The organism is Mycolicibacterium sp. XJ870 (assembly GCF_053483975.1).
Window position 1 is genome coordinate 280,601 of record NZ_JBEFTI010000004.1, and the last position, 55,259, is coordinate 335,859.

Consider the following 55,259-nt stretch of genomic DNA (forward strand, 5'->3'; position numbering starts at 1 on the left):
CGAATTCCTCTGGCGCCCAGCCGATCCCCACGCCGAACCCGAACCGGTTGCCCGTCAGGTTCGCCACCGAACCGACCTGGCGGGCCAGCAGCAGCGGGTTACGTGAGCCCAGCTTCATGACGTTGGTGTAGAACCGCAGCCTCGAGGTCACCGCACCCATGGAGGCCGCCGCGATCAACGGGTCCACCCACGGGGTCTCGGCGTTCCACATCCGCGAACCGTCAGGCGTGTACGGATAGTCCGCGGCCTGCTTCTCCATGTAGAACAGCGAATCCGGCAGCGCGATGGAGTCGAAGCCCACCTCTTCTGCGGTGCGGGCCAGTCCGGTGAGGTGCTCGAGCGGGCCCATCGCCACGCTGAGCGTGTACTTCATCACTTGTCCGCTGGCTTGTCGGCGCCGACCACCCACATCGAGTAGTACTGCGCGCCACCGCCATACGCGTGGCCGAGCGCTTTGCGGGCGCCTTCGACCTGATGTTCGCCGGCCTTGCCCATCACCTGGATGGCCGACTCGGCGAAGCGGATCATGCCCGACGCACCGATCGGATTCGACGACAACACACCACCGGAGGGGTTGAACGGGATCCGGCCGCCGATCGCGGTTTCACCGGCCTCGGTGAGCTTCCAACCCTCGCCCTCTGGGGCGAAGCCCAGGTTCTCCAGCCACATCGGTTCGAACCAGGAGAACGGCACATAAACCTCGGCGACGTCGATCTCGTCGATTGGGCTGGTGATGCCCGCGTCGCGCCACAGCGCTGCGGAGGCATCCCGGCCGGCTTGCGGGTTCACCTGGTCGCGGCCGGAGTAGGCCAGCGGTTCGGTGCGCAGCGCGGTGGCGTGGATCCAGGCGACGGGATGACCTTCGGCCACCCGGGCATCGGCGGCCTGCTCATCGCCGATGACCATGGCCGCCGCGCCGTCAGAGGACGGGCAGGTCTCGTCGAAACGGATGGGATCCCACAGCATCTGGGAGCTCAGCACCTTCTCCAGCGTGATGTCGGGCTGATGCAGGTGAGCCAACGGGTTCTTCGCGCCGTTGAGCCGGTCCTTGACCGCGACCATGGCGCCGATGTGGTCCGGGGCTCCGGAGCGGCGGATGTAGGCCCGCACGTGCGGCGCGAAGTACCCACCCGCTCCCGCACCCACAGGCTTGGTGAACGGCACCGGAATGCTCAACGCCCACATGGCATTCGACTCGGACTGCTTCTCCCAGGCCATGGTGAGCACGCGGCGGTACTTCCCCGATTTCACCAGGCTGGCCGCGACGATGGCCGTCGAACCGCCCACCGATCCCGCGGTGTGCACGCGGATCAACGGCTTGTTGGTCGCGCCGGTGGCATCCGCCATGAACAGCTCGGGCATCATCACGCCCTCGAAGAAGTCCGGCGCCTTGCCGACGACCACGGCGTCGATATCGGCCATCGTCGAACCGGAATCCGCCAGTGCCCTGTCGATGGCCTCACGCACCAGGCCGTTCATCGACACGTCGTGACGCTTGGCGACGTACTTGGTCTGTCCGGTACCCAGTACCGCGGCTTTCTCAGCCATCACTTGCCCTCCATGACGGCAACCAGGTTCTGTTGCAGCGCAGCGCCGCTCGTGGCGTGAGCCAGAACCCGTCCCGCTGATCCGTCGAATATGTGTTGTGCGGCGAAGCCGATGCGCTCGAGCCCGGCGGTGAACATCGGGTTGGCCGCCAGGACTCCACCGGATGGGTTGACCTTCGTCGACCCGCCCAGCCCGATCGCCTCGGTGAGGATCAGCTGCTGGTGGGTGAACGGTGCGTAGAGTTCGGCGATCTCGATCGAGCTCGCGTCACCGCCCGTGGCAGCCTGGGCCGACGCGGCGGTCGACGGCGACGTGGTCAGGTCGCGGGCGCCGAGCACCGGGGTCTCGATGCGGTGTTCGAATCCGGTGATCCAGGCCGGGTTCTCGCGCAGTTCGCGGGCCTTGTCGCCGGCCGCCAGCACGATCGCCGCGGCACCGTCGGTGATCGGGGCGATGTCGTGGCGGCGCAGCGGGTCGGCGAAGAACGGCCGGTCCAGCAGCTCCTGCACGCTGGTCGCGGATTCGACGGAATCAACCCGGTCGGCAGCGCTGAACGATTCGAGCGCCACCTGGGCCATCTGCTCGGCCGTCCACTTACCGGCGTCGAGCCCGAAACGGGCCTGCAGCCCGGCCATCGACACTGAGTCGGGCCACAGCGGGGCCACCGAATACGGATCGGTCTGCAGGGCCAGCACCCGGCGCAGGATGCCTGCCGATGACTTGCCGAAGCCGTAGACCAGGGCGGTCTCGACCTCGCCGGTGAGGATCTTGATGTAGGCCTCATACAGCGCCCACGCCGCATCCATCTCCACGTGCGACTCGTTGATCGGCGGCACAGCGCCGATCGAGTCGATCGCCGAGATGAACGAGAATGCGCGGCCGGCAAGGTAATCCGAGGAGCCGGAGCACCAGAACCCGATATCGGTCTGCTGCAGGCCGAGCTCGGCGTACAACTGGGCGAAACACGGCATCAGCATCTCGACACCGTTGGTGGTGCCTTCAGTCCGGCGCACATGCGGGGCGTGCGCAAAGCCCACCACTGCTACTTCAGTCATTGCCTAATCCCTTTACAGGTGGTGCTTGTAGCTGTCGTAGTCGGCGTCGGGCTCACCCGTCGGCCGGAAATGCGAGATGTTGTCGATGCCAAGGCCCCACTCCTCCTGGGGTTTCCACACCGCTTCCACGCGCATCCCCATCCGCACTTCGGTGGCATCGATCTCGGTGACCAGATGCAGGAACGGGATGTCGGCACCATCGAGCAGCACATACGCCGCGACGTAGGGCGGCTTGATGCGCTGGCCCGCGAACGGGATGTTGATGATCGCGAACGTCGTCACAGTGCCCTTGTCCGGGAGCTCGACGTACTCGGTGAGCTGCTGGCCGGTCGCGGGGTCAGCCTCGCGAGCGGGGAAGTACACCTTGCCTTTTTCGCCGTTCGGCCCCGTCGTGCGCGCGCCGACCAGCTTGCCTTCCTGCAACGACCGCAGGTAGACACTCTCGGGGTGCGAGGCCGAGTGCTGGATCTCGATGGCCGACGGGGTCACCAGCATGGTCACCGGGTCACGATCGTCGGTCACATCGGGCACCGGCTCAGGGGCGTCGCCGGGCACGAAGTAGGCGATGTCGGTGATCGCGCCCACCGGCTCGTCGACCCAGTGCGCGTGCACCCGCATCCCGGTACTCACGGATTCAGAGGAAGCCGCGCCTCCCATATCCAACGCATGCAGCATGAGGGTGTCGGCACCGTCGAGCTTGATCAGCGCCCAGGCGAACGGGCGGTCCAGCGGCTGGCCCTCCAGTGGCTGAGGCTGCCACGTCCAGGACACCACTGTCCCGACGCTGGATACCGGGACGACCTCGGTCAGTGACTCGTAGGTGACCGGGTCATACTCAGCGGGTGGCACATGCACACGTCCGTCCGATCCGCGAACACCGACAATCCGGCGCTCACGCAGGGCGGTGAAGAACTGACTGAGCAGCGGGCCGACTGAACGGGTGTAGTCAAAAGACAGTTTCAGTGGCGCAGAAAGTGGCGGCTCGTGCTGATCTATCGAGGCCGGGCGGCTTTGGCTGGCTGTCACACAACGAGTAGAACAGGTTCTAAGAATCGTGGCAAGAACGGGTCGAAAGGCGAGCGAATGAACGCACGGGCGGGGTGGTGGGAATGAGGCTGGGTCTTCAGCTCGGATATTGGGGCGCGAAGCCGCCCACCAATCACGCGGAGCTCGTGGCTGCCGCCGAGGATGCCGCGTTCGACACCGTCTTCACCGCAGAAGCGTGGGGTTCGGACGCCTACACCCCGCTGGCCTGGTGGGGCCGCGAAACCACCCGCATGCGGCTGGGGACTTCGGTCATCCAGCTCTCGGCGCGTACCCCGACCGCGTGCGCGATGGCCGCGCTGACCCTGGACCATCTGTCCGGCGGCCGCCACATCCTGGGGCTCGGCGTGTCCGGGCCGCAGGTGGTCGAGGGCTGGTATGGCGCCAAGTTCCCCAAACCATTGGCCCGCACCCGCGAGTACATCGACATCATCCGCCAGGTGTGGGCCCGCGAAGCCCCCGTGACCAGCGCCGGACCGCACTATCCGTTGCCGCTGTCGGGGGAGGGCGCGACTGGTCTTGGCAAGCCGCTCAAGCCGATCACGCATCCGCTGCGGGCCGATATCCCGATCATGCTGGGTGCCGAAGGCCCGAAGAACGTCGCGCTGGCCGCCGAGATCTGCGACGGTTGGCTGCCGATCTTCTATTCGCCGCGTATCGCCGGCATGTACAACGAGTGGCTCGACGAGGGCTTCGCGCGGCCGGGTGCCCGACGTAGCCGCGAGGACTTCGAGATCTGCGCGACGGCGCAGGTCGTCGTCACCGACGACCGCCCCGCCATCATGGAGTTGATGAAGCCGCACCTGGCGCTGTACATGGGCGGAATGGGCGCCGAGGGCACCAACTTCCACGCCGATGTCTACCGCCGAATGGGCTACGCCGAGGTAGTCGATGACGTCACCAAGTTGTTCCGTAGCGACCGCAAGGACGAGGCGGCCAAGATCATCCCCGACGAACTCGTCGACGACTCGGCGATCGTGGGCGACCTCGACTACGTCAAGGAGCAGATCAAGGCGTGGGAGGCTGCGGGCGTGACCATGATGGTGGTCGGCGCGCGGTCAGCCGAACAGATCCGGGATCTCGCGGCGCTCGTGTAGACACTTGTTGCAACTTGTCTAGAACGCGTTCTAGATTTGGCGTGTGACCGACAACACTTCGCAGTACTCGATCGCCGGTCGACTGGTGACCATGCCCGTGCAGATCCGCACCGCCGACCAGCACATGGCGATGTTCTCGGTCGATGCCGACGCGGCGCAGCGCATGATCGACTACAGCGGACTGCACGTCTGCCGCTATCGGCCCGGCCGCGCCGTCGTCATCTTGATGCTCATGCGCTACGTGGACGGTGATCTGGGCGAGTACCTGGAGTACGGCACCAACGTCATGGTCAACCCACCCGGATCGAATGCAGGCGGGCTCCGTGCCCTGCAGTCCGCGGGGGCCTTCATCCATCACCTGCCGGTCGATCAGGCGTTCACCTTGGAAGCCGGCCGGAAGATCTGGGGCTATCCGAAGGTCATGGCGGACTTCACGGTTCGCGACGGCCGCCAGTTCGGGTTCGACGTCAGCATCGACGGGCAGCTGGCGGTGGGCATGGAGTTCCGGCCCGGCCTGCCGGTGCCGGCGGCATTCACCTCTAAGCCCCAGGTGCATCCGACGTACTCACACCTGGACGGCGTCACCCGCGAAACACCTGGGGAGATGCGGCTTTCCGGTGTCCGCTACCGGCTGGGCGGAGTGCAGTTGCGGCTCGGTGAGCACCCCTATGCCAAGGAACTCGCCGCACTGGGCCTGCCCAAGCGCGCGTTCATATCGAGTTCTGTTGAGAACGTGCAGATGACGTTCGGTGACGCCAAGGAGATTGCATGACCCAGGTTCTGTCCGTGAAGCCCGACGTCGATCTGGTCAACGGCACGTTCTACGCCGACGGCGGTGCTCGCGAGGCGTACCGCTGGATGCGGGCCAACGAGCCGGTGTTCCGGGATCGCAACGGTCTTGCAGCGGCCACCACCTACCAGGCGGTGCTCGACGCCGAGCGCAACCCCGAACTGTTCTCGTCCACCGGTGGTATCCGTCCCGATCAGCCCGGTATGCCGTACATGATCGACATGGACGATCCCCAACATCTGTTGCGGCGCAAGCTCGTCAACGCCGGGTTCACCCGCAAGCGCGTGATGGACAAGGTGCCCTCGATCGGGCGGTTGTGCGACACCTTGATCGACGCGGTGTGCGAACGGGGGGAGTGCGACTTCGTCCGCGACATCGCCGCGCCACTACCGATGGCGGTGATCGGCGACATGCTCGGCGTGCTGCCCTCCGAGCGCGAGATGCTGCTCAAGTGGTCCGACGATCTGGTGTGCGGGCTTTCTTCGCACGTGGACGAGACGGTCATCCAGAAGCTGATGGACACGTTCGCGGCGTACACCACATTCACCCAGGGGGAGATCACCAAGCGGCGGGCCAACCCGAGCGACGACCTGTTCTCGATCCTGGTCAACGCCGAGGTCGAAGGCCAGCGGATGAGCGACGACGAGATCGTCTTCGAGACGCTCCTGATCCTCATCGGCGGTGACGAGACCACGCGGCACACCCTGTCCGGCGGTACAGAACAGCTACTGCGCCACCGGGATCAGTGGGACGCCCTGGTTGCCAATCCGGAACTGTTGCCCGGCGCGATCGAGGAGATGCTGCGCTGGACCTCCCCGGTGAAGAACATGTGCCGCACACTCACCGCCGACACGGAGTTCCACGGCACCGAGTTGAAGGCCGGCGAAAAGATCATGCTGATGTTCGAGTCGGCCAACTTCGACGAATCGGTCTTCGAGAACCCCGACGAGTTTCGGATCGACCGGAACCCGAACAGCCACATGGCTTTCGGTTTTGGGTCGCATTTCTGTCTCGGTAACCAGCTGGCCCGGCTCGAGCTCAAGCTCATGACGGAGCGCGTCCTGCAGCGGCTGCCCGACCTGCGATTGGCTGACGGTGCCGAGGTTCCTCTGCGGCCCGCCAACTTCGTCAGCGGTCCCGAAGCCATGCCGGTGGTGTTCACGCCGACGGCTCCCGTGGGGGACTAGGTCACGGCGGATCAGGCGGCACCACAACCACGTTCGTAGCGCTGTGGCGGTCTGAGACGAGTTTCTCCGCCACACCGTTACTGACGCGGAGCACGCATCCCACATGAATACCGCTGGTGCTCAGTCGTATTGAGTGCCCACCCAGCCAGCGGCACTGTCGCTAGCAGTAGGGCAGGATGACATTCCTCGCGAGCCCGACTGCAGACTCAGTCCTCGCGGAACACCACGTTCTGGCTCACCGGATTTCGCGGTGTACGGATGGAGTTCGCCGGAAACTCAGGGTCGGCGTATCCGACGGCCAGGCCGCAGAGAATCCGCGTGTCCTCACCGATGTCGAGCTGTGAGCGCACCACATCGGGATAGCCGACAATGGATACCTGCACGCAGCTGTCCAGGCCGCGAGCCGTCAGCGCCAGCAGCAGCGTCTGCAGGAACATCCCGACGCCCACACCGTCGACGTAGTCAAGGTCCCGGTGGATGCAGACGATGCCGGCGAGCGGCGCCCGAAAGAATTCCCAGTTGCGCAGCACCACGGCGCGGCGGGCCTCGGCGTCGCGGCGGGCGATGCCCAGTGAACCGAACAGAGCGGCGCCGACCTCGAAGCGGTGGTGCGCGAATGCCTCAGGGAGTTCGGGGATCTGGGGATCGGAGGCTTGTGCCGCCTCCAACAGTGCCTTGACGAGCCGGTTGCGTGCGGCGCCGGAGGTGAACACCACCTGCCACGGCTGCACATTCGAGTTTGACGGCGCGCGGACGGCCAGTTCGAGGGCCTCGTCGACGAGCTCACGTGGCACGGGTTTGTCCGGCAGGAACAGCCGTGTCGAATGTCGCTCGGCAATGGCCTCTTCGAGGTCGTACATGGGTCACGACGGTATCGGCACCCGCGCGAGCCTGCCCAATCAATTAATCCAGGTAGGGGTCGCTGCGGCCACGGCGGGCCAGCCGATTGCGCACCCGCGCGGTCGCGGCGCGGATGTAGTCGTCGCGGCCGGGGTTGGCGAGCCCGCCGGGGGAGTCGGGGCCATGACGTTGCAGCTTCTCACGGAGTCGCTCCGACACGGTGACGAATGACCCGTCCTGTCGGGTGGTGTTGTCGGCAACGGTGAGTGCGTCGGAGCACTCGTCATCGGTGAACTCGAAAGCACTCAAAGATTCGTCGAGACCGCGTACCCGGGCCACGAAGCGGCTGCCGGAATGATGCGCGACCAGCGCGCAGATCGGCTCGGGCCAACCCTCGTCGCGCAGGTGCAGTGCGCCGTCGAGCGGATGGAAACCCGATCGCCGCAACCACGGTAGATAGCCGATGTCGTGTAACCACCCGGCGGCGATCAGCGCATCGATCTCAGATGGACCGACGGTGGCGCTGAGGGCTTCGCATCGGGCGGCGACGCCCGTGAGGTGGCTCAGTCGATCGGGATACTCGCGCATCATGTGCGTCGCGAGCTCGCGGGCCTTCTCCGCAAGAACCTCGGGCACATCGCCAAAGTTACGCATTCCTGGCGGTAGAGGCCGCTGGGTTGGCAGTGTGTTCGGGTCTCGGCCGCCCAATGTTTCTTTCGATGACAGACAGGTTCCGCTAGCCAGACTAATTAGATAGTCTTGGTAAGTGTGACGCGACGCTGACCACGATGACCAGAAGGGTGCACGCCATGGCACGACGAAGTTCTCAACGCAGACTGATCGGTGGGGTGATTGTCAGCGGCGCCATGTTGGCCGCCGCAATAGGATTGGCTGGAGCCGCGAACGCGGACGTGATCACGGGGTCGGTACCGGCGAGCGTGCAGACGATCGGGCTCGGCCCGCTGCACCCGCCACCGCCGCCGCCCCCACCGTTCTGGGGCCCGCCACCTCCGCCGAGATTCTGGGGTCCGCCGCCGCCTCCGCCCCCGCCGTTCTGGCGGCCTCCGCCTCCGCCGCGGTTCTGGGGTCCGCCGCCACCACCGCCGCGGCCATGGGGCCCGCCGCCTCCGCATCGTCCGCACTGGTGACCGGATAACACTGAGGCCCTGCTCGATTCGAGCAGGGCCTCAGTTGTGCCGTTGATTACTTCATCTGGAAGTTGGGTGCCCGCTTCTCCTTGAACGCCCGCGGGCCTTCCTTGGCGTCTTCGGAGAGGAACACCGGAATCCCGTTGGCGGTGTCGGGCTTGAAGGCATCCAGTTCATGCATGCCCTCGGTCTCGCGGATGGTCTTGAGGATCGCCTGCACTGCCAGCGGCCCGTTGTTGTTGATCACCTCGGCGATCTCCAGCGCCTTGTCCAGGGCCGTGCCGTCGGGAACCACGTGACCGATCAGCCCGTACTCCAGCGCTTGGGCGGCGGTGATGTGGCGGCCGGTCAGCAGCATGTCGCAGGCAATGGTGTACGGAATCTGGCGCACGAGCCGCACCGCGGATCCGCCCATCGGGTACAGGCTCCACTTGGCCTCGGAGATGCCGAACTTCGCACTCTCGCCGGCGACACGGATATCGGTGCCCTGCAGGATCTCGGTGCCACCCGCGATGGCGGGCCCCTCGACGGCGGCGATCAGGGGTTTGGTGAGCCGGCGGCCCTTGAGTAGCCCATCGATGCGCGACGGATCGTAGGCGCCGCTCTTGAACGAGTCCCCGGGCGGCGCCTTCGTGGCGGCCTTGAGGTCCATACCCGCGCAGAAGTAACCACCTGCGCCGGTGAGGATGCAGGTGCGGATCTCCGGATCGTTGTCGACGCGGTCCCACGCCGCAACCATGATCGAGAGCATCTCGGTGGAAAGCGCATTACGCGCCTCGGGCCGGTTCAGCGTCAGGATCAGGGTGTGTCCGCGCTGCTCAATGAGGGCATCGGGCCCTTTTTCGGACTCAGTCACCAGTACCTGCCTCCATGCATTGTTACCCCAGACTTGTCTCGAAATGTAACACGTTCTAGTTTAGGTTCTGTGGCTCTGAATATTGCGGACCTTGCCGAGCACGCCATCGATGCTGTGCCTGACCGTGTCGCGCTGATTTCCGGTGACGAACAGCTGACCTATGCGCAGTTGGAGGAGAAAGCCAACCGCCTCGCCCACTACCTGATCGACCAGGGCGTCAAGAAGGACGACAAGGTCGGCCTGTACTGCCGCAACCGCATCGAGATCGTCATCGCGATGCTGGGCATCGTGAAGGCCGGCGCGATCCTGGTCAACGTCAACTTCCGGTATGTCGAGGGTGAGTTGAAGTACCTGTTCGACAACTCCGACATGGTTGCGCTTGTGCATGAGCGTCGGTACGCCGACCGGGTCGCCAACGTGCTGCCGGAGACGCCGAAGGTCAAGACCATCCTGGTGGTCGAAGACGGAACAGAAGGACCAGCCGATGACTTCCTCAAATACGGCGGTGTCGCGTTCGAGGAGGCGCTGGCCAAGGGCTCACCGGAACGTGACTTCGGCCCGCGCAGCGAGGACGACATCTACCTGCTCTACACCGGCGGCACCACCGGCTTCCCGAAGGGCGTGATGTGGCGCCACGAGGACATCTACCGGGTGCTGTTCGGCGGCACCGACTTCGCGACCGGCGAGCCCATCGCCGACGAGTACGACCTGGCCAAGCAGGCCGCGGCGAACCCGCCGATGGTCCGGTTGCCGATACCGCCGATGATCCACGGCGCCACGCAGTCGGCGACTTGGATGGCGCTGTTCTCCGGCCACACCGTGGTGCTGGCGCCCGAGTTCGACGCCGACCAGGTCTGGCGAATGATCCACGACCACAAGGTCAATCTGCTCTTCTTCACCGGCGATGCGATGGCGCGGCCACTGCTCGACGCCCTGCTGGCCCATCAGGATGCCGGGAACGAATACGACCTGTCGTCGCTGTTCCTGCTGGCCAGCACCGCCGCGCTGTTCTCCACGAGCCTCAAGGAGAAGTTCCTTGAGCTGCTGCCCAACCGCATCATCACCGATTCGATCGGTTCGTCGGAGACCGGTTTCGGCGGCACCAGCATCGTTGCCAAGGGGCAGTCGCACACCGGTGGCCCGCGGGTGACGATCGACAAAAACACCGTGGTGCTCGATGACGACGGCAACGAGGTGGTGCCCGGTTCGGGCGTGCGCGGCATCATCGCCAAGCGCGGTCACATCCCGGTCGGCTACTTCAAGGACGAGAAGAAGACGGCGGAGACGTTCAAGACCATCAACGGGGTGCGGTACGCGATTCCCGGCGATTACGCCGAGGTCGAGGCCGACGGCAGCGTGACCATGCTCGGCCGCGGTTCGGTGTCGATCAACTCCGGTGGCGAGAAGATCTACCCCGAAGAGGTCGAGGCCGCGCTGAAGGGTCACCCGGACGTGTTCGACGCGCTCGTGGTCGGTGTCCCGGATCCGCGGTTCGGCCAGCACGTCGCAGCCGTCGTGCAGCCGCGCGAAGGCGCCAGCCCGACGCTCGCCGAACTCGACACCTTCGTGCGCACCGAGATCGCGGGATACAAGGTGCCGCGCAGCCTCTGGCTGGTGGACGAGATCAAGCGCTCACCCGCGGGCAAGCCCGATTACCGCTGGGCCAAGGACACCACCGAGGAGCGGGCGGCCGACGAGGTGCACGCCAACCACGTGGGAGCGAACTAGATGAAAACTGAGCTCTGCGACCGGTTCGGTATCGAATATCCGATCTTCGTGTTCACCCCGTCGGAGAAGGTGGCGGCCGCGGTCAGCAAGGCCGGTGGTCTCGGCGTGCTGGGTTGCGTGCGGTTCAACGACGCCGACGACCTGGAGAACGTCCTGCAGTGGATGGACGCCAACACCGACGGCAAGCCCTACGGCGTCGACATCGTGATGCCGGCCAAGATCCCCACCGAGGGCACGGCCGTCGACATCAACAAGCTGATTCCGCAGAGCCACCGCGACTTCGTCGCCAAAACCCTTGCCGATCTTGGCGTTCCGCCGCTGCCGGAGGACGAGGAGCGCAACGAGGGTGTGCTGGGCTGGCTGCATTCGGTGGCCCGCTCGCACGTGGACGTCGCACTCAAGCACCCGATCAAGCTGATCGCCAACGCGCTTGGCTCGCCGCCGAAGGACGTCATCGACCAGGCCCATGCCGCCGGTGTCCCGGTTGCCGCCCTTGCCGGCAGTGCCAAACACGCACTGCGCCACGTCGAGAACGGCGTGGACATCGTTGTCGCCCAAGGCCATGAGGCCGGTGGGCACACCGGTGAGATCGGCTCGATGGTGTTGTGGCCCGAAATCGTTGATGCCCTTGACGGTAAGGCGCCGGTGCTGGCCGCGGGTGGTATCGGTAGCGGCAAGCAGGTCGCCGCGGCGCTGGCACTGGGAGCATCAGGTGTGTGGATGGGTTCGGCGTTCCTGACGTCGGCCGAATACGACTTGGGCCACCGCCTGCCCGGCGGGACCTCGACTATCCAGGAGGCGCTGCTGCGTGCCGGCACCGCCGACACCGTGCGGCGCAAGATCTACACCGGCAAGCCGGCCCGCCTGCTCAAGACCAAGTGGACCGACGCCTGGGATGCCCCGGACGCTCCGGAACCACTGCCGATGCCGCTGCAGAACATTCTGGTCAGCGAGGCACACCAGCGGATGAACGAGTCGGACAACCCCGACACCGTGTCGATGCCGGTGGGCCAGATTGTGGGCCGGATGAACGAGATTCGCCCGGTCGCCGACATCATCGGGGAGCTGGTCAGCGGGTTCGAGGCAGCCACCAAGCGCCTGGACGGTATCGCCGAGGGCTGATTTCCTGCTCGCGCAAGCAAAGGTTGTCTCCGGAACACAACAGGTCGGCAGGACTTGGTTGCCGCGGTACATCGTTCTCGGTGTGATCGATCGGTAATTTTCCTCGCGAACGTGACGCCGCTCGCATCAGTGCGGTGTTCACCTGTACCCGAGGAGAACCATGAACGCGCCGATTGCCGATACCCATCGCCTGGTGCTGCGCGCCCTGGCCGACACCGTCGTGCCGTCGATGAAGCGCGACGAGGACCTCACCGGGTTCTGGGCGCTGTCGGGCAGCGACCTGCATGCCGATGCCGGAGTGGAGATGGCACTCGCGGCGATGCCGGAGGAACAGCGCGCGGGCCTGCTGGGCCTGCTCGACGTGCTGCATGCCCAGGGTTTTGTCAGCGGATCCGTTGCGGTCCGTGAGCAGATCCTCGCCAATGTCGCTCAACTCGGTATGCCTGCCGCCGCGGCAATCAATGCGCTGCAGTCGCTGACGCTGGCCTTCGCCTATGCCGGGCCGGATCCGCAGACCGGGTCGAATCCCATGTGGGCGGGGTTCGGATATCCGGGTGCTCCTGCTGTTGAGCCGGGTGCAGGCGCCGGGTTCGAGCCGTACCTGCCTGACGGCCCGGTGATCGAAGCCGATGTCTGCGTGGTCGGTTCGGGAGCGGGCGGCGGCCTGATCGCCGGGATGCTCGCCGACGCGGGTCTGGACGTCGTGGTGCTCGAGGCGGGCGGTAATCACAACGAATCCGACTTCAGCGGACTCGAACTGCCTGCATTCCAGCAACTGTTCTGGCACGGCGGCCCCACCCCGAGCGCCGATTTCAACGTCACGCTGCTGGCCGGGTCAACGCTGGGCGGCGGGCCGACGGTCAACTGGTCCAACTGTCTGCGCACGCCCGTGCATGTGCGCGAGCAATGGGCGCGTGACTTCGGAATGGCGGGCGTCGACGGACCGGACTTCGACAAGCACCTCGATGCCGTCTGGACCCGGCTCGGGGTCAACCCCGACTGCTCGGATCTCAACGGCCCGCACGAGCGGATGCGCGACGGCGCCGCGGAACTCGGTTGGTCGTTCACGACGCTGGACCGCAACGCCGATCCCGCCGCGTACTCGCCCGACACCGCGGGCTACATCGGCATGGGGGACCGGTCCGGTGCAAAGCTCGACGTGCGTCGCACCTACCTACACGACGCCGTGACCGCCGGAGCGCGGGTGATCGTTCGGTGCAACGCGCAGCGCGTGCTCACCGAGGACGGCCGCGCGACCGGGGTTGCGGCGACGTTCCTCGATCCACGGACGGGCGCCGACACCGGTCTGGAGATCCGCGCCCCGCGCGTCGTGGTGGCCTGCGGCTCGCTGGAGTCGCCGGCGCTGCTCCTGCGCTCCGGCATCGGAGGGCCTGCCGTCGGTCGCAACCTGCACCTGCACCCCGTGGTGGCGACGCTCGCGCTGCACGACGAGCCGCAGCGGCCCTGGTGGGGCGCTCCGATGACGGCGATGGTCGACGAGTTCGCCGATGTGGAGGACGGCTACGGCATCCTGATCCAGGGTGTGCAGTGGTCGAACTCGCTGATCGCCGGCGGGATGGCGCGCTCGTCGGGCGAAGAGCTCAAGGAAACGATGGCCCAGCTGGAGAATGCGTCCTGGTTCGTCGGGATCGTCCGTGACCGCGGGGCCGGCCGCGTGACGATCGACGAGGCGGGCAATGCCGTCGTGCATTACGAGGTCACCGACGAAATCGACGTGCGTAACGAGCAGCGGTCGCTCGAAGCCCAGATCCGTCTGCACGCCGCGAGCGGAGCTCGCGAGATCGTGCCGTTTGCGGCCACCGCGACCCGCTGGCGCAAGGGTGAGGATCTCGACGAGTTCATCGAGAAGATGAAGGACATCCGCTTCGGCGCGGGTGGACATCGGGTGTTTTCCGCGCATCAGATGAGCAGTTGCCGGATGGGGCCGGATCCCGCGACGTCCGTTGCGAGCCCGTGGGGCGAACTGCATGACACACCCGGCGTCTACGTCGGCGATGCGAGCGCGCTGCCGACCGCCACCGGAGTCAATCCGATGATCTCGACGATGGCCGTCGCGCACCGCACCGCCGAGTACCTGATCAGTCAGCGCTGAAGCCGGCGCTCAGACGCCGGTTGTGCCGTCGATCTTTTCGCGGAGCAGATCGGCGTGGCCACAATGTCGGGCGTACTCGCCGATCATGTGCGCATAGATCCAGCGCAACGTCACTTCGCCGCCCATGAACGGACTCGTGGCTTCGAGTTCCCTGCCGGCGCAGTTGGCTCGCGACTGTTGGATCTCGGATTGCCAGGTGCGGCAGACGGCTCCGAACGTAATGTCCAGCGCTGGGTCGAAGCCGCCGTCGTGCCCGTCGGTGGAACGCGGGCCGTAGATCGGTGGCACATCCTCGCCGAGCAGTACCCGGCGGAACCAGTTCCGCTCGACCTCGGTTTCATGCTGCACGAGGCCCATCAGCGTCATCGTCGACGGCGGCGCCGAAGCGGTTCGCACCTGTTCCTCCGTCAGCCCTGCGCATTTCATGGCCAGCGTCGCGCGGTAGAAGTCGAGCCAACTCTCCAGGTTCGTGCGCTCGTCGGCGGTCAGTGACGGCATGGGCCTCTCGGTGGGGCTCACCGCCCGGGCAACTTCTGCACCGCCTGGATCATCGGGGTCAGCGCCTTCTGCCAGAACGTCTGTGAAATCCCGAGCGGCGGGTCGAGATTCAGCACCCGCGCGGTAGACACCGTCTGCGACTCGGTGTACTTGAGAATGCCGTCGGCGCCATGGCGGCGGCCCACGCCGGAGGCCTTCATGCCGCCCATCGGGGCGGCGGTGCTGCCGAATGCCAGAGCGTAGCCCTCGTCGACATTGACGGTGCCGCTGTTGATCCGCACGGCGATCGCCTCGCCCTCGGCCTTGCTGGCGGCCCAGACGCTGGCGTTGAGGCCGTACTCGGTGTCGTTGGCCTTCTCGATGGCCTCGTCGACGGAATCGACCGGATAGATCGACACCAGCGGACCGAACGTCTCGTTGCGGGCGCATTCCATTTCGTCGGTGACGTCCGACAGCACGGTCGGCTCGTAGAACAGCGGTCCGATGTCGGGTCGGGCGTTGCCGCCGGCGATCACCTTGGCGCCCTTGACCTTTGCGTCGTCGACGTGGCCGGAGACGGTCTTGACCTGATCCTCGGAGATCAGGCTGCCCATGTCGGCGGTGAAGTCGTATGCGCCGGACAGCTTCATATTGCGCACCTGCTCGCCGAACTTGGCGGTGAATTCGTCGGCGATGTCGCGCTCGACGTAGATGCGTTCGATCGAGATGCACAACTGCCCGGCGTTGGAGAAGCAGGCCCGGGTCGCGGCCTTGGCGGCCACATCGAGGTTGGCGCCCTTGGTGACGATCATCGGGTTCTTGCCGCCGAGTTCGGCGGAGAAGCCGATCAACCGACGGCCGCACTGCTCGGCCAGGGACCGGCCGGTGGCGGTGGATCCGGTGAACATCAGGTAGTCACAGTTCTCGACGATCGCGGTGCCCACCACCGAGCCAGGGCCGGGCACCACCGCGAACACCTCGCGCGGCAGGCCGGCTTCATACAGCAGTTCGGCGTTGGCCAGCGTGCAATACGGGGTCTGGCTGTCGGGTTTCACCACCACTGCGTTGCCGGCCAGCAGCGCGGGGATGGAGTCCGAAATCGACAGTGTCATCGGGTAGTTCCACGGTGAGATCACCCCGACGACACCCTTGGGGTGATGGTTCACCACGGTCTTGACCACGGCGGGCAGCAGGCCCTGAACGCGCTTGGGTGCCAGCAGCTTGGCGGCCTGGCGTGCGTAGTAGCGCGAGTTCAGCATGATGTCGACGAGTTCTTCCTGGGCCGCCGACCGGGCCTTGCCGGTTTCGGCCTGCGCCACATCCATCAGGAAGTCGCGGTTGCGGGCCACCAGTTCGCGGTACCGCTCGATGATCGCGCAGCGTTCCTTGACGGGGCGGCGAGCCCATTGCACCTGCGCGGCCCTGGCCTTGGCGAAGGCGGCCGTGACGTCGTCGGCGGTCCCGACCGGAATGGTGGTCAGGTCGCGGCCGGTGAACACTTCCTCGATCGACTTCGACTGGCGGGCGTCGACATCCTCGATCGCAACGAGATTGCGCAGGCGCGCGAAGTCGGCGGCGGACGGAGCGGGCATGACTGACACTCCCTACTGGCGAGTAACAAACGGTTACGGCCAACCTACTTCCTACCGTCGGTCCGACCAAGAGGCGGCTTGTCCGATTTGTTCATGACTGAGTCCGTCGCATCGTCATAACCTGCAGGTATGCCACTTGAACCGACATCGGCGGTCATCGAGATCGTCGCCAACGACCTGTCCCGAACTCTCGACTTCTATCGGCTGCTGGGCCTTGAGGTGCCCGCGCCCGACGGCCCGCACGTCGAGGTTGACCTGCCCGGTGGCAACAAGCTCGCCTTCGACACCGAGGAGGTGATCGCCGGCATGCACCCGGGGTGGACCCCGCCCGCCAGTGCGGGTCGAGTCGCGATCGCGTTCGGTCTGGGTGCGCCCGCCGACGTCGACGCGCTCTACGAACGTCTCACCGCGGCCGGTCACCCTGGCATGCTCGAACCGTTCGACGCGCCGTGGGGTCAGCGTTATGCAACGGTCGAGGACCCCGACGGCACGTCGGTGGATTTGTTTGCGGCGCTATAGAGCTGACGTAGCGGCACGCCGGCCAGGGCGCGTACTTCGCGGTGCAGATGAGGCTGATCGGCGTAGCCGGCTTGCGCTGCGACCATCGCCGGCGTCAGGCCGGCGTCGAGTAGCCGCACGGCGCGGCGGAACCGCAGAACGCGACGTAGCATCGCCGGCCCGTACCCGTAGACAGCCGAACACTGGCGTTGCAGGGTCCGGCTCGACCAGCCGATATCGGATGCGGTGTCGCTGACCGCCGCCCCGTCGGCGAGCCGTCGGGTCACTTGTCCGAGCGCGGCCAACGACCACGGCGCAGTCTCGGCGCGCGGTGATTCGGTGGCAAGCGCGATGGTGAGCGCTTCCAGCGAGCGGTCGTGGCGGACGGTACGCAGATCGTGCAGGGCCACCCGGGTATTGCGGAGTTCGGCGGCGGGCACGCCGAGCAGTCGGGGCAGGACCCCAGGCCGGAACCGCAAGCCCCGTAGGGGTTCCGGGCTCCCCGCGGCGAGAAAAGCCGTGGTATCGGGGCCGGCCACGATCGTCTGGTCGCCGGACCGGATCAGATCCATGCAGCCGTCGGGCAGCACCCGACCGGGTTCCACGCGCCCGGTGCGCAGCCAACTGCATTGGACCAGTGCGTGCAGTTCAGGTGAGGGAGCCTGCTCGCGATAGCTCACTGCCTCGACGGTACCCGCGTCGGTATGCGGTTGAATCGTTAAATGACCGGGCGACCGCGCGATACGTCTATCGACGAGCGGGTGCTGACGATCACCCGTGAGCTTCTCGTCGAGGTCGGCTGGGACGGCCTGAGCGTCCGATTGGTTGCGGCGCGGGCCGGGGTGGGCCGGTCCAGCCTGAACCGCCGCTGGTCATCGAAGGCCGAACTGGTACTGCACGCGATACTCGGTGAGACGCCGGACATGTCGCCGTTCTCGGGTACCGATCTGCGCGGCTGGATCGACTGGGTGGTGCGCGGGAGCCATCAGCTGTTCAGCCGCCCCGACCTCAAAGAGTCGGTGCCGGGACTGCTGCTGGCACTGCGCGAGAACGACGAGTTGCGTACCGCGCTGTGGAGCGGTTTCAGCGGCCCGGCGATCGAATTGTTCGCCGAACAGGGATACGGCACCGAGGCGGACGCGCGGGCCGCGCTGGCCATGGCTGCCGGCGCGGCGTTGTTCGCGACCACCGTTGCGGTCGACGATGATTCACCCGCGCTGCAGGACCACCTGGTGCAGTTGCTGAGCGCGGCGCTGGGCGCGTCACCGCCCGAATGACGCCAACATCGCCGCCTGCGGTGACCGCCAGCTGTCGATGCCCAGATCGGTGAGTGTGCTCGCGTCGTCGGTGGGAGTCGCCGCGGTGAGCAGCATGGCCGCCTCATAGCTGATCCCGTCACCCAGCGGCAGGACTGCGCCGAGCAGATCCGAGCACCAGCCGATGCCGCGAAACAGGCTCGCCGACACCGGGATCCGTCGGATCTTGCGTGCGGACCCCTGTTCCAGCACGTCGATCATCTCGTTGAAGGAGAGCATCACCCCGCCGCAGACATAGCGTTTGGGGCCACGCCCCGGCTTCATCAGCCGTTCGTGCACCAGCGCGACGTCGCGCACGTCGACCATCTGCATCCCGCCCGGCATCCGGGGCGCCAGACCGGCTTTGGCGATCGGCGCCCAACCGCGTTCGGTCACTCCGGCGGCGGTGAAGTAGGCCGGGCCCACCACGCTCGACGGGTAGGTGACCACTACCGGGGCCCCGGTGTCCTGCAGCCGGCGGGCCACCCGGTCGGCGTAGGCCTTGGTCTGGGCGTAGGGGCTGCGGCCCGGTGCCGGTGGGGTATCGGCGGATATCACGCCGTTGGGCGCGGGGAACAGCGAACTGTAGCTACTGACCGACACGATGGGATCGAGCCCGGCCTCGACGGCGCGGTTGAGCACGGCCTCTCCTGCGTGCGCGTTGATCTCCCACATCAGTTGCTCGCGGCGACGGTCGGTGCCGACGATGCCGGCCGCGTGGATCAGGGCGTCGCAACCCGACAGCAGCCGCTCCACGGTCTCGCCGTCGCGGATGTCGCCGTCGATGACCGCGAGATCGCCCAGGGCTGCCAGGTGAGAGATGACGACGTCATCGCCACAGCCGGGGGCGACGAGCAGGCGGATGCGGTGGCCCGCCGCCAACAGGCCTCGAACCGTATGGGCCCCCAGATAACCGGTGCCGCCGGTGACTGCGATGTGCATGGTCCGCCTCTCGCCCGCCTACTGCATTTCGATGCCAATGGTATCGAAAGGTGACTAAGCGACAAACCGGGATCGCGGCCGGATTTCTTGAGGCAAAACGTAAACTCAAACGGCTAGGACCACATCGAGATTCACACCAGGGACAAAATCGGTGCCGGATTTGTCCCTGGTGTGAATCTCGGTGAGCGGCTAGCAAGGTCTTCGTCATGTCACCACGCCAGGCTGTACCTAACGTCCGGTACACCTAGCGCGCGATGGGCCAGACCGGGTCGGTGCAGTCGGTGGCCTCGGCGGTCAATTGCCGTTTGATCACCTTGAAGGTTTCGGTGCGCGGCAATGCGGTGTTGACCCGAACATAGGACGGCCACTGCTTGGGGCCGAGGTCGGACTGCTCGGCCAGGAACGCCCGGAACTTCTCGGGTTCGAACACCGTGCCCGCCGTCAACACCAGTGCGGCCATCACCTGATCGCCCACCGCCGGATCAGGGATCGGATACACCGCGACCTCGACAACATCGGGGTAGCGCAACAGGATGCGCTCGATCGGGGCGGTTCCGAGGTTCTCGCCGTCGACCCGCATCCAGTCGCCGAGTCGCCCGGCGAAGTAGATGTAGCCGTTCGCGTCACGGTAGGCCAGATCACCGGTGTGGTACACACCGCCGGACATTCGCGCTGCCTCAGCATCCGGGTCGTTGTAGTAGCCCCGAAACCAGCCGCGCCCAGTGGGATTCACCAACTCGCCGACCTGGCCCGGCGCGCACGGTTCGCCCGTGTCCACATCGAGGATCGCAACCTCGTCGGTGAGCGGACCCAGCGATCCCTCCGGGGTGTCGGGGGTACGGGCGATCGCCACACCGCCCTCCGTCGAGCCGAACCCGTCGACCACCACGACACCGAACCGCTTCGCGAACCGGTCCAGGTCCCGCGGTGCACCCTCGTTGCCGTACAGGATCTTCAGCGGATTGTCGGCATCGTCGGGTTGCGGATCGGTGGCCAGAATGTAAGACAGCGGCTTGCCGACATAGTTGGCGTACGTGGCGCCGTAGCGGCGCACGTCGCCGATGAATCCCGACGCAGAGAACTTGCGCCGCAATGCGATTGACGCACCCGCGGCGGTAGCGACGGCCCAGCCGGCCATGATCGCATTGGAATGGAACAGCGGCATCGACAGGTAGGCGGTGTCGCCCGGCCCCAGCCTGAACCGGTCGGCCAGCATCCGGCCGGGAAACGCCACCTTGTCGTGTGTGACCCGAACCGCCTTGGGCTCGCCGCTGGTGCCCGACGTGAAGATCAGCATGAACAGGTCGTCGGGGGACAGCTCGGCGAACGTCACCGGGGTGCCCTGATACGACGCGAGCTCAACGGCCCAGCCCACGGTTTCGACGTCGATGAACTCCACGCCCGCCGGGACGGTATCCGGACTGTCCGTGAGCACCAATTGGCAGTCGGCCCGCGCGATGTCACGGGCCAGTGCATCCCCGCGCCGGGTCGGGTTGAGGCCCACCGGCACCAAGCCGGTCAGTCCGGCGGCCACAAGCAAGCTGGAGAAGAACGCAGTGTTGCCGAGCAGCACTCCGATGTGCGGTGGTTTCGTCGGATCCAGCCTGGCTCGCATCGCAGCCGCCAACTGTGCTCCGGCGGCGATGTGGTCGGCCCAGCTGACGAACGAATCACCTTGGTAGATGCCACGATCGGTGACGTCGGCCAGCGGGGCCAACAACTCCGTGACGGTCGGACCGGCCACGTCTAGTCGCTCTTCGCGCAAGCGCTCATCGGTCAAGCGGGCGTGTCGGCCAGCTCGCGCCCGATACGCAGCAACTGCCCTGTCGCCCCACCGACCGCGAACTCGGTCTGCTTGGCGGCCAGGAAGTACCGGTGCACCGGGTGATCCATGTCGATGCCGACACCGCCGTGCACGTGCACCGCGGTGTGCGCCACCCGGTGCCCGGCCTCGGCCGCCCAGAACGCGGCGCTGGCGACGTCGATGTCGGCCGGAAGATCCTCCGACAGCCGCCACGCGGCCTGGGTGAGCGTCAGCCGCAGACCCTTGACGGCGATGTAGCCGTCGGCCAGCCGCGCCGAGACCGCCTGGAAGCTGCCGATCGGGCGGTCGAATTGCTCGCGCTCACGGGCATATTCCGCGGTGAGCTCCAACGCCCGCTCCAACACACCGAGCTGGTAGGCGGTGCGGCCCAGCGCGGCGTGCGTGGTCAGCCACTCCACCACCTCGGGGCCACCCACCGCGCGGTCGTCGCCGACGGACACGCCCTGCAGCTCCAGCTGCGCGACACTGCCGTGCCCGGTGGTGTTCAGCGCGGTGACACTCAATCCCGGATCGGTGGCGGCGACCAGGAAAACGCTCACGCCCGAGTCGGTTTCGGCGGGGACCAGGAACGCGTCGGCAACCGGACCGTAGCCCACGAGGGTGCGGGACCCGGTCAGCCGGCCGGCGGTGGCTTGCACCGGACCCTGCCCCATCTCCCCATCGAGGGCGACCGCAAGGATCTTCGCTCCCGCGACGGCGGGCGTCGCCCACTGCGCGCGCAGATCGTCGGAGCCGAACGCCGCCAGCGCGCCCGCGCCCAATACGACGGACTCGAGGTACGGCACGGCGGCCAGCTGCCTGCCCAGTGCGGTCAGCACCGCGGCCTGCTCCAGCACGCCGTAGCCACCGCCGCCCAGCGCCTCCGGGGCGGCGGCCGACAGCACGTCGGCGTCGACGAGTTTCTCCCACAGGTCACGGTCGAAGCGTTGGTCGAGGCCGTCGAGCTCACGCTGATGTTCGGGTGTGCACACCGACTCGGTGATCGTGCGCACCAGGCCACCCAGATCGGCGGCCGCTTCGGTCGTCTTGAAATCCATGATGTCCCTTACCGGTTGACCCGAGGCAGGCCCAAAGCGACCATGCCGATGATGTCACGCTGAATCTCGTTGGTGCCGCCGCCGAAGGTCAGGATCAAGGCGGACCTGTGCATCCGTTCCACCCGCCCGCGCAGCAGCGCACCGGGGGAGTCGGCGCGCAGCGTGGCCGCGGTCCCGAGCACCTCCATCAGCAGGCGATATGCCTCGGTGGCCAACTCGGTGCCGTACACCTTGGCCGCTGATGCGTCGGCGGGCGACGGGGCAACGTCCGAAGCCGATGCCAGTTCCCAGTTGATGAGCTTGAGCACCTCGGCCTTGGCGTGCACGCGGGCGAGGTTGAGCTGCACCCATTCCGCGTCGATCAGCCGCCTGCCGTGCGAGTCCTTGGTGTTCTGCGCCCACTCGCGCACGGCGTCGAGCGCCACGTAGATCGGCTGGGACGACACCAGGGCCACGCGCTCGTGGTTGAGCTGGTTGGTGACCAGCTTCCAGCCGGCGTTCTCCTCACCGACCAGGCTGGACACGGGGACCCGGACGTCCTGGTAGTAGGTGGCGCTGGTGTCCACACCGGACATCGTGTGCACCGGCGTCCACGAGAAGCCGTCGGCGGTGGTCGGCACGATCAGCATCGAGATGCCGCGGTGCTTCTTGGCTTCCGGATTGGTCCGAACCGCCAGCCACACGTAGTCGGCATAGGCGATCAGGCTGGTCCACATCTTCTGCCCGTTGATGACGTAGTCGTCACCGTCGCGAACCGCCGTCGTGCGCAGAGCCGCAAGGTCGGTGCCTGCCCCGGGCTCGGAGTAGCCGATCGCGAAGTGCAGCTCGCCCGCGGCGATCTTGGGCAGGAAGAACTTCTTCTGTTCCTCGGTGCCGAAGTGCATGATCGTCGGCGCGACGCTGTTGATGGTCAGGAACGGCACCGGCGCGCCGGCGATCGCCGCCTCGTCGGTGAAGATCAGCGACTCCATCGGGGAGCGGCCCTGGCCGCCGTACTCCGTGGGCCAGTTGAGCGTCAGCCAGCCGTCCTTGCCCATCTGGGCGACAGTGTCGCGGTAGACGGTGCCTCGCCCCATCTCACCGTCCGACGAGCTCAGCGCTTCGACGCGCTCCGGCGTCATCAGTTGGGAGAAGTAGGCGCGCAGCTCGCGACGCAGCTCCTCCTGCTCGGGGGTGTAACCGATCCGCATCCGCTGCATCCTCACTGCTTGTCGACCTGAGTTCTCACCCGGTTGTAACACGTTCTAGTCTTGGGGTCCAGGCCGGTATATGGCTGGCATTCGTCAGTGGCGTCGTATTCTGTGGCTGCGCGCCCCCAGCCCGGTGCGCGTAACCGTCGTGAGGAGGTCGTCATGCGAGTTGAAGTTGACCGCGATCGCTGTGAAGGCAACGCGGTGTGCGTGGGAATCGCCCCCGATCTGTTCGATCTCGATGACGAGGATTATGCCGTGGTCAAAGCCGACCCGGTGCCCGCCGACCAGGAGAACCTGGCCGAGCAGTCCGTCGCCGAATGCCCCAGGGCAGCCTTGATCCGGAAAGACTAGAGGTATTCATAAATTGAGTAACGACCAGGATCAGATCGATCTGTCAGGCAAGGTCGCGGTGGTGACCGGCGCCGCCGCGGGCCTAGGCCGCGCCGAAGCGATCGGATTGGCCCAAGCCGGCGCCACCGTGGTGGTCAACGACATGGCCGCTGCGCTGGACGCCTCGGACGTGTTCGACGAGATCGCAGCGGCGGGCTCGAAGGGTGTGGCCGTGGCCGGCGACATCAGCCAGCGTGCCACTGCCGACGAGCTGGTCGCGACCGCCGATGGTCTGGGCGGCCTGAACATCGTCGTCAACAATGCGGGGATCACTCGTGACCGGATCCTGTTCAACATGTCCGACGAGGAGTGGGACGCGGTCATCGCAGTGCACCTGCGCGGTCACTTCCTGCTGACCCGAAATGCCGCCACCTACTGGCGTAGTAAGGCCAAAGAAGGTGATGGAACCGTCTACGGGCGCATCATCAACACCTCGTCGGAGGCCGGGCTGTCCGGCCCCGTCGGCCAGCCGAACTATGGCGCGGCCAAGGCCGGGATCACGGCCCTGACGCTGTCGGCGGCCAGGGCGCTGGAGCGCTTCGGCGTCCGGGCCAACGCGATCGCCCCGCGGGCCCGCACCGCCATGACCGCCGGAGTGTTCGGCGACGCCCCCGATCCGGCCGATGGCCAGGTCGACCCGTTGTCGACCGACCACGTGGTCACCCTGGTGCGGTTCCTGGCATCCCCGGCGTCCGAAGCAGTCAACGGTCAGCTGTTCATCGTTTATGGTCCAACTGTCACCTTGGTCGCGGCGCCCACGGCGGAACAGCACTTCACCGCGAACACCGACGCGTGGGCTCCGGCGGACCTCAGCGTGACGCTGCATGACTACTTTGCTGATCGTGATCCGGAGCGTGGATTCTCGGCGACGGCGCTGATGGAGTCACGAGACTGACAGTCTTGGTAGGCCGTCGCAGTGGTTGCTAGAACACGTTTCAGATTGAGGTGCCCGCTACGTGCTCTCAACAGTGCAAATAGTGTGGTTTTCCAAAGATTCCGAGTTCTTTGACAGTGCGAACGTGTTCTAGTTAGTATGATCCGGCTCACTAAGAGTGAGTTAAGACCAAGGGGTGGGGACCGCTACGGCAAGCGGTCACGGAATTTTCGCCAACTCGCCCCACCCACCCGAGAACGGAGCCAAGGTTGATCGAACAGCTTGCGGTTCCGGCCCGGGCCGTGGGCGGTTTCGTCGAGATGTCTCTGGACACCTTCGTCAAGATCTTCCGTCGACCGTTCCAGTTCAAAGAGTTCCTCGATCAGACGTGGATGATCGCTCGCGTCTCCCTGGTGCCGACCCTGCTGGTGGCCATCCCGTTCACCGTGCTCGTCGCGTTCACGCTCAACATCCTCCTTCGGGAGATCGGCGCCGCCGACCTCTCCGGGGCGGGCACCGCATTCGGCACCATCACCCAGCTCGGCCCGGTGGTCACGGTGCTGGTGGTGGCAGGCGCAGGCGCCACCGCGATCTGTGCCGACCTGGGCGCCCGCACCATCCGCGAGGAGATCGACGCGATGCGGGTGCTCGGCATCGACCCGATCCAGCGCCTGGTGGTGCCGCGCGTGCTGGCGTCCACCTTCGTGGCGTTGCTGCTCAACGGTCTGGTCTGTGCGATCGGCCTGGCCGGCGGCTATGTGTTCTCGGTCTTCCTGCAGGGGGTCAACCCCGGTGCCTTCATCAACGGCCTCACCGTGCTGACCGGGCTCGGCGAGTTGGTGCTCGCCGAGATCAAGGCGTTGCTGTTCGGCGTGGTCGCCGGGCTCGTCGGCTGCTACCGCGGGCTGACCGTCAAGGGTGGTCCGAAAGGTGTCGGTAATGCGGTGAACGAGACCGTCGTCTACGCCTTCATCTGTTTGTTCGTCATCAACGTCATCATGACCGCCGTTGGCGTGAGAGTGCTGGTGCGCTGATGAGCGCTTGCGCGAAGAAGAGACAGCCATGAGCTACGACGCCACCCTCCGCTTTCGCCGCATGTTCCGCGGCGTGCCCAATGCCGTCGACAACGTCGGTGAGCAGGCGCTGTTCTACGGCGAGTCGCTGCGGTACATCCCCAATGCGCTGACCCGCTACCGCAAGGAGACCATCCGGCTCGTCGCCGAGATGACGCTGGGCACCGGCGCGCTGATCATGATCGGCGGCACGGTCGGTGTGGCGGCGTTCATGACGCTGGCTTCCGGCGGTGTCATCGCGGTGCAGGGATACTCGTCGCTGGGCAACATCGGTATCGAGGCGCTCACCGGCTTCCTGTCGGCGTTCCTGAATGTGCGCATCGTGGCACCGGTCATCGCAGGCATCGCGCTGGCGGCAACCATCGGCGCGGGCGCCACCGCACAGCTCGGCGCGATGCGGGTGGCCGAGGAGATCGACGCCGTCGAGGCGATGGCCGTGCATGCCGTGTCCTACCTGGTTTCGACCCGCTTGATCGCCGGTCTGATCGCGATCGTGCCGCTGTACTCGCTGTCGGTGTTGGCCGCATTCTTCGCCGCGCGCTTCACGACGGTGTTCATCAACGGTCAGTCCGCGGGCCTTTACGACCACTACTTCAACACGTTCCTGATACCCAGTGACCTGTTGTGGTCGTTCCTGCAGGCCATCGTGATGTCGATCGCGGTGATGCTCGTGCACACCTATTACGGGTACAACGCCTCGGGCGGCCCGGTGGGCGTCGGTATCGCGGTCGGTCAGGCCGTGCGGACCTCGCTGATCGTCGTCGTCACCATCACCCTGTTCATCTCCCTGGCCGTCTATGGCGCGTCCGGCAACTTCAACCTCTCCGGGTAGGTCGCACGATGTCGGAAGGAAACGCCAAGCGCAGCCATGTCAGGATCGCTGCCGCGATTCTGGCGGCCGTCGTGCTGGCCGCTGTCGTCTTCACCTATCTGTCCTATACCGCGGCATTCACGCCGACTGACACCGTGACGGTGACCTCGCCGCGGGCCGGTCTGGTGATGGACCATGACGCCAAGGTCAAGTACCGCGGCATCCAGGTGGGCAAGGTCTCCGATATCGCATACGCGGGCGACGAGGCGAAGCTAACGCTGTCGATGAACCGCAACGAGCTGCGCTACATCCCCTCCAACGCCACCGTCCGGATCGCCGGCAACACCATCTTCGGTGCCAAGTCCGTGGAGTTCCTGCCGCCCGAGGAGCCGAAGGAGACCTCGCTGCGCCCGGGCACCAACGTCGCGGCCGGGGACGTGCAACTGGAGGTCAACACCCTCTTCCAGACCTTGTCCGATGTGCTCAACAAGATCGACCCGGTCAATCTCAACGCCACGCTGACCGCGCTCGGCGAGGGCCTGCGCGGCAACGGCGACGACGCGGGTGCCGCCCTGTCCGGGCTGAATTACTACCTGCAGCAATTGAACCCGAAGTTGCCGACGTTGCAGGACGACTTCGCCAAGACCGCGGTGGTGGCCAACATCTACGGTGACGCCGGCCCGGACCTGGCCAGGGTCATCGACAATGTGCCATCGCTCAACCAAACGATCGTCGACGAGCAGGCCAACCTCAACGCCACGTTGCTGGCCACGACCGGCCTGGCCAACAACGGCACCGCCACCCTGGAACCGGCAGCCGATGATTACATCGCCGCGATTCAGCGACTGCGCGCACCGTTGAAGGTGGCGGGCGACTACTCGCCGGAAATCGGCTGTGTCCTCAAGGGCGTGTCCATCGGCGTGGATCGGTTCGCCCCGATCATCGGCGGTATCCGGCCCGGCCTGTTCGTGAACTCCAACTTCCTGCCGGGTGCCCCGGCGTACACGTACCCGGAGAGCCTGCCCATGGTCAACGCGTCCGGCGGACCGAACTGCCGTGGTCTGCCCGATGTTCCGACCAAGCAGTTCGGCGGCAGTTGGTATCACTCGCCGTTCGTGGTCACCGACAACGCCTACATTCCGTTCCAGCCCAACACCGAGTTGCAGTTCGATGCGCCTGCGACGCTGCAGTTCCTGTTCAACGGTGCGTACGCCGAGCGGGAGGATTTCTGATGGCTGCGCACAAAGACCGCACCATGATGAAGGTCAGCATCTTCACCGTCGTCATGCTGTTGGTGGCGGCGGGGCTGGTGGTGGTGTTCGGTGAGTTCCGCTTCGCCGCGGGCAATGGCTACCACGCCACCTTCAGCGAGGCAGCCCGGCTCAAGACCGGCCAGGACGTCCGCATCGCCGGCGTTCCCGTGGGCACTGTCAACGCCGTGAAGCTCAACCCGGACAACACCGTTGACGTCGAGTTCGACGTCAACAACCGCTACCAGCTCTACACCTCCAGCAAGGCCGCGGTGCGCTACGAGAACCTGGTCGGCGACCGCTATCTCGAAATCACCTCGGGCCCTGGCGAACTGCGCAAGCTGCCGCCCGGTGGCACCATCGCGCTTCAGAACACCCAGCCCGCGCTGGATCTCGATGCGCTGCTGGGCGGATTGCGCCCGGTGCTCAAGGGACTCGACGGTGCGAAGGTCAACGAGGTTTCCAACGCGGTGATCGAGCTGCTGCAGGGCCAAGGCGGCGCGCTGTCGAACATGCTCACCAGCACCAGTGCCTTCACGCAGAACCTGGCCGCCCGCGATCAGCTGATCGGCGACGTCATCACGAACCTCAACACGGTATTGGGCACCGTCGACGAAAAGGGCGCCCAATTCGACGCGAGCGTCGACGAACTGCAGAAACTGATCACCGGTCTGGCCGAAGGCCGCGACCCGATCGCCGGTGCCATCGCGCCGCTCGCCTCTGCGGAGAACGATCTCACCGAGATGCTGGAGGCGTCGCGGCGACCGATCCAGGGCGTCATCGAAAATGCCCGCCCACTGGCGCAGCGCCTCGACGAGCGCAAGGGCGATGTCAACAAGGTCATCGAGCCGTTGGCGGAGAACTATCTGCGGCTCAACGCACTTGGCGCGTACGGCTCATTCTTCAACATCTACTACTGCTCGGTTCGCTTGAAGGTGAATGGGCCTGCAGGCAGTGACATCCTGATACCGTTCGGCGGCCCGCCGGACCCGTCCAAGGGGAGGTGTGCGCCGACTGATGGCTAGCTCACGCGAGTCGAATCCCTTGCGCACCGGGATCATCGGAATCTTCGTGGTGGCGTGTCTGGTGCTGGTGTCGTTCGGGTACACCGGACTGCCGTTCTTTCCCCAGGGCAAGCCGTACGAGGCGTATTTCAGCGACGCGGGCGGTATCGGGCCCGGCAATGATGTGAACGTCTCGGGAATCACCGTCGGAAAGGTGACCGGCGTTGCGCTGGCCGGTGATGCCGCCAAGGTCAGCTTCACGGTGGACCGCAACATCAAGGTCGGCGACCAGTCGCTGGTGGCCATCAAGACCGACACCGTGCTGGGCGAGAAATCGCTGGGCGTCACCCCGAAGGGGACCGGCTCGCAGACGGTCATCCCGTTGGGCCGCACCACAACCCCCTACACCCTCAACACCGCGCTGCAGGATCTCGGGGGCAACGTCAGTGAGCTGGACAAGCCCCGCTTCGAGCAGGCCCTGCAGACGCTGACCGACACGCTGCGCGATGCCACGCCGCAACTACGCGGGGCACTCGACGGGGTGGCCAATCTCTCCCGCAGTATCAACAAGCGCGACGAGGCGCTCGAGCAGCTGCTGAGGCACGCCAAGCGGGTGTCCGATCTGCTCGCTTCGCGGGCCGGGCAGGTCAACCAACTGGTCACCGACGGCAATATGCTGTTCGCCGCACTCGATGAGCGCAGGCAGGCGCTGAGCAATCTGATCGCCGGTATCGACGATGTGTCCGAGCAACTTTCGGGCTTCGTTGCCGACAACCGTCGTGAGTTCAAGCCGGCGCTGGAGAAGCTGAACCTGGTGATGGACAACCTGCTGGAGCGTCGTGAACACATCGGCGAGGCGCTCACGCGGTTGCCGCGGTATGCGACAGCGCTCGGCGAGGTGGTCGGCTCCGGTCCCGGATTCCAGATCAACCTGTACGGTCTGCCGCCGGCTGCGATTTCCGAAGTGCTGATGGACACCTATTTCCAGCCCGGCAAACTGCCCGACAGTCTGGCGGACATGTTGCGCGGCTACATCTCGGAGCGGACGATCATTAGGCCGAAATCGCCATGACACAAGATAATTCGACGTCCAGCCGCGGTCGCTGGCTCCGTATCGGCCTTACGGCTCTGCTGCTGGTGACGCTGGCGGTCGGCGTGTACCAGGTGTGGCCGTCGCGTGTCGGCAACAAGCTGACCGCCTACTTCACCAACGCCGTCGGGCTCTACCCGGGCGACGAGGTGCGGGTGGTCGGCGTGCCGGTGGGTCGGATCGACTCCATCGAGCCTCGGCCCTCGGACGTCAAGATCACCATGACCATCGACGACGATGTCAAGGTGCCTGCCAACGCGAAGGCGCTGATCATCTCGCCGAACCTGGTGTCCTCCAGGTTCATTCAGCTGACCCCTGCCTATTCCGAGGGCGATGTGATGGCCGACGGTGCGTCGATCGGCATCGACAGCACCGGTGTCCCGGTCGAATGGGACGAGGTCAAGGAACAGCTCACCCAGCTGAGCAGCCAGCTAGGCCCTCAACAGGGTTCGGTGCAGGGCCCGCTGTCGGCGTTCGTCAACCAGGCGGCCGACACATTCGACGGCAACGGTGACTCTTTCCGCAATGCGTTGCGCGAGCTTTCGCAAACCGCCGGCCGGCTGGGGGATTCGCGTACCGATCTGTTCGGCACCATCAAGAATCTGCAGATCCTCGTCGAAGCGCTGTCCAACAGCAACGAGCAGATCGTGCAGTTCACCAACCACGTGGCATCGGTGTCCCAGGTTCTTGCCGACAGCTCGAGCGGGCTGGACAACACGCTGGCCACCCTCAACCAGGCCCTCACCGACGTGCGGGGCTTCCTCGACGAGAGCAATGACGCGCTGATCGCACAGGTCGGCAAGCTCGCCGACTTCACCCAGATCCTCACCGATCACAGCGATGACATCGAGCAGATCCTGCACATCACGCCGAACGGATTGGCGAACTTCTACAACATCTACAACCCGGCCCAGGGCACTGTCGGCGGTCTGCTGTCTCTTCCGAACTTCGCCAACCCGGTGCAGTTCCTCTGCGGCGGCAACTTCGACACCGGCGCGAACCCTGACAATTACAAGCGCGCGGAGATCTGCAGGCAGCGGATGGGCCCGGTGCTCAAGCGCATCACGATGAACTACCCGCCGGTGCTGTTCCACCCCGTCAACACCATTACGGCGTACAAGGGACAGATCCTCTATGACACCCCGGAAACCGAGGCGAAGTCGGAGACGCCGGTGCCGTACCTGCAGTGGCAGAACGCTCCCGGCGTGACCCCGCCACAGATTCCGTCGGACGCGACACTGAGCTCGTTGATCCTGCCGCCGGATCCGGCGGCTGTGCCCGGAGCGCCCGCGGCTCCGCCGCCGACCAGCTCACACATGGGTGGCCCGGAGGCTCCGGCACCCGGTCCGGCGCCGGCTGCCGCGCCCGCTGAGCCAGGAGCAGGTGGATGATGCGAGGAAAAGCGTTGAGAGGTAAGGCCGCACGGGTGGGTAGCCGCACCGTGGCGATCGGCAGTGGCGCGGTGCTGCTGGCCGGTTGCCAGTTCGGTGGGCTCAACTCGCTCAACATGCCGGGTACGGCGGGACACGGCGCGGGCTCCTACACCGTTACCGTCGCGCTGCCGGATGTCGCGACCCTGCCGCAGAACTCGCCGGTGATGGTCGACGACGTGACGGTCGGCAGCGTGTCCGGGGTCGATGCGATGCAGCGCCCGGACGGAACCTTCTATGCGGCGGTTGAGCTTTCGCTCGACGGTGACGTCAAGTTGCCTGCCAATGCCACGGCCAGGGTGGCGCAGACGTCACTGTTGGGCTCGCAGCATGTCGAGCTCGCTGCGCCGGTCGACGAGCCCGAGGAGGGCCAACTACGGGACGGCGGCAACATCGCGCTCGCGCAGGCCGGCCGTTACCCAACCACCGAGGAAGTACTGTCCTCACTCGGCATGGTGGTCAACAAGGGCAATCTCGGTGCCCTGCAGGACATTACCGACGAGGCGTATGCGGCGGTAGCCGGCCGGGCGGGCAGCTTCACCGATCTGATCCCGCGGCTTGCCGAGCTGACCTCGTCGCTGGACCGCCAGACCAACGACATCATCGCGGCCGCCGACGGGCTGAACCGGTTCGCCTCCGTACTGGCCCGCAGCAAGGACAATCTGGGCCGGACGCTCAACACGCTGCCCGCGGCCCTGAAGGTGCTCAACGACAACCGGACCAACATCGTCGAGGCCTTCACCGCGCTGCGCAGCTTCGCCGAAGTCGGCTCGCGGATTCTGTCGCAGACCAAAGACGATTTCACGGCGGACCTCAAGGACCTCTATCCGGTGATCAAGGCACTCAACGACAATGCCGACGACTTCATCAAGGACCTGGAGTTCCTGCCTACGTTCCCGTTCCACTACAAGTACCTGCGTCAGGCGGTCCGCGGCGACTACCTCAACGTGTTCGTGACGTTCGACCTCACACTGCGGCGCTTCGGCGAGTCGATATTCACCACCGGTGGATTCGACCCGAACATGAAGCACCTCAGCGAGGTGATCAACCCGCCGGACTTCCTGACCGGAGCGATGGCGAATCTGTCCGGCCAGGCTGCCGATCCGTTCAAGGTCCCGCCGGGAACCGCCACACAGCATGAGGGGCCGTAGATGATTGACCGGCTTACCCGTGTGCAATTGATGATCTTCGGGATCGTCACGGTGCTGACCGTGGGCGCCGTCTCGTTGTTCTATCTGCACCTGCCCGCTGCCGTGGGCATCGGCACATACGACGTCAAGGCCAACTTTGTGGCCGGTGGCGGTATCTACGAGAACGCCAACGTGACCTACCGCGGCGTGACGGTGGGGCGGGTCGAGTCGGTGGGGCTGGCGTCCGACGGCGTGGTTGCCAGCATGCGGCTCAACAGCAACACGAACATTCCGGAGAACGTCACCGCCACCGTCAAGAGCGTCTCGGCGGTCGGCGAGCAGTACATCGACCTGGTGCCGCCCGAGGATGCGTCGACGAACAAGCTGCGCAACGGTGCCACCATCGACCAGGAGAACACCCGGGTGGGCCAGGACATCGCCGGGCTCCTGCACGAGGCCGACGCCCTGGTGAGCAGCATCGGCGACACCCGGGTGCAGGATCTGTTGCGCGAAACGTTCAAGGCGTTCAACGGCTCCGGGCCGGAACTGGCCCGGCTGATCGAGTCCTCGCGGCTGCTGATCGACGAGGCCAACGCGAACTACGGGCAAACCACCCAGCTCATCGACCAGGTCGGGCCGCTGCTCGATGCGCAGATCCGCGGCGGCGACGACATCCGTTCGCTCGCTGAGGGACTGGCCCGGTTCACCGGCGAGGTGACCAACGCGGACGCGCAGCTGCGGACCACGTTGAACACCGTGCCGGGCGCAACCGCCGAGGCCAACACCGCCTTCAGCGGCATCCGTCCGACGTTCCCGGTGCTGGCCGCCAATCTGGCGAACTTCGGCCGGATCGGGGTGATCTACAGCAAGTCACTCGAGCAGGCGCTGGTGATATTCCCGGCGCTGATGGCGGCGCTGGGAACGGTCGCAGGCGGGGCACCCGCAGACGAGGGCGCCAAACTCGACTTCAAGATCGACCTGGGGGATCCGCCCCCGTGCAACGTCGGCTTCGTACCCGCGACCCAGATCCGGTCGCCTGCCGATGAGACGCTGCGCGAACTTCCGCCAGACCTGTACTGCAAGACCGCCCAGAACGATCCGGCGGTGGTGCGCGGCGCGCGCAACTATCCCTGCATGGAGTTCCCCGGTAAGCGGGCGCCCACCATTCAGCTGTGCCGCGACCCCAAGGGCTTCGTTCCGATCGGCAGCAATCCGTGGCGCGGTCCGCCGGTTCCCTACGGCGAGCCGATCACCGACGGCCGCAACATTCTGCCGCCGAACAAGTTCCCGATGATCCCGCCGCAGGTGGATCCCGATCCCGGCCCTCCGGCCGTGCAGTTGCCGCCCGGTGTCCAGCCGGGTCCGGGCCCGGCGCCGCATGCGCCGTTCCCGCTGCCGGTGCCGCCGAACGAGCAGGGTCCGCAACCGCCGCCTTTGCCGTACTACGCGCCGCCGGATCAGATCGTGCCGCCGTACGGCAGGACCCCACCGCCACCTGCGGGTATGCCTCCGCCCGCGGTGCCTGCACCGCCCCCAGCGGACGCTCCGCTGCCGGCCGAGGCTCCACCACTGGCAAGCCCCGCCGGGATCGGCACCTACGATCAACACAGTGGGGTCTTCGCGAACGCCGACGGTGGCACCGGTGTTTACGCACCCGGTGCGGACGGTCTGGCGCCTGCGGAGACCTGGGTAGACCTGATGTTGGATCCTAGGCAGGCTTGATGACCGAAGACACGGCCTTAGAAACTTCGAGGCCGGTACGCCGTCGTGCGTCCCGGGCGGCCGGCCCGACCGGTGCTGCACCGACGGTGACGACCGCCGAGGTGCCGATCGACCAGGCGACCGCCAAGGAGCGGCTGACCAAACCGGTGCAGGCGCCGCCGCGTCGGCGCCCGCATCGCGCGCTGGTGGCGGTTGTGGCCGCCGTGGTGCTGGTCATCGCGACCGTCGGCCTGGGCGCCCTGACATGGGTGATGTTCGATCAGCAGCGGGAGACCGCTGCCGCGCAGGCGCGGGATCAGCAGTTCGTCGACACCGCCAAGCAGACCGTGGTGAACATGTTCAGCTACACGCAGGAGACCATCGACGAGAGCGTGAACCGGTTCGTCGACGGCACCAGTGGCCCGCTGCGGGACATGATGAGTCAGGGCAACAACGTCGACAACCTCAAGGCGCTGTTCCGCGACACCAATGCCACGTCGGAAGCGGTGGTCAACGGTGCGGCCCTGGAGAAGGTCGACGACATCGCCAACAACGCCTCCGTGCTGGTTTCAGTCTGGGTGACGGTCACCGACATCGACGGCGTCAACGCGCCCACCCGGCCCTACCGGTTGCGCGTCATCGTGCACGAGGACGACAACGGCCACATGACCGGATACGACCTCAAATACCCCGACGGGGGAAACTGATGCGCCCCAGGATCATCGGGCTATTGATCGGCGCACTCGCGGTAGCGTTCGTGGCGTTGGCCGGAGTCGGCGGCGGGCTGTATTGGAACCGAGTGCAGCAGAACGGCCAGGAAACCACCCGGGCTGCACTGGGACCGCTGGCGACCGAGACGATCCCCAAGGTGTTCGGCTACGACTATCAGACCGTTGAGCGCAGCCTCATCGAGACGTACCCACTGTTGACTCCCGACTTCCGGCAGCAGTTCGAGGAAGATGCCGCCAAGACCGTGATCCCCGAGGCGCGCAAGCGTCAGCTCGTCGTGCAGATCAGCGTCGTCGGCGTGGGAGTCGAAGCGGCGCAGCGCGATTCGGGTTCAGTGCTCGTCTACATGAACCGGACGGTCACCGATCAGTCCCGGCAGCCGCTCTACGACGGCAGCCGGTTGCGCGTGGAGTACCGCAAGGTCGACGGCAAGTGGCTGATCGACGCGATCAAGCCGATTTAGTCGAGGCCAGCGCTTCCAGGAATGCCCTGGCCCAGCGGTCGACATCGTGGGCCAGCACCTGGCGGCGCAGTGCCCGCATCCGGCGCTTGCCTTCCTCGGGGCTCTGATTCAGGGCCGCATCGATGGCATCCTTGACGCCCTCGAGATCGTGCGGATTGGCCAGATACGCCTGACGTAGCTCGGCTGCCGCACCGGTGAATTCGCTGAGTACCAGCGCCCCGCCCAGGTCGTTGCGGCAGGCCACGTACTCCTTGGCCACCAGATTCATCCCGTCGCGCAGCGGTGTTACCAGCATGACGTCGGCGGCCACGAAGAATGCGATCAACTCGTCGCGCGGTACCGGGCGATGCAGGTAGTGCACGAGCGGATGCCCGACCTCGCCGTACTCGCCGTTGATGTGGCCGACCTGACGCTCGATGTCCTCGCGCATCGCGATGTAGCTTTCGACGCGCTCGCGGCTCGGTGTGGCCAGCTGGACCAGAACGGTGTCGTCGCGCTTGACCCGGTGCTCCTCGAGCAATTCGGAGAACGCCCGCAGCCGGACGTCGATACCCTTGGTGTAGTCGAGCCGGTCCACGCCGAGCAGGATCTTGCGCGGATTGCCGAGTTCGCCGCGGATCTGCCGGGCTCGCTGCCGGATACTGCGATTGCGGGCCTTGTTGTCGAGTTCGGTCGAGTCGATCGAGATCGGGAAGGCTCCGACCTTGACGTTGCGGAAGCCGACCTGGACCTCACCGAAGCGCGATCGCACGCCGACCGAGGCCCTGGACGTGTTGGCCCCGATCAGCCGCCGGGACAGCACCAGAAAGTTCTGGGCTCCCCCGGGCAGGTGGAAGCCGACGAGGTCGGCGCCCAGCAGCCCCTCGACGATCTCGGTGCGCCATGGCATCTGCATGAACAGTTCGACCGGTGGGAAGGGGATATGCAGGAAGAAGCCGATGGTGAGGTCGGGGCGCAACATGCGCAACATCTTCGGCACCAGCTGCAGCTGATAGTCCTGGATCCACACCGTTGCGCCCTCGGCGGCGGCGCGGGCGGTGGCCTCGGCAAAGCGCCGGTTCACGTCGACGTAGCTGTCCCACCACTCGCGGTGGTATTCGGGTTTGACGATCAGGTCGTGGTACAGCGGCCACAGGGTGGCGTTCGAGAAACCCTCGTAGTAGTTCGCCACATCCTCGGCGGACAGCGCGACGGGGACGAGCGTCAGATCTTCTTCGACGATCGGCTCTTCGTCACTGTCGGTCACACCGGCCCAGCCGATCCACGCGCCGCGGCGTTTGCGCAGCAGTGGTTCCAGCGCGGTCACCAGACCGCCGGGGCTCCGCTTCCACGTTGTGCTGCCATCCGGCAACCGCACCATGTCGATGGGCAGCCGGTTGGCCACCACCACGAAATCGGAGTCCCCGCTGGCGGCCTGCCGGCCGCCGTCTGGTGTCACCTAGGCCTCGATTTTCGACGGTCCAATGCCGAGCATCGAGAGGAACATCCGGCATTCGTCGGCGTCGACAGCGTAGGTCGCAACGACCCGTCTGGCCTGGCGGGCAGTGCTGTCGGCCAATGGTTCCACATCGCCGATTTCGGCGGGATCAGATTTTGCAGGCATAGAACAACTGTAGGCGACCGGGGAATCCCCGGCCGCCTCGCGCTGGATCAGCCGATGTGACCGGTGACCGTCGGACTGCTGCCGATGGTCGATTCCGGGACGGCCGCAGGCCCCTGCGCCTGGGCCTCCTCGGCCAGGCCGATGCACTGACCGGAGTTGTGTCCGGTGCAGGGGATCGCGCCGCCGCCGCCGGGCAGGTTCACCGCGGGCAGGCTCGGGTTACCGGGAATGGAGCTGAACTGTGAGCCTGAGTTCGGCACCGTGTGGGGGACGCACACCCCGGTGTAGAGGTCTTCCTCCTCACCCGTGGGGCAGGCCGCCACCGGAGCGGACGACATGGGAATGGCGAAAACGGTGATCGCCGGTGCGGCGGCCGCTGCGACCACAAATCCGCCGGCAAGGATCATTCGTCGCATCGAGTACGGGAAGGTCGCCATCGTCACGCTTTCTGTAGTTATTCGACTGTGTCGTCGCCGAGGATTCTATGGAAGCTGAGACGAAACTGCATTAGTTCCACTAGTTGCCTGCAAACCGGCATCGGCGTCCTCAGCAAGGCCGATGCACTGCCCGGCGCCGCGGCCGGCTGTCAGCGACTGCGTCAGAACGCCGCTGAATACAGCCGCAAATATTGCGACCAGAAGCGGGCGTGGCGTCATCCCTGAATTTTAGGGCCGCCGCGGACAGTCGGCGGTGGAATGGGTTTAGTCAATTGTCACCGGTGAGAGGGCCGTTCAGCGATACACGTAGTGTGCAGTTTGTTAAGCGCCAGTCCCCATACGAGGTGGTACCCGACATGGTCAGTTCCGACGACGCAGCCCGCCAGGTCGACTACGAGACGATCGACGACGGACGTATCGCGAGGATCTGGCTGAACCGTCCGACTGCGCAGAACGCACAGTCGCGGACGCTGCTGGTGCAGTTGGACGAGGCATTCGGTCAGGCCGAGTCGGATGACCGGGTCCGGGTGGTGATCCTCGCGGCGCGCGGCAAGAACTTCTCCGCTGGACACGACCTCGGTTCAGAGGAGGCGCTCGCCGAGCGCTCACCCGGGCCGGATCAGCATCCGACGTTCCGTTCGCACGGAGCCACCGCCGCGGGCGTGGTGGAGCGGACGTATCTGCAGGAATGGCATTTCTACTTCGAGAACACCCGGCGCTGGCGGGATCTGCGCAAGATCACCATCGCCTCGGTGCAGGGCAACGCGATCTCTGCCGCGCTGATGCTGATCTGGGCCTGCGACCTGATCGTCGCCGCCGACGACGCGAAGTTCAGCGACGTGGTGGGCGTGCGGATGGGGATGCCTGGCGTCGAATACTATGCCCACCCATGGGAATTCGGTGCTCGTAAAGCCAAAGAACTTCTGCTGACCGGTGATTCGATCGACGCCGACGAAGCCTATCGGCTCGGGATGGTGTCCAAGATCTTCCCCCGCGGCGAACTTGAGGACAAGACCCTGGAATTCGCTCGCCGGATCGCCGAGCGGCCGACGATGGCGGCGCTGCTGGTGAAGGATTCGGTCAACGCGGCCAGCGATGCGATGGGATTCACCGAGGCGTTGCGGCATGCGTTCCACATCCACGAGCTCGGCCATGCGCACTGGGCCGCGGCCAACGAGAACCGGTTTCCGGTCGGCCTGCCACCGGACGTCCCGGATTGGCGCACCTTGGGCCCACCCAAGCCGGCCCGGCGTGATACACCTTGACGCAACGAGAACCTGTTCCAATTTTGGGTAAGGGGTAACAGCAGTGCAGCTGTCCTTGGCGGATCGTACGTATCTGGTCACCGGTGGCGGGAGTGGTATCGGCAAGGGTGCCGCCGCCGCGATCGTCGCCTCTGGTGGAAACGCCATGCTCATCGGCCGCAACGCCGACAAGCTCAGTGCGGCGGTGGACGAAATCAGCGCGCAGGGGCCCGGTTCCGTGCGCTACGAACCGGCCGACGTGACCAACGAGGACGAGATCAGCCGCGCGGTCGACGCCGCAACCGCCTGGCACGGCCGGCTGCACGGCGTGGTGCACAGCGCGGGCGGGTCGGAGACGATCGGGCCGATCACCCAGATCGACTCCGAACTGTGGCGGCGCACCATCGACCTGAACGTCAACGGCACGATGTACCTGCTCAAGCACGCGGGTCGGGAGTTGGTGCGCGGTGGCGGCGGGTCGTTCGTCGGCATCTCGTCGATCGCCTCGAGCAACGTCCACCGCTGGTTCGGCGCCTACGGCGTGAGCAAGGCGGCGCTGGACCACCTGCTGATGCTGGCGGCCGACGAACTCGGGCCGTCCTGGGTGCGGGTCAACAGCATTCGGCCCGGCCTGACTCGCACGGAGATGGTCGGTCCGATCATGGACGTCCCCGCCGTCACCGACGACTACAAAGCCTGCACGCCGCTGCCGCGGTTCGGCGAGGTGGAGGACATCGCCAACCTCGCGGTGTTCCTGCTCAGCGACGCCTCGGGCTGGATCACCGGGCAGGCCATCAACGTCGACGGCGGGCACGGGCTGCGCCGCGGCCCGGACATCTCCGGAATGTTGGAGCCACTGTTCGGCGCCGACGGGCTACGCGGCGTCGTCCCCAAGTAGTTCATGACCTTTGCGTCAAGGATTGCGGTCAGTATGTGGCTGCAACCCTCGGCGTTGTCGGACGCCGCCTCACTTCTACCCGTTACGTTGGGCGGGGGAGGCCTGATGAAGTTCTCGACGACGATGTTTCAGGACGGCAACAACACCGGCATCGAAGTGCCTGCGGAGGTGGTGGACGCTCTCGGTGCGGGTAAGCGCCCCGCGGTGGTGGTCGATGTGAACGGCTATCGGTACCGCTCGACGATCGCCCCGATGGGCGGCAAATACCTGATCCCGTTCAGCGCGCAGCGCCGCAATGAGTCCGGTATCGGCGGGGGCGACGCCATCGACGTCGAGCTCACACTGGATACCGCGCCCCGTGTCGTGGAGGTCCCCGACGACCTGCGCGCCGCGCTCGACGCGTCACCTGCCGCCGCGGCGGGGTGGGAGAAGCTCTCCTACAGCAAGCAGAACGCACACGTCATATCAGTGGAGGGCGCCAAGGCTGCCGACACCCGCGCGCGTCGGATCGCGAAGGTTATTGCTGCCCTGACGGATTGAGCTCTGCGTGTTCGCAAGCGCGGTGCACGGCGTTGACGATCCCCTGATAGCCGGTGCAACGGCAGAAGTTGCCGGACAAGCCCTCGCGGATCTCCTCGTCGGTGGGCTTGGGGTTGTCCTGCAGAAGCGCGGTGATCGAGGTGACGAAACCCGGTGTGCAGAAGCCGCATTGGAGACCGTGGCATTCTTTGAGCGCGGTCTGCACCGGGGACAGTTCGCCATCCGGGCCTGCGATGCCCTCGACGGTGGTGACCTCCTGGCCGTCGGTCTGCACTGCGAAGACAAGGCAGGACCGCACCGCCTGGCCATCCAGCAACACGGTGCAGGCACCGCACGCGCCGTGCTCACAACCGAGGTGGGTACCCGTCAGGCCGCACTCTTCACGCAGGAAGTCGGCGAGCGTCACCCGCGGTTCCACGACACCCTGATGGCTGCGTCCGTTGACCGAAACCTGAACCGGCAATTCATGCATTGAGCGCCTCCACGCTTGCTTGTTTCCACGCCCTGGCCACCATCGCGGCTCCGACCCGGGTGCGGTAAGACGCCGAACCTTGCAAGTCGGCGGGGATGTCGGTGAGTTCGGACATCGCGAGCCTGCCGATCTGCTCGTCGGTGATGTTGCCGATCGGGGTGCCGATCACTGCGGCTTCGGCGGGGGTGGCCCGTTTGGACGTCGACCCGAGGCCGAGCAGGCCGATACCGCAGCGGGACACCCGGTTGTCGTCATCGAGTTGGAGACCGACAACCGCGCCGGCGATCGCGAAATCGCCGTGGCGCCGGGCGAACTCGTGTACGGCAAAGCCGCAGCGGCCCGACCACACCGGGAAACGTACGGCGGTCAGGATCTCATCGGAGGCAAGCGAGGTTTCCCACAGCCCGGTGAAGAAGTCGGCGGCCGGAATGTCACGCTTGCCGCGCGGTGAGGTGGCCTCGATGGTCGCGTCGAGCGCGAGCGCAACCGCCGCGTACTCGGCGGCTGGGTCGGCGTGTGCGATGGCGCCACCCAACGTCCCGCGGGTCCGGATCTGGAAATGCCCGATGTGCGGCGTGGCCAGGGTCAGCAGCGGCACCGATTCGGCAATCTCGTCGTCCAGCCCGACCATGGCATGGGGGGTTGCCGCGCCGATTCTCACCTGATCGCCCTTGCGGTCGATGTCGTTGAGCTCGGTGACGCGGGAGATGTCGATGAGGTTGTCGAAATGGGTGAGCCGCATCGCCAGCATCGGCACCAGGCTCTGCCCGCCGGCCAGGATCTTCGCGTCGTCGCCGTACTCCCCGAGCAGCTGTACCGCCTCGGCGACCGAACCGGCGCGGTGATAGGCGAACACGGCGGCTTTCACGACACCAACCGCAGCAGCGCGGCCTGCAGGTCCTCGGGTCGCAGCAGGCTGGGCTGTGCCTTGGCGCGTCGGCGACCCAACAGGAAGCCGAGGGCACCCGCGGCAGCCACCGCGCCGAGTACGGGGGCGAACCGCTTGGCCATCGGCAGCGCCACGACCTTGACCAGGTTGATCGAATCGCTTGATTGCGGTGCCGCAGCGGGTTCTGTTGCTACGGAGGTGCTTTCGGTCGCCGGCTCGGAGCCGCCGATGAGTTCGGCTTCCAGGCTCTTGGCGAACTGGTCGATCAAGTTGCCCGCCACGTCCGCCAGCACGCCGCGGCCGAACTGCGCGGCCTTACCGGAGATCGCCAGGTCGGTGGTCACGATCACGGTGGTCGAGTCGCCCTCGTCCTTGAGCTGGGCCGTGACGAGTGCGGATGCGGTGCCGTTGCCCCTGGTCTCCTTGCCGTTGGCCTTGAGCACCACGCGCTGCGCGGCCGCATCCTTCTCCTGGAACGTGGCTTCGCCCTTGTAGGACACCGTGATCGGGCCGACTTTGACCTTCACCGCACCGGTGAAGTCGTCGCCGTCCACGCTCAGCAGGGTGGCGCCGGGCAGGCAGGGTGCCACCCGCTCGACGTCGGTGAGCACCTCCCAGGTTTTGGCGGCGGGTACCGCTACCCGGAATTCGTTGTTGAGTTCCACGGCTAGTCCTTCCTCGAGGCTTGCTCGATGAGCTCGACGATCTTCGCCGGGCTGGCGGGCAGGTCGGTGACCGTCACGCCCAGCGGCGCGAGCGCATCGTTGATCGCGTTGATCACCGCGGGCGGCGATCCGATAGCGCCACCCTCTCCGGCGCCCTTGTAGCCGCCGACCCCGGGGCCAGGAATCTCGACGTGGCCGAATTCGATCGGTGGCACCTCGGTCGCCGTGGGCAGCAGGTAGTCGACGAACGTCGAGGAGAGCGGGTTTCCGGCCTCGTCGTAGGACAGCTGCTCCAGGAGCGCCCCGCCGATGCCCTGAACCGTGCCGCCGGCCACCTGTCCTTCTACGACGTTCGGATTGATCATCGGGCCGACGTCCTCGCTCACGATGTAGCGAGTCAGCTTGACATGGCCGGTGTCGACGTCGACCTCGCACGTGCAGGCATGGGTTGCGTTGGCCCAGTGGATCATTGCCTGCGAGTTGAACCGCGCGGTCGCCTCCAGCGTTGGCGACAGGCCTGCCAGTTGGCCAGGCTCGTAGTACGAGCGGTAGGCGATGTCGGCGAAGCTCACGCTCTTGTCGGGATTGTCGCGTACGCCGGCTCGCGAATCGGCGAGTTCGATATCGTCGGCCTCGACGCCCAGAATCTGGGCGGCGATGGCGACGATCTGGCTGCGGAGGATGGTGCCTGCCTCGTTGACCGCACCCGCCGTCATCGGTCCGCTGCGGCTGCCCTGGGTGCCCGCGCCGTACGGCGTCACGGCGGTGTCGCCCTGGATGGTGGACACGTCATCGATGTTGGCGCCCAGGGCATCCGCGGTGAGCTGCACAACGGTGGTCTCGATGCTGTTGCCGCTCGAGCCGCCGTTGACGTAGACGTTGATCTTGCCGGTGGGCTCCATGCGGATGGTTGCGCCCTCGGTCGCGAGATGGCCGGTCGCGGCGCCCGTCGGCTCGATGTACGCCGAGAAACCCAACCCGATGTAGCGGCCCTCGGCCAGCGCGTCGGCCTGCTCCTTGCGGAAACCCTCATGGTCGAGGATCTTCACCGCCTGCTCGAAAGTGTCGGCGGGAGCGCAGTTGTCGTACGGCATGCCGTTGGGATTGAAGAACGGCATCTCGTCGCCGCGCAGGATGTTGATCCGTCGCAGCTCGACGGGGTCCATGTTCATCTTGCGCGCCGCGATGTCGAGAAGCATTTCGCGCGTGAGGGTTTCGTACTGCCACGGACCGCGATAGGCGTGCAGGCCCGCGGTGTTGGAGAACACCGTCTTGTAGTTGAAGCTCGCCTTGGGCACCCGGTACGGGCCGGGGAAGAACATCCCGATGGCCGCGGTGGTGAGCACCGGATAGGGCGTCGGGTAGGCGCCGATGTCCTGCACGAAGTCGATGTCGGCGGCCAGGATCTTGCCGTCCCCGTCGAATGCCATCCGGACTGTGCCGTCGACGTGGCGGGACTGCCCGGCGGACATCAGGTTTTCCCGCCGGTCCTCGATCCACTTGAGCGCGGCAGGCACCTTGCGCGCGGCCAGCAGGATGCACATGTCCTCGCGCATCGGCACGACCTTCTGGCCGAACCCGCCGCCGGTGTCGCGCACGATGGCGCGCACCCCTTGGGCCGGGATGCCCAGCAGCCGGGCCGCGAAAGCGCGCAGCTCGTGCGGCGTCTGCGTCGACCCCCACACGGTGAGTTCGGAGGTGCTGGAGGTCCATTCGACGACGAGGCCGCGGGTCTCCATCGGCACCGGGACGTACATCTGTTGGTAGATGTGTTCTTTCACCACGCACGCCGCGTTGGCGAACACCTCTTCGTCCGGTGGCATGCCGCCCATTCCGCCCGCCACGTTGTCGGGGTAGGCGGCGTGAACTGCGACATCTGCGCCCTGGGCGTAACGGAAATCGGCGATTGCGGGCAGGTTCTCGTAGTCGACATCCACGAGGTCTACGGCGTCCTCGGCCAGCCGGCGGCTCTCCGCGACGACGATGGCCACCGGATCGCCGACGAACTTGACCTCGTCTTCAGCCAGGGGCGGGCGGGGAGTGTCGGGAACGTCCTTGCCCGCGACGGCGTGCCATGCCTCTTTCACATCAGGGTTGATGTCGTCGGCGGTGAACACCGCCAGCACTCCTGGCAACGCCAGTGCCGCCGTGGTGTCGATTCGGTTGATCTTCGCCCGTGCGTAGGGGCTGCGGACGAAGCACGCATGCAGCATGCCGGGCCGGGTGATGTCGTCGACGAACGTGCCGCGTCCGGTGAGTAGGCGGGTGTCTTCCACCCGCTCGACCCGCCGGCCCGCATAGCGCGTTGCGACGGTTGCCGGTGCAACTGACGTCATAGGATCGCTCCAATCCGTCGGTTACTTCTGCGCGTAAGTACTGACCGCAGGGCAAGCCGACGTCGTCCTCAAGAGTGCGGTTATCGTACAACGGAAAGCAACATGTCTGAAGAAGAGAGTGCCATTTCCACCGGTGTGCGGCTCTTGGCGGCCCTCTTCCTGACCGCGTTCGCCGGTGCGTCGGCGCCCGTGGCATCGGCGGTACCGGCGGCGTCCGCGGGGCTGGTAGACGTCCGCACCGTGGTGCCCGACGCGGTGATCGATCTGCGGTACGCCACCGCGGACAACTTCGTCGGCGAGCAGCTGTATCCAGCGGACGCGCGCTGCCTTGTGCACGAGTCGATGGCGTCGGGGTTGGCCGTCGCGGCGGCGAAGCTGCGGCCCGAGGTACTGGTGTTCTGGGACTGCTACCGGCCGCACGACGTGCAGGTGCGGATGTTCGAGGTTGTGCCGAACCCCGATTGGGTGGCCCGGCCGGGGCCGTACGCGCGCAGTCACGAGGCGGGCCGGTCGGTGGACGTGACGATCGCCGGAGCCGACATGGGCACCGGCTTCGACGACTTCAGCCCGCGCAGCACGGCATACGCCACCGACGGAGTCAGCCCGACGGCTCAGGCGAACCGGGCCCGGTTGCGCGAGGCCATGCGGACCGGTGGGCTCACGGTGTACTCGGGGGAGTGGTGGCACTTCGACGGGCCGGGCGCGGGCGACCCGCGACCAGTCCTGGACGTGCCGGTCAACTAGATCCCGTCCAGATTTGCTGGACTTGCCTTACGTGGGTTTGCGCCGTGCCAGCATTGGGAAGTCAACGGCCGACATATCCCATGAGCGTGGAGTCGTGATGAACTTCCTCAAACTGGTCCAGGGCGCCGCATTGATGGCCGCATGTGCCCTTCCGATCGCACCCGCCCAAATCGCGTCTGCGCAACCGTGTCCTGAGGTCGAGGTGATATTCGCCCGTGGCACTTGGGAGCCTCCCGGTGTCGGCGTGACAGGGCAGGCCTTCGTCGACGCGCTGCGCTCGCAGGCGGGCGGAAAGACGGTCAATGTGTATCCGGTGAACTACGCTGCCAGCGGCAACTTCGGCGACCGCATCGAATTCGCCAGAACTGTCGTCGACGGTATCCGGGATGCCGCCAACCATATCGAGGCGACCGCGGCGAACTGTCCGAACACCAGGATGGTGCTCGGCGGATACTCCCAGGGCGCGGTCGTGGCCGGGTTCGTCACCTCAGCAGCCGTACCGGACTCGATACCCACCGAGTACGAACAGTTCATCCCCGATCCGATGCCGCCCGAGGCCGCCGAGCACGTCGCTGCGGTGGTCTTGATGGGTAAGCCGTCGGAGCAGTTCATGCGCGATGCCGGGGCGCCGCCGATCGTGATCGGCCCGCGGTATGCGGACAAGACCATCGAGCTCTGCGCGCCGGGGGACACGATCTGCGACGGTGCGCCCTTGGGCGGGCCGAGCTTCGCGCATGCCACCTACGGGGTGAACGGGATGACGGGTGAGGCGGCGGCTTACGCGGTGGGCAAGATAGGGCCCTGACCCACTCGGCACATAACAATTTGAAACCTCAATGATTGCAATGTGATACGTGAGCCCGGGTAATTTGCCGGGGGCCACTATGTTCACTGAGTGCACCGTCGAACGGCCCTCAAGATCCCGCTGATTCTGGCAGCATCGGTGGCTCTTCCCCAGACACTGACCACCATCCCACGCGCCACCGCCGCGGCCGGCCAGTGGCCGGTCGAGCGTGCGAACGCCTGGTATCAGGCGCAGGGCTGGCTCGTCGGCACCAATTTCGTCACTTCGAACGCGATCAATCAGATCGAGATGTTCGCACCGGGCACCTACGATCCCCGGCGCATCGACAGCGAGTTGGGGGCGTGCCGACTGCTCGGGTTCAACACCGTGCGGGTCTTTCTACACGATCTGCTGTGGGCGCAGGATCGCGGCGGCTTCCAAAATCGGCTGGCGCAGTTCGTTTCCATTGCCGCTCGCCAGCGCATCAAGCCACTGTTCGTCTTTTTCGACTCGTGTTGGGATCCGCACCCGAAACCGGGTGCCCAGCGTGCGCCGGCACCCGGCGTACACAACTCGGGTTGGGTACAGAGCCCGGGGGCGCAACGCATCGACGACCCTCGCTACCTCCCCGTGCTGCGCGACTACGTGGTCGCGGTGATGAGCCAGTTCCGCAACGACAATCGCGTGCTCGGCTGGGACCTGTGGAACGAGCCGGACAATCCCGCCAAGCAATACCGCAAGGTTGAGCGCAAGGACAAGATCGACGCTGTCGGTTCGCTGCTCCCACAGGTGTTTCAGTGGGCCCGGGCCGTAAATCCGGTCCAGCCGTTGACCAGTGGCGTCTGGCAGGGCAGCTGGGAACCTGGCAGTCGCAACGAGCTGGAAAGCTTCCAACTCGACAACTCCGACGTCATCTCCTTCCACTCCTACGGCGGTCCCGACGACTTCGAGGCCCGCATCGCCGACCTTGCTCCGCTGGGGCGACCGATCCTGTGCACCGAATACCTGGCTCGCAACGAGGGCAGCACTATCGAAGGCGTGCTCCCAATTGCCAAGCAGCACAACGTCGGTGCCTACAGTTGGGGGATGGTGGCCGGCAAGACCCAAACCTATTTCCCGTGGGATTCGTGGGATAAGCCCTACAAAGAGGTTCCGAAAGTGTGGTTCAGCGATCTTCTGCGACCCGATGGTCGGCCCTATAAGGACAGTGAGTACCAGACGCTTCGAAAGTTGACCACCCGGGTTTAGCGCGAAAGCCGAGACCAGATCGCCGGCGAGACCTAGTACGACTGGCCGTCGGCGTATCGCTGCCTCCGGTAGTGGCGTCCGTTGCCGCGGTTCCGGCTCTTGTACGTCGGTAGCTGTGAGTCACAGTTCGGACAGATCAGCCGCAGGTTTTCCCGTCGGTTGTTCGTCGGGTCCCCGTTGATGTGGTCCAACACCAATGCGAGAGGCAGGCCCTGCCATGCGTTGGCTCCGCCGCAGATCGCGCAACAGCCTGATTGAGCGTCGGCGAGATACTGCCGAATGTAGTGACCTTGGTAGGTGGCGATTCGCGCGTCGCCGGATTCGAGCCAACGTTTCGTACTGGTGTCGCGCCGGACTGATGCCTGACAAGCATTGCCGCAGTAGATTTTTTGGCTGCGCTTCGAGAGTGGCGAACCGCAACCGCGACACTGCCTCATGCGGAGGACGTTACGACGCGGCACCGACAGGGTGGCGCACGTCGGAATGGAGCCCCCGGTCGGGATTGAACCGACGACTTTCGCTTTACAAGAGCGACGCTCTAGCCACTGAGCTACGGGGGCGGGTGGAACGCGCCCTAGCTTAACGGGTCACTCGTCGGCGTCGACAATTCGCTGCGACACGACCGGCCTGGGCGCGGTGCGCTTGCCGTAACGGCGAGGCAGCGGGATCCGGTCGGCGATGTTGCTGAGCGGGTTGACGACCTGGCTGAGGGTGACGACCGCGTCGTGTAATGCGTCGATCGTGGGCGCGAGTGCTTCCAGCCCGGGAGCGAGCCGGTTGAGGGTGTCGGCCACATCGGCGAGTTTGAGCAGCGGGCCGTCGGGATCGGTCAGTGTGTCGAGCAGTCCGCCTTCGGCCAGCAGGCGGTCAGCCACGCCATCCTCGCGCAGCACCCGCTCGATCAGCCCGTCGTTGGCGAGCAGTTGATCTGCCAGTCCACCCGGCGCAATGACCCGCGATAGCGCGCCGTCGTCGGTGGTCATGCGATCCAGGAACCCGCCCTCCATCGTCACCTGGTCGATCAGCCCGCCCGGCGCCACGGCCCGCGCAACGGCGCCGTTCTCCGCGGTCAACCGGTCCAGCAGCCCGCCCTCGGTGGTCAGCTGATCGACGAGACCACCCGGCCGTAGCAAACGATTGATCGGCCCGTCCGGTGCCAGCGCCCGGCCCAGCGGCGCGTCGTCATCCATGAGGCGCGCCAGCCGATTCGCCCGCTCGACAGCGTCGTCGAGTCCGAACATGTGCGCCACCGATGACCTGCCATTCGACGGGCCGGCGTCACCGATGCTGCGCTGGACTGCATTGAGTGTCTCGCCGGCAAGCCCGAGGCCGGCGTCGGCTACGGCAAGTCCGATGCGCACCGGCGCGGTGGCAACCTGGACGAGGGTTCTGCCGAGGTTCATGGGGTCAGTCTAGGTGAGTGCGATCACAGCAAAACTCACAGGAAGTGCACAGCTGGCATGCAGGATTACCCCAAGCGATAGCGTCAACATTGCGGAATGGCCATGCCTGTACTGCCTGAGAGCGTCCCGGAAGCCAGGGTTCTCGTCGTGGACGACGAGGCCAACATCGTGGAGCTGCTGTCCGTCAGCCTCAAGTTCCAGGGCTTCGAGGTACACACGGCCTCCAACGGCGCAGCGGCTCTGGACAAGGCCCGCGAGATCCGTCCCGACGCGGTGATCCTCGACGTGATGATGCCGGGCATGGATGGTTTCGGGCTGCTGCGCCGCCTGCGCGCCGACGGCGTCGAGGCCCCCGCTCTGTTCCTGACCGCACGCGACAGCCTGCAGGACAAGATCGCCGGCCTGACCCTCGGCGGCGACGACTATGTGACCAAGCCGTTCAGCCTGGAAGAGGTGGTGGCACGGCTGCGGGTGATCCTGCGCCGGTCGGGTCGGGGCGTCGAAGAACCCCGCAGTGCCCGGTTGTCCTTCGCCGACATCGAACTCGACGAGGACACCCACGAGGTGTGGAAGGCCGGCGAGCCGGTTTCGCTGTCACCCACCGAGTTCACCCTGCTGCGCTACTTCATCATCAATGCGGGCACGGTGCTGTCGAAGCCCAAGATCCTCGACCACGTCTGGCGCTACGACTTCGGCGGTGACGTCAACGTCGTCGAGTCCTATGTCTCCTACCTGCGCCGCAAGATCGACACCGGCGACAAGCGTCTTCTGCACACCCTGCGCGGCGTCGGGTACGTTTTGCGCGAGCCGCGCTGATAATGGGGCGATGAGAGCTCGCGGCGTGCCGCTGCGGGTCGGGCTGGTTGCCGCCACACTCGTGCTGGTGGCGTGCGGACTGCTCGCCTCCGGTATCGCGGTGACGTCGATCATGCGCCACACCGAGCTCAGCCGGGTGGATCAGACACTGCTCGACGCCTCCCGGAGCTGGGCGCAGGCGCCGCGCCGGATGCCGTCGACGCCGGTGGAGGGCCCCAATCCGGCCCGTCCGCCCTCGAACTTCTACGTCCGTGGGGTCGACGAGGATGGCCGCACCTGGACCGCGGTCAACGACCGCGAGGCCGAACCGGCGCTGCCCGACGACAACGACGTCGGCCCCACCCCGGTGACCGTCGGCTCGATCGACGACTCCGACGTGCAGTGGCGGGCGATGACCGTGCGCGGCCCGTCGGGTGGGTTGACCACCGTCGCGATCGACCTTTCCGAAGTGCAGTCGTCGGTGCGCGCGCTGGTCTGGTCGCAGGCCGGGATCGGCGCCGCGGTGCTGTTGGTGCTCGGGGTCGTCGGATATGCCGTCGTGCACCGCAGCCTGAGACCGCTGGCCGAGGTGGAACGCACAGCCGCGGCCATCGCCGCCGGACAGCTCGATCGCCGCGTGCCTGAGCGCGATCCGCGCACCGAAGTCGGGCGACTTTCGTTGGCGCTCAACGGGATGCTGGCGCAGATCCAACAGGCCGTTGCCGCGTCGGATTCCTCCGCCGAGCAGGCGCGCACATCGGAAGAACGGATGCGACGGTTCATCACCGACGCCAGTCACGAGCTGCGCACTCCGCTGACCACGATCCGTGGGTTCGCCGAGCTGTACCGCCAGGGCGCGGCCCGCGACGTCGAGATGTTGATGGGCCGGATCGAGAGCGAGTCCAGGCGGATGGGCCTGTTGGTCGAGGATCTGCTGCTGCTCGCACGGGTCGACGCGCAACGACCGCTCGACCAGCACCGGGTCGACCTGCTCGCGCTGGCCACCGACGCCGTGCACGACGCCCAGTCGATCGCCCCGACCCGCAAGGTCACGATGGAGGTGTTCGACGGCCCGGGCACTCCGGAGGTGCTCGGCGACGAGGCCCGGCTACGTCAGGTGCTGGGCAATCTGGTGGCCAATGCGGTGCAACACACGCCGGACACCGCGGGCATCACCGTGCGCGTCGGCACCGAAGGTGACAATGCTGTCATCGAGGTGTGTGACGAGGGGCCCGGCATGAGCCAGGAGGATGCGCGACGCGTCTTCGAACGGTTCTACCGGGCCGACTCGTCGCGAACCCGGGCCAGCGGTGGCACCGGACTGGGCCTGTCGATCGTCGATTCCCTGGTCTATGCCCACGGCGGGACGGTGTCGGTCACCACGGCGCCGGGGCAAGGGTGCCGGTTCACGGTCAGCTTGCCGCGGATTGCAGATCTGCCAGTGCGGCTTTGATTTTCGCCTGCGCCTCGTCGAGGGATTCCGCCGACGGGTTGTTGTCGACGTTGGCGAACCCGAAGTCCGTGAGGTTGTAGGCGGGAAACACGTGGACGTGCAGGTGCGGCACCTCCAGGCCGGCGATGATCACCCCGGCACGCTGGGCGTCGAACGCCTTGCACACCGCCTTGCCGATGAGCTGTGACAGCTCCATCACCCGGCCGAACACGGCGGGTTCGACGTCCTGCCAGTTGTCGATCTCGGCGCGCGGAACCACGAGGGTGTGACCCTGGGTCATCGGGGCGATCGTCAAGAACGCCACGTTCTCGTCGTCCTCATAGACGAATCGGCCGGGCAGTTCTCCGTTGATGATCTTCGTGAACACGGTCGCCATGGCTCCGAGCATAGTGAGGGTCGCTCAGACTGAGTTCTCCGTCTCATTGCGTACGGAACAAACGCCAGCTTAACTAGTGTGCCTTAGTAAATCCTGCGCGAGGAGTGCCCGCTTGTGACCGACGCGGTCAAATGGGAAGCCACCGGTGACGATCCAGCTGTCCCGGACGCACATGACGCCCGATACGAGTGGATCGACCTGGACGTGTCCGCCGACAACTGGTGGGAGGTAGTCGACCACCCTGAGCTCGCAGAACGTGGCTCGGACGGGTGGACGTACTTCTCGTGCTCGGAGTCACCGCAGGGCGATGACCGGGTCGTGCTGACGTACTACCGGGCGCTCAAGTTGCCCGTCCGGCACGATGCCAGATCGACACGGCGGGGGCGCCGGTTCGAACGCGGGTCATGCCCTGGGGCCGAGCGCTAGAACAGAATGCTTCGCGCAATGTACACACTGCTGTGGCGGAGTCGTTGAGAACGAAACCACTCAGCATGCACTAGTGTTCTCTGTGTTTGCTGCGTATTCGGCTAGGAAGAACCCGTAGATAGACAAATACTGATACGTCCGGTCGAAAGAGGCACATGCACAAGGAGTTGAGCGATGCCGCGCTGCTTGAGGAACTCGAGCCAGTAGCTGCGGCCAACGTCAACCGGCACCTGGCGACCACCAAGGACTGGTACCCACACGATTACGTGCCGTGGGACAGCGGCAGCAATTTCGCGGCGACCGGCGGCACGGACTGGTCCCCTGAGCAATCGCAGCTGGGGGAGGTCGCCAGGGCGGCGATGATCACCAACCTGCTCACCGAGGACAACCTGCCCTCCTACCACCGGGAAGCGGCTGACAGCTTCTCTCTCGACGGAGCGTGGGGCACATGGGTCGGCCGCTGGACGGCTGAGGAGAATCGCCACGGCATCGCCCTGCGCGACTATCTGGTGGTCACCCGTGGCGTCGATCTCGTCGCGCTCGAGCGTGCCCGCGTCGAACACGTCACCAACGGCTTCACCGCGACGGCCGAGGAACTGGAGAAGAACGACAGCCCATTCCTCATGTCGATCGCGTACGTCACCTTTCAGGAACTCGCCACTCGGGTCAGCCATCGCAATACGGGCAAAGTGTGTGACGATCCGATCGCCGACCGGTTGCTGCAGCGGATCGCCGCCGACGAGAACCTGCACATGATCTTCTACCGCAACATGTGTGGTGCAGCGCTGGACCTCGCCCCCGACCAAGCCCTCGACGGGGTGGCGAGTGTTGTCGAGAATTTCCGGATGCCTGGCCAGGGGATGCCTGACTTCCGCCGCAACGGTGTGCTGATGGCCAAACACGGCATCTACGACCTTCGGCAGCACCTTGAGGAAGTGGTGATGCCGACTCTGCGCAAATGGCGCATCTTCGAGCGCACGGACTTCAGTGCGCGCGGCGAGGCACGCCGTGACCAGTTGGCGCTCTACTTGGAAGACCTCGAGACGAAGGTGTCCAAATTCGAGGAACAGCGCGACCGCCTACTTGCCCGTGAGGCCGCCAAGCGTGAGCTGCGGGCGTCCTGAGCTCAGGACTTTCCGATCAGTCCGTGCAGCTCGTCGACAGTCCACGGCGGTGCGTCATGATGGTCGCGGTAACCGATGAAACCCGGTGAGGGACGGCTGAATTCGCCGAAGAATCCGCCTGCCGCGATGAAAATCCGGCCGGTCACGTCACGTGCCGCGTCGCTGACCAGATAGCCGTACGTCGGCGCAACGTACTCCGGCGATGCGGCGTCCAACGCGCCCTGGGTGCTCACGTCGTCGAGCAGCCCGCGCCGGTTCAACTCGGCGATGTGCTGCTCGTAGTCCGAACCGGACGACAGCCGGGTCTTGGCGCCCGGGCACACCACGTTGGCCCGCACTTGGTGTTCCTTGAGTTCCGCGGCGATCGCCAATGTCAGCGCGTTGACGGCACCCTTGCCGGCAGGGTAGCCGGTGCCGCCGTAATCTCCGAGGAACGCGAACGAGCTGGTGTTGACGATGGCCCCGCCGCCTTGGGCCACCATCTTCGGTGCCGCGGCCCGGCAGGTTTCGAACACCGTGCCGAGATGCGCGTCGAGCAGATCCCGAAACTGTGCACTGCTCACATTCAGGATCGAGGATCCCGCCGGCTCGGCGGTGCCCGCACAGTTCACCAGGATGTCGATGCGGCCGAACTCCCGTATGCACGTCTCGACGAGCGCATCAGCCACCGCCGGATCGGACGGTGAACCAGCATGTGCCACACCGGAAATCCGCTCGGCTGCGGATGTGGCAGCGGTCGCATCACGACCGCTGACCACCACACCCGCACCCTGGCCGGCCAGCAGTTCGGCGACCGCCAGGCCGATGCCGCGGGTGCCACCGACCACCACCGCGCCGCGACCGGCCAGCGGGCTACCGGTCAGCTTTCGCCTTCCTCAGCGTCCTGACCGAATTTCATCGCATCCATGTTCCAGTAACCGCGCAGGTTCGTGATCAGCCCGGTGTCATTCACCTTGTAGGTGAACACCCCGCGCACGGTCGCGGTGAAGCCGTTCGGAAACCTGGTGTGCAGCACCAGAATATAGGCGATCTCGGTCGGCGAGCTCGACGGGAACGTCTCCTCGCAGGTGACCGTCAGCTGGTTCGGGCCGATGTTGGCGTCGTAGAAGGCCGCGACGGCGTCCTTACCGCGCACACCGGTGCCGTCCGGGTTGGTGACGGCTTCGCCGATCGGATCCTCGATCACGACGTCGTCGGCCATCAACGCCAGCCAGCCGTCTCTGTCTCCGGACTGCACGCAGCGCCAGGAGGATTGAGATGCGGTGACGACGGGTGAAAGCTCTTGGGTCTCAGTCATATCAGGTGAGGCCTAACGGTCGGCGTCGGTGTAGCGGATGATGCCGCGAATGTTGCGGCCCTCCAGCATGTCCTTGTAGCCGTCGTTGATCTGCTCCAGCTTGTACTGGCGGGTGACCATGTCGTCCAGATTGAGCTTGCCCGCCTTGTACATGCTCAGCAGCTGCGGAATGTCGAAGTGCGGGTTGCCGCCGCCGAAGATGGTGCCCTGCAGGTTCTTCTGCATCAGCGTCAGCATCGCCAGGTTCAGGTTGACGTTGGTGTCCATCAGACTGCCGATGGCCGTCACCACGCAGGTGCCGCCCTTGCTGGTGAGATTCAGGTAGGTGTCGACATCTTTGCCGTGCAGTTCGCCGACCGTGACGATCACCTTCTTGGCCATGAGACCCCAAGTGACCTCGGCGATGCCGGCCATCGCGGAATCGGCGTCCGGGTAGACGTGGGTGGCGCCGAACTTCAGCGCCTGGTCACGCTTCCACTCCACCGGGTCGACCACGAAGATGTGCCGGGCACCGGCGTTGACCGCACCCTGCAGCGCCGCCATGCCGACACCACCGACTCCGATGACTGCGACGTCGTCGCCCGGGCGGATGTCACCCGCGCGCACCGCCGAGCCGTAGCCCGTGGTGACGCCGCAGCCCACGAGGCAGGCCACCTCGAACGGGATGGACTTGTCGATCTTCACCACGGAGCTCTTGTGCACCACCATGTACGGCGAGAACGTGCCCAGCAGGGTCATCGGGAATACGTTCTGGCCCTTGGCCTGGATGCGGAAGGTGCCGTCGGAAACCGCTTGGCCGCCGAGCAGACCCGCGCCGAGGTCGCAGAGGTTGCGCAGGCCGGCCTGACACGAGGGGCACGCACCGCAGGACGGGATGAAGGACAGCACCACGTGATCACCGGGCTCGATGCCCTCGACGCCGGGGCCGACCTCGGTGACGATGCCGGCGCCTTCGTGACCGCCGAGCACCGGGAAGCCGCCCATCGGGATGCCGCCGGTGACCAGGTGGTGATCGGAGTGGCACATTCCAGACGCTTCCATCTGGATCTTGACCTCATCCTTGACGGGATCACCGATCTCGATCTCCTCGATCGACCACGGCTGGTTGAACTCCCAGATGAGAGCGCCTTTTGTCTTCATCGACATGTGCCTTTCACTAGAGCCAGTGACCACAGACTAGAGCCAATAGTTGC

At 66.0% G+C, this 55,259-nt stretch carries 58 protein-coding genes and 1 tRNA gene (1 of these 59 cut by a window edge); 31 read left to right on the forward strand and 28 right to left on the reverse strand.

What is annotated here, in order from left to right:
- The 4 genes in view from ABQF30_RS18600 to ABQF30_RS18615 are tightly spaced (at most 12 nt apart) and all read right to left on the reverse strand, a layout consistent with a single transcriptional unit that may run on beyond the window.
- Positions 1–373 carry the beginning of a TIGR03619 family F420-dependent LLM class oxidoreductase gene (locus ABQF30_RS18600; protein WP_448466415.1) on the reverse strand. 506 nt of this gene lie to the left of the window's left edge, so 373 of the gene's 879 nt are visible here — the first part of the coding sequence; its start codon is at positions 371–373; its stop codon lies beyond the left edge, outside the window.
- A complete protein-coding gene (locus ABQF30_RS18605) occupies positions 373–1,548 on the reverse strand; it encodes a thiolase family protein (RefSeq protein WP_448466417.1) in 1,176 nt (391 codons plus the stop codon). Before ABQF30_RS18605 ends, ABQF30_RS18600 begins: the two co-directional genes overlap by 1 nt.
- Positions 1,548–2,603, reverse strand: coding sequence for a thiolase family protein (locus ABQF30_RS18610; protein ID WP_448466419.1), 1,056 nt, complete (start codon positions 2,601–2,603; stop codon positions 1,548–1,550). The genes ABQF30_RS18605 and ABQF30_RS18610 overlap by 1 nt, the downstream gene beginning before the upstream one ends.
- Positions 2,604–2,615: 12 nt before the next feature.
- Entirely contained in the window at positions 2,616–3,629 is a 1,014-nt protein-coding gene (locus ABQF30_RS18615) for a Zn-ribbon domain-containing OB-fold protein (protein WP_448466421.1), read from the reverse strand.
- Between the two features lie 83 nt (positions 3,630–3,712).
- On the opposite strand from ABQF30_RS18615, the gene ABQF30_RS18620 reads away from it, so the two are divergent.
- The 3 genes from ABQF30_RS18620 (at position 3,713) to ABQF30_RS18630 (ending at position 6,721) form a co-directional block, all read left to right on the forward strand.
- On the forward strand, positions 3,713–4,744 hold the full coding sequence (locus ABQF30_RS18620; protein ID WP_448466423.1) for an LLM class F420-dependent oxidoreductase: 1,032 nt from the start codon (positions 3,713–3,715) through the stop codon (positions 4,742–4,744).
- Positions 4,745–4,835: 91 nt separating this feature from the next.
- On the forward strand, positions 4,836–5,516 hold the full coding sequence (locus tag ABQF30_RS18625) for an acetoacetate decarboxylase family protein (RefSeq protein WP_448466609.1): 681 nt from the start codon (positions 4,836–4,838) through the stop codon (positions 5,514–5,516).
- Positions 5,513–6,721, forward strand: a complete 1,209-nt coding sequence (locus tag ABQF30_RS18630; RefSeq protein WP_448466425.1) for a cytochrome P450 — start codon at positions 5,513–5,515, stop codon at positions 6,719–6,721. Before ABQF30_RS18625 ends, ABQF30_RS18630 begins: the two co-directional genes overlap by 4 nt.
- 206 nt (positions 6,722–6,927) lie before the next feature.
- Here ABQF30_RS18630 and ABQF30_RS18635 read toward each other — a convergent pair whose 3' ends face one another.
- A complete protein-coding gene (locus ABQF30_RS18635) occupies positions 6,928–7,581 on the reverse strand; it encodes a nitroreductase (RefSeq protein ID WP_448466427.1) in 654 nt (217 codons plus the stop codon).
- A 43-nt stretch (positions 7,582–7,624) separates the two neighbouring features.
- Positions 7,625–8,197, reverse strand: a complete 573-nt coding sequence (locus ABQF30_RS18640; protein ID WP_448466429.1) for an HD domain-containing protein — start codon at positions 8,195–8,197, stop codon at positions 7,625–7,627.
- Between the two features lie 173 nt (positions 8,198–8,370).
- On the opposite strand from ABQF30_RS18640, the gene ABQF30_RS18645 reads away from it, so the two are divergent.
- Positions 8,371–8,709: a hypothetical protein gene (locus ABQF30_RS18645; protein WP_448466431.1), complete on the forward strand. Its 339-nt coding sequence runs from the start codon at positions 8,371–8,373 to the stop codon at positions 8,707–8,709.
- A gap of 55 nt (positions 8,710–8,764) precedes the next feature.
- Here ABQF30_RS18645 and ABQF30_RS18650 read toward each other — a convergent pair whose 3' ends face one another.
- A complete protein-coding gene (locus ABQF30_RS18650; protein ID WP_448466433.1) occupies positions 8,765–9,565 on the reverse strand; it encodes a crotonase/enoyl-CoA hydratase family protein in 801 nt (266 codons plus the stop codon).
- A 69-nt stretch (positions 9,566–9,634) separates the two neighbouring features.
- Between ABQF30_RS18650 and ABQF30_RS18655 the strand changes: the two genes are divergently transcribed.
- From ABQF30_RS18655 to ABQF30_RS18665, 3 genes are all read left to right on the forward strand, one after another.
- Complete coding sequence (locus ABQF30_RS18655; protein WP_448466434.1) at positions 9,635–11,293, forward strand: medium/long-chain-fatty-acid--CoA/3-oxocholest-4-en-26-oate--CoA ligase; 1,659 nt, start codon at positions 9,635–9,637, stop codon at positions 11,291–11,293.
- Positions 11,294–12,415: an NAD(P)H-dependent flavin oxidoreductase gene (locus ABQF30_RS18660; RefSeq protein ID WP_448466436.1), complete on the forward strand. Its 1,122-nt coding sequence runs from the start codon at positions 11,294–11,296 to the stop codon at positions 12,413–12,415.
- 160 nt (positions 12,416–12,575) lie between these two features.
- Positions 12,576–14,528: an FAD-dependent oxidoreductase gene (locus ABQF30_RS18665; protein WP_448466438.1), complete on the forward strand. Its 1,953-nt coding sequence runs from the start codon at positions 12,576–12,578 to the stop codon at positions 14,526–14,528.
- A 9-nt stretch (positions 14,529–14,537) separates the two neighbouring features.
- On the opposite strand, the gene ABQF30_RS18670 is transcribed toward ABQF30_RS18665, so the two are convergent.
- Both ABQF30_RS18670 and ABQF30_RS18675 read right to left on the reverse strand, forming a co-directional pair.
- Entirely contained in the window at positions 14,538–15,026 is a 489-nt protein-coding gene (locus ABQF30_RS18670) for a DinB family protein (RefSeq protein WP_448466440.1), read from the reverse strand.
- A gap of 17 nt (positions 15,027–15,043) precedes the next feature.
- Positions 15,044–16,597 carry a succinic semialdehyde dehydrogenase gene (locus tag ABQF30_RS18675; RefSeq protein ID WP_448466442.1) on the reverse strand — a complete coding sequence of 518 codons (1,554 nt, stop codon included), beginning with the start codon at positions 16,595–16,597 and terminating at the stop codon, positions 15,044–15,046.
- A gap of 129 nt (positions 16,598–16,726) precedes the next feature.
- Here ABQF30_RS18675 and ABQF30_RS18680 point away from each other — a divergent pair, with 129 nt between their 5' ends.
- The gene (locus tag ABQF30_RS18680; protein WP_448466444.1) at positions 16,727–17,116 is read left to right on the forward strand and encodes a VOC family protein; all 390 of its coding nucleotides are present in this window, start codon (positions 16,727–16,729) and stop codon (positions 17,114–17,116) included.
- Here the strand turns inward: ABQF30_RS18680 and ABQF30_RS18685 are convergent.
- Positions 17,059–17,775: a DUF6597 domain-containing transcriptional factor gene (locus ABQF30_RS18685; protein ID WP_448466446.1), complete on the reverse strand. Its 717-nt coding sequence runs from the start codon at positions 17,773–17,775 to the stop codon at positions 17,059–17,061. The genes ABQF30_RS18680 and ABQF30_RS18685 overlap by 58 nt on opposite strands.
- 42 nt (positions 17,776–17,817) lie before the next feature.
- Here ABQF30_RS18685 and ABQF30_RS18690 point away from each other — a divergent pair, with 42 nt between their 5' ends.
- Positions 17,818–18,372: a helix-turn-helix domain-containing protein gene (locus tag ABQF30_RS18690; protein WP_448466448.1), complete on the forward strand. Its 555-nt coding sequence runs from the start codon at positions 17,818–17,820 to the stop codon at positions 18,370–18,372.
- On the opposite strand, the gene ABQF30_RS18695 is transcribed toward ABQF30_RS18690, so the two are convergent.
- The 4 genes from ABQF30_RS18695 to ABQF30_RS18710 all read right to left on the reverse strand — a co-directional run bounded on the left by ABQF30_RS18695 (position 18,358) and on the right by ABQF30_RS18710 (position 23,384).
- On the reverse strand, positions 18,358–19,332 hold the full coding sequence (locus tag ABQF30_RS18695; protein ID WP_448466449.1) for an NAD-dependent epimerase/dehydratase family protein: 975 nt from the start codon (positions 19,330–19,332) through the stop codon (positions 18,358–18,360). The genes ABQF30_RS18690 and ABQF30_RS18695 overlap by 15 nt on opposite strands.
- Positions 19,333–19,576: 244 nt before the next feature.
- Complete coding sequence (gene fadD17, locus ABQF30_RS18700) at positions 19,577–21,076, reverse strand: long-chain-fatty-acid--CoA ligase FadD17 (protein ID WP_448466450.1); 1,500 nt, start codon at positions 21,074–21,076, stop codon at positions 19,577–19,579.
- Positions 21,077–21,108: 32 nt separating this feature from the next.
- The gene (locus ABQF30_RS18705) at positions 21,109–22,194 is read right to left on the reverse strand and encodes an acyl-CoA dehydrogenase family protein (RefSeq protein WP_448466452.1); all 1,086 of its coding nucleotides are present in this window, start codon (positions 22,192–22,194) and stop codon (positions 21,109–21,111) included.
- Between the two features lie 8 nt (positions 22,195–22,202).
- Complete coding sequence (locus tag ABQF30_RS18710; protein WP_448466611.1) at positions 22,203–23,384, reverse strand: acyl-CoA dehydrogenase family protein; 1,182 nt, start codon at positions 23,382–23,384, stop codon at positions 22,203–22,205.
- 162 nt (positions 23,385–23,546) lie between these two features.
- On the opposite strand from ABQF30_RS18710, the gene ABQF30_RS18715 reads away from it, so the two are divergent.
- The 12 genes from ABQF30_RS18715 to ABQF30_RS18770 all read left to right on the forward strand — a co-directional run bounded on the left by ABQF30_RS18715 (position 23,547) and on the right by ABQF30_RS18770 (position 35,332).
- Positions 23,547–23,738 carry a ferredoxin gene (locus ABQF30_RS18715; protein WP_448466454.1) on the forward strand — a complete coding sequence of 64 codons (192 nt, stop codon included), beginning with the start codon at positions 23,547–23,549 and terminating at the stop codon, positions 23,736–23,738.
- Positions 23,739–23,751: 13 nt separating this feature from the next.
- Complete coding sequence (locus tag ABQF30_RS18720; RefSeq protein WP_448466456.1) at positions 23,752–24,672, forward strand: 3-oxoacyl-ACP reductase; 921 nt, start codon at positions 23,752–23,754, stop codon at positions 24,670–24,672.
- Between the two features lie 248 nt (positions 24,673–24,920).
- Positions 24,921–25,685, forward strand: coding sequence for an MlaE family ABC transporter permease (locus ABQF30_RS18725; protein ID WP_448466458.1), 765 nt, complete (start codon positions 24,921–24,923; stop codon positions 25,683–25,685).
- Between the two features lie 28 nt (positions 25,686–25,713).
- Entirely contained in the window at positions 25,714–26,556 is an 843-nt protein-coding gene (locus tag ABQF30_RS18730; RefSeq protein ID WP_448466460.1) for an MlaE family ABC transporter permease, read from the forward strand.
- A gap of 8 nt (positions 26,557–26,564) precedes the next feature.
- Positions 26,565–27,767: an MCE family protein gene (locus ABQF30_RS18735; protein ID WP_448466462.1), complete on the forward strand. Its 1,203-nt coding sequence runs from the start codon at positions 26,565–26,567 to the stop codon at positions 27,765–27,767.
- Complete coding sequence (locus tag ABQF30_RS18740; RefSeq protein WP_448466464.1) at positions 27,767–28,810, forward strand: MCE family protein; 1,044 nt, start codon at positions 27,767–27,769, stop codon at positions 28,808–28,810. The genes ABQF30_RS18735 and ABQF30_RS18740 overlap by 1 nt, the downstream gene beginning before the upstream one ends.
- Positions 28,803–29,861 carry a virulence factor Mce family protein gene (locus ABQF30_RS18745; protein WP_448466466.1) on the forward strand — a complete coding sequence of 353 codons (1,059 nt, stop codon included), beginning with the start codon at positions 28,803–28,805 and terminating at the stop codon, positions 29,859–29,861. The genes ABQF30_RS18740 and ABQF30_RS18745 overlap by 8 nt, the downstream gene beginning before the upstream one ends.
- Positions 29,858–31,270, forward strand: a complete 1,413-nt coding sequence (locus tag ABQF30_RS18750) for an MCE family protein (protein ID WP_448466468.1) — start codon at positions 29,858–29,860, stop codon at positions 31,268–31,270. Before ABQF30_RS18745 ends, ABQF30_RS18750 begins: the two co-directional genes overlap by 4 nt.
- Positions 31,267–32,460, forward strand: a complete 1,194-nt coding sequence (locus tag ABQF30_RS18755; protein WP_448466470.1) for an MCE family protein — start codon at positions 31,267–31,269, stop codon at positions 32,458–32,460. The genes ABQF30_RS18750 and ABQF30_RS18755 overlap by 4 nt, the downstream gene beginning before the upstream one ends.
- Positions 32,461–34,161, forward strand: coding sequence for an MCE family protein (locus ABQF30_RS18760; RefSeq protein WP_448466472.1), 1,701 nt, complete (start codon positions 32,461–32,463; stop codon positions 34,159–34,161).
- Positions 34,161–34,847, forward strand: coding sequence for an Rv1363c family protein (locus ABQF30_RS18765; RefSeq protein WP_448466474.1), 687 nt, complete (start codon positions 34,161–34,163; stop codon positions 34,845–34,847). Before ABQF30_RS18760 ends, ABQF30_RS18765 begins: the two co-directional genes overlap by 1 nt.
- The gene (locus ABQF30_RS18770; RefSeq protein ID WP_448466476.1) at positions 34,847–35,332 is read left to right on the forward strand and encodes a mammalian cell entry protein; all 486 of its coding nucleotides are present in this window, start codon (positions 34,847–34,849) and stop codon (positions 35,330–35,332) included. The genes ABQF30_RS18765 and ABQF30_RS18770 overlap by 1 nt, the downstream gene beginning before the upstream one ends.
- Here ABQF30_RS18770 and ABQF30_RS18775 read toward each other — a convergent pair.
- From ABQF30_RS18775 to ABQF30_RS18785, 3 genes are read right to left on the reverse strand one after another with little or no spacing between them, the layout of a single operon-like run.
- Positions 35,319–36,770, reverse strand: a complete 1,452-nt coding sequence (locus tag ABQF30_RS18775) for an alpha,alpha-trehalose-phosphate synthase (UDP-forming) (RefSeq protein ID WP_448466477.1) — start codon at positions 36,768–36,770, stop codon at positions 35,319–35,321. The two genes, ABQF30_RS18770 and ABQF30_RS18775, sit on opposite strands and share 14 nt — an antisense overlap.
- The gene (locus ABQF30_RS18780; protein WP_448466479.1) at positions 36,771–36,935 is read right to left on the reverse strand and encodes a hypothetical protein; all 165 of its coding nucleotides are present in this window, start codon (positions 36,933–36,935) and stop codon (positions 36,771–36,773) included.
- A gap of 47 nt (positions 36,936–36,982) precedes the next feature.
- Complete coding sequence (locus tag ABQF30_RS18785) at positions 36,983–37,372, reverse strand: intersectin-EH binding protein Ibp1 (protein ID WP_448466481.1); 390 nt, start codon at positions 37,370–37,372, stop codon at positions 36,983–36,985.
- Positions 37,373–37,728: 356 nt separating this feature from the next.
- Between ABQF30_RS18785 and ABQF30_RS18790 the strand changes: the two genes are divergently transcribed.
- From ABQF30_RS18790 to ABQF30_RS18800, 3 genes are all read left to right on the forward strand, one after another.
- Positions 37,729–38,637, forward strand: a complete 909-nt coding sequence (locus ABQF30_RS18790) for an enoyl-CoA hydratase (RefSeq protein ID WP_448466483.1) — start codon at positions 37,729–37,731, stop codon at positions 38,635–38,637.
- 43 nt (positions 38,638–38,680) lie between these two features.
- The gene (locus ABQF30_RS18795; RefSeq protein WP_448466485.1) at positions 38,681–39,514 is read left to right on the forward strand and encodes an SDR family oxidoreductase; all 834 of its coding nucleotides are present in this window, start codon (positions 38,681–38,683) and stop codon (positions 39,512–39,514) included.
- Positions 39,515–39,619: 105 nt separating this feature from the next.
- Complete coding sequence (locus tag ABQF30_RS18800; protein ID WP_448466487.1) at positions 39,620–40,054, forward strand: YdeI/OmpD-associated family protein; 435 nt, start codon at positions 39,620–39,622, stop codon at positions 40,052–40,054.
- On the opposite strand, the gene ABQF30_RS18805 is transcribed toward ABQF30_RS18800, so the two are convergent.
- The 4 genes from ABQF30_RS18805 to ABQF30_RS18820 are packed head-to-tail and all read right to left on the reverse strand — an operon-like array spanning position 40,032 to position 44,416.
- Positions 40,032–40,526 (reverse strand): (2Fe-2S)-binding protein, encoded by a 495-nt coding sequence (locus ABQF30_RS18805; RefSeq protein ID WP_448466489.1) that lies wholly within the window; start codon positions 40,524–40,526, stop codon positions 40,032–40,034. The two genes, ABQF30_RS18800 and ABQF30_RS18805, sit on opposite strands and share 23 nt — an antisense overlap.
- Positions 40,519–41,394: an FAD binding domain-containing protein gene (locus tag ABQF30_RS18810; protein WP_448466491.1), complete on the reverse strand. Its 876-nt coding sequence runs from the start codon at positions 41,392–41,394 to the stop codon at positions 40,519–40,521. The genes ABQF30_RS18805 and ABQF30_RS18810 overlap by 8 nt, the downstream gene beginning before the upstream one ends.
- Entirely contained in the window at positions 41,391–42,080 is a 690-nt protein-coding gene (locus ABQF30_RS18815; protein WP_448466493.1) for an SRPBCC family protein, read from the reverse strand. Before ABQF30_RS18815 ends, ABQF30_RS18810 begins: the two co-directional genes overlap by 4 nt.
- Positions 42,081–42,082: 2 nt before the next feature.
- Positions 42,083–44,416 (reverse strand): xanthine dehydrogenase family protein molybdopterin-binding subunit, encoded by a 2,334-nt coding sequence (locus ABQF30_RS18820; RefSeq protein ID WP_448466494.1) that lies wholly within the window; start codon positions 44,414–44,416, stop codon positions 42,083–42,085.
- A 102-nt stretch (positions 44,417–44,518) separates the two neighbouring features.
- Between ABQF30_RS18820 and ABQF30_RS18825 the strand changes: the two genes are divergently transcribed.
- From ABQF30_RS18825 to ABQF30_RS18835, 3 genes are all read left to right on the forward strand, one after another.
- The gene (locus ABQF30_RS18825) at positions 44,519–45,160 is read left to right on the forward strand and encodes a M15 family metallopeptidase (RefSeq protein WP_448466496.1); all 642 of its coding nucleotides are present in this window, start codon (positions 44,519–44,521) and stop codon (positions 45,158–45,160) included.
- 97 nt (positions 45,161–45,257) lie between these two features.
- Positions 45,258–45,965 (forward strand): cutinase family protein, encoded by a 708-nt coding sequence (locus ABQF30_RS18830; RefSeq protein WP_448466498.1) that lies wholly within the window; start codon positions 45,258–45,260, stop codon positions 45,963–45,965.
- 90 nt (positions 45,966–46,055) lie between these two features.
- Complete coding sequence (locus ABQF30_RS18835) at positions 46,056–47,192, forward strand: glycoside hydrolase 5 family protein (RefSeq protein ID WP_448466500.1); 1,137 nt, start codon at positions 46,056–46,058, stop codon at positions 47,190–47,192.
- Between the two features lie 32 nt (positions 47,193–47,224).
- On the opposite strand, the gene ABQF30_RS18840 is transcribed toward ABQF30_RS18835, so the two are convergent.
- From ABQF30_RS18840 to ABQF30_RS18850, 3 genes are all read right to left on the reverse strand, one after another.
- Positions 47,225–47,629: an HNH endonuclease gene (locus tag ABQF30_RS18840; RefSeq protein WP_448466501.1), complete on the reverse strand. Its 405-nt coding sequence runs from the start codon at positions 47,627–47,629 to the stop codon at positions 47,225–47,227.
- 47 nt (positions 47,630–47,676) lie between these two features.
- Positions 47,677–47,752, reverse strand: a tRNA-Thr gene (locus ABQF30_RS18845).
- A 27-nt stretch (positions 47,753–47,779) separates the two neighbouring features.
- On the reverse strand, positions 47,780–48,595 hold the full coding sequence (locus tag ABQF30_RS18850) for a hypothetical protein (protein WP_448466503.1): 816 nt from the start codon (positions 48,593–48,595) through the stop codon (positions 47,780–47,782).
- A 96-nt stretch (positions 48,596–48,691) separates the two neighbouring features.
- Between ABQF30_RS18850 and ABQF30_RS18855 the strand changes: the two genes are divergently transcribed.
- Both ABQF30_RS18855 and ABQF30_RS18860 read left to right on the forward strand, forming a co-directional pair.
- Positions 48,692–49,411 (forward strand): response regulator transcription factor, encoded by a 720-nt coding sequence (locus ABQF30_RS18855; protein ID WP_448466505.1) that lies wholly within the window; start codon positions 48,692–48,694, stop codon positions 49,409–49,411.
- Positions 49,412–49,421: 10 nt separating this feature from the next.
- Positions 49,422–50,843, forward strand: coding sequence for a sensor histidine kinase (locus ABQF30_RS18860; protein WP_448466507.1), 1,422 nt, complete (start codon positions 49,422–49,424; stop codon positions 50,841–50,843).
- Here the strand turns inward: ABQF30_RS18860 and ABQF30_RS18865 are convergent.
- A complete protein-coding gene (locus ABQF30_RS18865; protein ID WP_448466509.1) occupies positions 50,803–51,219 on the reverse strand; it encodes an HIT family protein in 417 nt (138 codons plus the stop codon). The genes ABQF30_RS18860 and ABQF30_RS18865 overlap by 41 nt on opposite strands.
- A gap of 114 nt (positions 51,220–51,333) precedes the next feature.
- On the opposite strand from ABQF30_RS18865, the gene ABQF30_RS18870 reads away from it, so the two are divergent.
- Complete coding sequence (locus ABQF30_RS18870) at positions 51,334–51,645, forward strand: hypothetical protein (protein ID WP_448466511.1); 312 nt, start codon at positions 51,334–51,336, stop codon at positions 51,643–51,645.
- A 155-nt stretch (positions 51,646–51,800) separates the two neighbouring features.
- A complete protein-coding gene (locus ABQF30_RS18875; RefSeq protein ID WP_448466513.1) occupies positions 51,801–52,769 on the forward strand; it encodes an acyl-ACP desaturase in 969 nt (322 codons plus the stop codon).
- A gap of 2 nt (positions 52,770–52,771) precedes the next feature.
- On the opposite strand, the gene ABQF30_RS18880 is transcribed toward ABQF30_RS18875, so the two are convergent.
- The 3 genes from ABQF30_RS18880 to ABQF30_RS18890 are packed head-to-tail and all read right to left on the reverse strand — an operon-like array spanning position 52,772 to position 55,206.
- Positions 52,772–53,599, reverse strand: a complete 828-nt coding sequence (locus ABQF30_RS18880; protein ID WP_448466515.1) for an SDR family NAD(P)-dependent oxidoreductase — start codon at positions 53,597–53,599, stop codon at positions 52,772–52,774.
- Positions 53,600–53,628: 29 nt separating this feature from the next.
- The gene (locus ABQF30_RS18885; protein WP_448466517.1) at positions 53,629–54,066 is read right to left on the reverse strand and encodes a nuclear transport factor 2 family protein; all 438 of its coding nucleotides are present in this window, start codon (positions 54,064–54,066) and stop codon (positions 53,629–53,631) included.
- A 12-nt stretch (positions 54,067–54,078) separates the two neighbouring features.
- Positions 54,079–55,206 (reverse strand): NDMA-dependent alcohol dehydrogenase, encoded by a 1,128-nt coding sequence (locus ABQF30_RS18890; RefSeq protein WP_448466613.1) that lies wholly within the window; start codon positions 55,204–55,206, stop codon positions 54,079–54,081.
- Positions 55,207–55,259 lie beyond the last annotated feature (53 nt).

Coding starts and splice junctions, on each gene's coding strand:
- ABQF30_RS18605 (WP_448466417.1), bottom strand. CDS start 1,548: ATGGCTGAGAAAGCCGCGGTACTGGGTACCGGACAGACCAAGTACGTC.
- ABQF30_RS18610 (WP_448466419.1), bottom strand. CDS start 2,603: ATGACTGAAGTAGCAGTGGTGGGCTTTGCGCACGCCCCGCATGTGCGC.
- ABQF30_RS18620 (WP_448466423.1), top strand. CDS start 3,713: ATGAGGCTGGGTCTTCAGCTCGGATATTGGGGCGCGAAGCCGCCCACC.
- ABQF30_RS18625 (WP_448466609.1), top strand. CDS start 4,836: ATGCCCGTGCAGATCCGCACCGCCGACCAGCACATGGCGATGTTCTCG.
- ABQF30_RS18630 (WP_448466425.1), top strand. CDS start 5,513: ATGACCCAGGTTCTGTCCGTGAAGCCCGACGTCGATCTGGTCAACGGC.
- ABQF30_RS18635 (WP_448466427.1), bottom strand. CDS start 7,581: ATGTACGACCTCGAAGAGGCCATTGCCGAGCGACATTCGACACGGCTG.
- ABQF30_RS18645 (WP_448466431.1), top strand. CDS start 8,371: ATGGCACGACGAAGTTCTCAACGCAGACTGATCGGTGGGGTGATTGTC.
- ABQF30_RS18660 (WP_448466436.1), top strand. CDS start 11,294: ATGAAAACTGAGCTCTGCGACCGGTTCGGTATCGAATATCCGATCTTC.
- ABQF30_RS18665 (WP_448466438.1), top strand. CDS start 12,576: ATGAACGCGCCGATTGCCGATACCCATCGCCTGGTGCTGCGCGCCCTG.
- ABQF30_RS18670 (WP_448466440.1), bottom strand. CDS start 15,026: ATGCCGTCACTGACCGCCGACGAGCGCACGAACCTGGAGAGTTGGCTC.
- ABQF30_RS18675 (WP_448466442.1), bottom strand. CDS start 16,597: ATGCCCGCTCCGTCCGCCGCCGACTTCGCGCGCCTGCGCAATCTCGTT.
- ABQF30_RS18680 (WP_448466444.1), top strand. CDS start 16,727: ATGCCACTTGAACCGACATCGGCGGTCATCGAGATCGTCGCCAACGAC.
- ABQF30_RS18690 (WP_448466448.1), top strand. CDS start 17,818: ATGACCGGGCGACCGCGCGATACGTCTATCGACGAGCGGGTGCTGACG.
- ABQF30_RS18695 (WP_448466449.1), bottom strand. CDS start 19,332: ATGCACATCGCAGTCACCGGCGGCACCGGTTATCTGGGGGCCCATACG.
- ABQF30_RS18705 (WP_448466452.1), bottom strand. CDS start 22,194: ATGGATTTCAAGACGACCGAAGCGGCCGCCGATCTGGGTGGCCTGGTG.
- ABQF30_RS18710 (WP_448466611.1), bottom strand. CDS start 23,384: ATGCGGATCGGTTACACCCCCGAGCAGGAGGAGCTGCGTCGCGAGCTG.
- ABQF30_RS18715 (WP_448466454.1), top strand. CDS start 23,547: ATGCGAGTTGAAGTTGACCGCGATCGCTGTGAAGGCAACGCGGTGTGC.
- ABQF30_RS18730 (WP_448466460.1), top strand. CDS start 25,714: ATGAGCTACGACGCCACCCTCCGCTTTCGCCGCATGTTCCGCGGCGTG.
- ABQF30_RS18735 (WP_448466462.1), top strand. CDS start 26,565: ATGTCGGAAGGAAACGCCAAGCGCAGCCATGTCAGGATCGCTGCCGCG.
- ABQF30_RS18740 (WP_448466464.1), top strand. CDS start 27,767: ATGGCTGCGCACAAAGACCGCACCATGATGAAGGTCAGCATCTTCACC.
- ABQF30_RS18745 (WP_448466466.1), top strand. CDS start 28,803: ATGGCTAGCTCACGCGAGTCGAATCCCTTGCGCACCGGGATCATCGGA.
- ABQF30_RS18750 (WP_448466468.1), top strand. CDS start 29,858: ATGACACAAGATAATTCGACGTCCAGCCGCGGTCGCTGGCTCCGTATC.
- ABQF30_RS18755 (WP_448466470.1), top strand. CDS start 31,267: ATGATGCGAGGAAAAGCGTTGAGAGGTAAGGCCGCACGGGTGGGTAGC.
- ABQF30_RS18760 (WP_448466472.1), top strand. CDS start 32,461: ATGATTGACCGGCTTACCCGTGTGCAATTGATGATCTTCGGGATCGTC.
- ABQF30_RS18765 (WP_448466474.1), top strand. CDS start 34,161: ATGACCGAAGACACGGCCTTAGAAACTTCGAGGCCGGTACGCCGTCGT.
- ABQF30_RS18770 (WP_448466476.1), top strand. CDS start 34,847: ATGCGCCCCAGGATCATCGGGCTATTGATCGGCGCACTCGCGGTAGCG.
- ABQF30_RS18780 (WP_448466479.1), bottom strand. CDS start 36,935: ATGCCTGCAAAATCTGATCCCGCCGAAATCGGCGATGTGGAACCATTG.
- ABQF30_RS18785 (WP_448466481.1), bottom strand. CDS start 37,372: ATGGCGACCTTCCCGTACTCGATGCGACGAATGATCCTTGCCGGCGGA.
- ABQF30_RS18790 (WP_448466483.1), top strand. CDS start 37,729: ATGGTCAGTTCCGACGACGCAGCCCGCCAGGTCGACTACGAGACGATC.
- ABQF30_RS18800 (WP_448466487.1), top strand. CDS start 39,620: ATGAAGTTCTCGACGACGATGTTTCAGGACGGCAACAACACCGGCATC.
- ABQF30_RS18805 (WP_448466489.1), bottom strand. CDS start 40,526: ATGCATGAATTGCCGGTTCAGGTTTCGGTCAACGGACGCAGCCATCAG.
- ABQF30_RS18820 (WP_448466494.1), bottom strand. CDS start 44,416: ATGACGTCAGTTGCACCGGCAACCGTCGCAACGCGCTATGCGGGCCGG.
- ABQF30_RS18825 (WP_448466496.1), top strand. CDS start 44,519: ATGTCTGAAGAAGAGAGTGCCATTTCCACCGGTGTGCGGCTCTTGGCG.
- ABQF30_RS18830 (WP_448466498.1), top strand. CDS start 45,258: ATGAACTTCCTCAAACTGGTCCAGGGCGCCGCATTGATGGCCGCATGT.
- ABQF30_RS18840 (WP_448466501.1), bottom strand. CDS start 47,629: ATGAGGCAGTGTCGCGGTTGCGGTTCGCCACTCTCGAAGCGCAGCCAA.
- ABQF30_RS18850 (WP_448466503.1), bottom strand. CDS start 48,595: ATGAACCTCGGCAGAACCCTCGTCCAGGTTGCCACCGCGCCGGTGCGC.
- ABQF30_RS18855 (WP_448466505.1), top strand. CDS start 48,692: ATGGCCATGCCTGTACTGCCTGAGAGCGTCCCGGAAGCCAGGGTTCTC.
- ABQF30_RS18860 (WP_448466507.1), top strand. CDS start 49,422: ATGAGAGCTCGCGGCGTGCCGCTGCGGGTCGGGCTGGTTGCCGCCACA.
- ABQF30_RS18865 (WP_448466509.1), bottom strand. CDS start 51,219: ATGGCGACCGTGTTCACGAAGATCATCAACGGAGAACTGCCCGGCCGA.
- ABQF30_RS18875 (WP_448466513.1), top strand. CDS start 51,801: ATGCACAAGGAGTTGAGCGATGCCGCGCTGCTTGAGGAACTCGAGCCA.
- ABQF30_RS18885 (WP_448466517.1), bottom strand. CDS start 54,066: ATGACTGAGACCCAAGAGCTTTCACCCGTCGTCACCGCATCTCAATCC.
- ABQF30_RS18890 (WP_448466613.1), bottom strand. CDS start 55,206: ATGAAGACAAAAGGCGCTCTCATCTGGGAGTTCAACCAGCCGTGGTCG.